Source organism: Corallococcus sp. Z5C101001, assembly GCF_007352635.1.
Classification (GTDB): domain Bacteria; phylum Myxococcota; class Myxococcia; order Myxococcales; family Myxococcaceae; genus Corallococcus; species Corallococcus silvisoli.
In genome coordinates, this window is record NZ_VKLU01000001.1 from 1309090 (window position 1) to 1366356 (window position 57267).

The window sequence follows — 57267 nt, forward strand, 5'->3', positions numbered from 1 at the left end:
CCCGTGGGTGGGTGCACGGCGAGGTACCAGAGTGAGCACGGCTCGGTCTCCCGAAACAACTTGCCCTTCTCTGCCCCACCCAGCATCCGGCGCTCCTCCACCTTTTCGCAGTCCGCGAGGGTTCGGGTGCCCCGCGGGTCGATATAGAGGACCTTCCCAGGGGCCAGGGCAATCAACGGCACCGGGGACACCGTGGCTTTGGGAGACACGGGGGGTTCGGCCCACGCCGTCGCGGACGTGGCCAGCAGTGCGGTAAGCACCATGCGGCGCAAGATGTCGTGCATGCGCCTGCAGACGGACGCAGGTTGGTTGTATTCACCACGTGTGCGACGACTTCACGGTTCGGTGGAGCGAGCTGACACGTGCTCCAGCGCCTCCATGACCTCCTGGAGCACTCCGAGCAGGGACGTCGTCGTCAAGGATGAGACCATCGAGGTCCCCGGGGGCATTGGCTCTGCCTGAATTGCAAAGACAGGACCAACGAGCCTCAAGGTGGGGTCGGCCCCGCGAGTTGGCATGGATGCCGTCGCCATCCGGCAAGCATCAGCGGCTTTCCGCGAACATGACGTCTGCCTCGTCGTATCCGGGATGACCACCCGCGCTTTCGTGGGTGGCTCCATCACCGGAGTTCGTCATGAAGCCTCTGCCGCGCGCACCTGGAGCATGGCGCTATCTCTGCATCCTGCTTCCGTCCTTGCTCTCCGCCTGCGGCGAATCCTCCGCCCCCAGCAGCGACGCCGGCCCGCCTGCCGACTCGGGCATACCAGATGCCGGTCCACGGCAAGAAGATGCGGGCACTCCGGATGCCGGTTCGCTGCCCGAAGACGCGGGCACTCCCGACGCCGGTCCTCCTCCATGGGATGGCACCTCCACCCCACTCGAGGACCTGGGCGACATCGTGGAGAGCGGCCGCCATGACTCGTGCCAGCTCGCCAATCCCGAGAGCCTCGACCCGCTCCTCTGCGAGAGTCTCACGGCCATCGACTTGTCGAACTGCTCGACCGAGGCGCTCTCCGGGGTGGAGGCCCAGGGCATCTACTACGTCAACCTCCGCGGGGAGATGCGCGTCCGCCCCAACCGTCCCACCGCCACCACCCTCTCCCGCGCCTCCGCCAGCTTCCTGCTCCATGCCGACGGCACGCCGGATGCTTTGAACCGCGGGCCGCTCATCGCCCGAGCGACGGAGGGAGGGACGTTGTTCATCGCGGGACGGCGCACCACGACACTCCCCACGGGAGTAGTCACCACCACCACCGCGCTCGCCGGCTGCCATGTGCCCGCGCCAGGGGGCATCACCGGCTGCTACGTGTCCTGCTCCAGCGATGAGCGGTTCGGCAAGACCCCTCGGGACCTTCATTGCCAACCGCATGACGTGGGCCGCCGGAGAGGGCGAGTCCTCCGGAGGCGTCTCGTTCGTATCGGAAGCCGCAACCCCACGGCGAGCCTATCCGCCGTCCCGTGCGAGCGATTGGAAGACGAAGGGATAGGTGATGGTCACCGCTCCCGTGCCCCAGGGCGCACGGAAGCGGGCTTGCGACAGCTCCGTCAGGAGGCAGGACAGGAACAGCGGGTCGTTAAGCGTCGACTCGATGATGTCCGCGTCCTGGAAGGACCCCTGCGTGCCCTGGCCCACCAGCGTGAAGCGCACCACCACGCGCTGATCGCCTGCGCCATGCTCGGCCAGGGGCGCGTAGCACTTCTGGAGCCCGGGGCGGACGTCCTGGATGGCCGTCCGGATGTCCTCCTTGCGCACCGTGGCCTCCTCGGCGGCTCCCATCGCCTTGACCGGCCGCGGACCTGAGGCCTCCATGCCTCCGGACGGAGCCTCGCGAGCCACTTCACCCGACGTCCCCGAGGGGAGGGGGGACCCGGGCTGGGTGGCTGGTGTGAGGGCAGTTCGCACCAGGCTTCCCCCTCCATATGTCTGGGGCGCGCGTGGGACGCCCGGCTCCACGGAAGGAGCGGTCGCGCGGACGGGCCTCGCCGCCTCCGTCACCGCGGGAACCTGGGGCGCCGAAGCCCTCCAGCAACGAGCCAGGAGCACCAGGCCCAGCGCCAGCACCACGAAGAGGGGAAAGAGTTTGCGCACGCTCCACCCAGGATAGCGTCCCATTCCCACGGAGCCAGCGTCAGGGCCAGGTTGTTCGAGGCGCGGGGAACCTAATCCTTTGGCCGGGTGGCGATTAACGGGCCGGCTGCCGCTGTTGCTCCGGGTATGAGGGGGAGAGGGAGCACACGAGAAGCCAAAGGTTGAAGCTGAATCCGGCGGACAGCACCGCGCTGGAGGCGCTGACGCACCGAGGACACGAGCCGGTGCGGGTGTTGCGGCGGGCCTGGGTGCTGCAACGGCTAACGGTGGCTTCGCATGCACACGGAAGCGTGACATGGGACGACGGGGGCCAGCTACGGTGGCCCCCGCCGACTGTCCATCTTCCGGCCTCCCCACCGTCCGGGTCTTCCGGCAGGGAGGCCGGCCGCGCTACAGCCGAACGCGGAGAATGGAGTTCGACGCCGTTCCGTCGCCGTTCTCCTTCATCATGTCCAGGTAGAGCGCGGGTGGATGGTCGCGCACCAAGGCGGTGCCCTGATCCACCGGGACTCCGTCCAACGCGCCCAGGTCCACGACCTGCTCGCGGTCCCACGTCCAGAGGTGCTGCTCTATCTTCGAGTTCCGGGCCACAGGCTGGCGGTACAGCAATCGGCGGGGCCCCGGGACGAACACCATTGGCGCGGCGGGAGACGTGCCAGTCTGGACGAGCGTCCACCTTTGGACGCCGCCCTGAAACCAATCCAAATAGAGCCTGTTCAACGGCTGCGGATCCTGGATCAGGGCCGCTTCTTCCGCGAAGTCTTCAGTGAAAGTGGGGCCCAGCAGGATAGCCGCCTGACCGGAGTAGGAAGGGGCCAGTACGAGGCCTGACGGAGGCACACGGGGGATCGACACGCCAGAGGCGTCCCGGAACGAGTCGAACCTGGTGGACGGAGGGCACACGACGGTGGGACAGGGGTCCGCACGGCAGAAGAGAACGGGCTGCTCCCCCGTTCGGGTCTCCCAGCAAATGCTGGCGGATGTCATCTCATTGCAGCGCTGCTCGGTGCAGGCATGAAGCTCATGTCCGAGCGGTACCTGCGGGGGCTGCGATTCCGAATACCGGCCCTCGACGTTCACGAGGACGTGGACCTCATCCATCATGATGGGCGTGGAGATGAGTTTCCACGGAGGCAGCTTGGCGTTCTGCCAGGTCTGCTCCCACAGCAGCGAGCCCGTGGCCGTGTCAAAAAGCAGGACCTTCCCCTCCGCGGACCAGCCATAGCGCGTTCCCAGCGGCGAGATGAATGGCTTGCCGGGCAGCTCCCCCAGGTTCGTGACCCCGCCTGTCGCCGCATCCACCAGCCAGGTCTTCGTCCCGTCCACGAGCAACAGGGTCGGCCCGCCCGCGCGCAGCTCCGGCGCTCCGCCCTCGACCTGGACTGGCCGGATTGGCGCGCAGTTGCCGGGCCGGCACGTCGCCGTCCGCACCACGAACAGGGACGTCACGCCCGCGCCCTCCTCTTCGAGGAAGGCGGCGTAGCTCAACGCCGCGTCATGGACCACGGCCCCCCGCGAGCGGAGCGTGAGGGGGATGGCGCTGGACGTCCCGGGCCGCCACAACCAGACGCTTCGCAGCCCATCCACCTCCTGACTCCACAGCAGCGCGGCGCTTCCGTCACTCGTGGTGTGCACGGCCTCCGCCCGGTCCGCGATGCGCATGGCTCCGCCTTCCGGCAGCGCCTGCGCGTAGGTGCCGTCCGCGCGGAGCGAGATGAGAAACGTCTGCCGCACATCCACCGCCAGCAGCCGCGCATCCTGCGTCACCGTCGAGAACACGGCCCCCGCGTCCACCTGCGTGCCCGCGTCCTCCTCCGTGCCCCCATCCACTTCCGCGCCCGCGTCCTCCTGCGTGCCTGCGTCCTCCTGCGTGCCTGCGTCTCCACCATCTCCAGGCTCCGTCCGGCAGGCGGTCAGGCTCATCCCCAGCAACAGCAGCCCCAACATCTTCCAGTTGCTTCCGGCGAATGAACGGCATCCAGACAATGACATGCGCGGCCTCCAGTCCATGGAAGGAATCCCCCCCGCAGCCGGCTCCGTGGAATGGAAGTGGCGCCGGGGGAGAGCCACTCCAGCCGGGCTACATGATGACAGACATGCCAGCATATGACCAACCTCAGAGCGCGAAACGCTGAATGACTGTCGAGGCGATGCCGCCATCCTCCTGCCACTCGAGCCCCTTCGGGTAGAGCGCGGGCGGCTCCTGCCGGAAGAGGGCGACGCTGGGAGAGCCTGCAACGGTCCCCACCCTCTTCACGGTCTCCCCGTCCCACTCCGAGAGGACACTCTCCACACCGCCGTCCGTGCCTTGTGAGGGGTTGACGAAGACGAACCGCTGCCGCCCCGGCACGAAGTCGAAGACAGCCAGATTGCTCTGCTTCGGGAACGTGAGCATCGCGAAGGTCGGCTTGTGCTCCCGTTCGTGGCCAAGCAGAAGCTCACCGTCCCGCCGCGCTGCGCGAGGACGCCCCTGCGCCTATGGCAAAGAAATCCGCGCGACGGTGAAGGGCCCTTGCTCCGCGTCCAGGGTCAGGTAGAGCATGCGCGGGTTGTCACGCACCTTGACGGCTTCGGGCAGTGGGCGTCGGTGTCCACCTAGCAGGCTGTTGAGAAACCCCTCCGAGGGATCGACACCCCGCACCGAGGCGTGATGTCCTCCGCGCCTCGGAGGGAGTGATGCCCGGACGAGCCAAGCAGCAGACGACGCTCTTCAGCCTGAGGACGCCAGGGGAGCGAGTCCCGGCGGACCATCCGCTGCGCAGGGTGAAGGACATGGCGGACGCCGCGCTGGCGGCGCTCTCGCCGACGTTCGATGCGATGTATAGCGGCACGGGGCGTCCGAGCATCCCGCCAGAACAGTTGCTGAAGTCCTGCCTCCTGATGGCGTTCTACTCGGTGCGCAGCGAGCGGCTGTTCTGCGAGCAGCTTGACTACAACCTCTTGTTTCGCTGGTTCCTCGACATGGGGATGGAGGACGCGTCCTTCGACCACAGCACCTTCTCGCAGAACCGGGACCGGCTGCTGGAGCACGACGTCGCCCGGAGATTCTTCATGGCCGTCATGGGCCAGGCACAAAGCGCGGGGCTCACCAGCAGCGAGCACTTCAGCGTGGATGGCAGCCTGATTGAAGCCTGGGCGTCCCTGAAGTCGTTCCGCCCGAAAGACGAGAAGGAGGACAAGAAGGAGCCGCCCGACGACAAGGGCAACCCGACGGTGAACTTCCACGGGCAGAAGCGTGGAAACACGACGCACGCCTCGACGACGGACCCGGAGGCGCGGCTGGCACGCAAGGGCGACGGCAAGGAGGCGCGGCTGGCCTACAGCCTCAATGGCGTCATGGAGAATCGCAACGGCCTGCTCGTGGACCTCGCGGTGATGCCAGCGGACGGCTTCGCCGAGCGCGACGCGGCGGTGATGATGCTCGAGGGGATGAAGTCCCGAAACGCACGTGCCTCCGTGGGTGCGGACAAGGGCTACGACACGAGGGACTTCGTCGCGGATTGCCGGCGCATGGGCGTGACGCCGCACATTGCCCAGACGACGGACCCGCGACGTCGCTCGGCCATCGACCGGCGAACGACGAGGCCCGTCGGCTACGCCACCAGCCAGCGGATACGGAAGTGAATCGAAGAAGTCTGGGGCTGGATGAAGACGGTGGGAGGCTTCCGAAAGACGCGTTTCAAAGGCAGAGAGCGGACGGAGTTGGCGGCCTACCTGGTGGGCGCCGCGTACAACCTGGTGCGGATGGCGCGGCTGACTGCCGCATAGGCGCCTTTCGCCCTCCGCATCCCCCGGATGACAAGGTTGAGAACGGAGGGCACGAGAAGCCCGGTTTCATGCCTTCAAACCGGGCTTCTTCAACAGCCTGCTAGAGCGCCGATCATGTTGATAATTCAATGATTTTGATCTCTTGCGGAAGGGGATCGAGTCCGGGACGACCGTCGAAACGACGCCCCGACGCAGGCTCGTCGCGGTGAACGGAATGGCGCCGTTGGGTGGCGCGGCTCGACAAACGCGTCTCCTCACGTATCATCCATCGATGATCGACAATCCGGTCTCGGACCGATACCATGCTTGCATCGCGCCCCTCGCGGCTTCCTCGGTGGCGAAAGCTGGTCGGTGCGTGCTGTCGTATGGCCACAATGGCGCCGATCTCGCCCGCGTACGACAGACTCTGACACTGCCCGCGGCACTCGAGCGCTTCTACGAGCAGGCTGATTCCATGCAGATCCGATGGAGCTTGCAACAAGGCGCCGCAATCGAGTACCTCGACCGCGAGATCGACATCGTTGGGGGAGAGGCGAACGTCCTCCCTGTTTCCACATGCGTCGACGGCATCGACGGCCGACGTGGAGCGGAACTACTCGACCCGTACGGATCCTTTCCGGAGGCGCGTGAGTTGCTCGACCGCCTCGCGCCCTTCGATTACTGCGAGGGCGAGTTCGCGGTCTGCCTCGAAATGGAATCGGGCCGGGTCCTCGACCGGCTGCATTTCGTGCCACTCGACGGAGACGGAGAGATCCGGCCGCTGCCAGTGGGCGTCGAGGACTATTTGCAGCGCGGCTTTGCCATGCATTTCATACACCACTGGGTCGAGGCAGCATTCTTCGACAGTCCTGACTGGACGGCGTTCTCGAAGCACTATCTCGCGCAGGTCTTCGGTTCGGAGTAGGAGACCGATTAGAACCTATTTCGGTAGGGAAGAAGGTCGGCCTCCAGTCGTGTTGAAGCGGTAGGAGGGTGCGGCCATGGGGTAGTGAAGAAGGACGACGGCTGGCGGGTGCCGGACGAGCTGTGGCGCCGGATTGAGCCGCTGCTGCCGGCACGTCCGGAGCACCCGCTGGGGTGCCATAACCCGCGAGTGCCTGACCGACAGGCCTTGGATGGAATCCTCTTGGTGCTGCGCACGGGGAAGCAGTGGGGCGCGTTGAAAGCCACGGCCCTGTGCCATCCGTCCTCTGCCTACCGACGCTTCCGGGAGTGGTTGTCCGCGGGCGTCTTCCGTGAGTTCTGGCGTCAGGGGCTGCTGGCCTATGATGGCTTGGCGAAGATTGATTGGCGCTGGCTAGCGCTGGACGGCACCCAGGGCAAAGCGCCGCTGGGTGGGGGAAAAAACCGGCCCCAATCCCACCGACAGAGCGAAGCGGGGCACCAAGCGCAGTCTGCTGACGGACTCGCGCGGCATCCCCCTCGGCCTCGTGGTCGCTGGAGCCAACACGAACGACTTCAAGCTGGCGCGCTCCACGCTTGAATCGATTCCAGTCCGAAGGCCCCTCCCGAGTCGGAGCCGTCGTCAGACGCTATGCGTCGACCTGGGCTATGCCTTCAGGCCCGTACGCGAGCTGGCCCAGGAGTATGGCTTCACGCTCCAGGCACCGAGACGACGCTCCCAGCTCGGTCCCAAGCGCGTGCGGCGTCGACGCCCTTCGCCGCGATGGGTCGTCGAGCGAACACACTCCTGGCTCAACCGCTTCCGACGTTTGCTGGTGCGCTGGGAGAAGCGAGAGGACACCTACGTCGCGATGCTGCACTTCGCGCTGGGCATCATCACCTGGTTCCACTCGCTCCTACCGAAATAGGCTCTTAGGGATTCCGAGGTTGGTTGTCGCACAGGCTTGGGGCGCCGGAGCATGTAGTAACCTGGGTCGTGCTCGTAGCCGTTCACCAACTCGTTCGCAGCGCTCTCTGTAGGGCAAATTCGCAAATTCGAACTGTCTATAATTCTGCAAATCTTTGCGAATACAGCAGTTTGCGCGTGGAAAACTGGGACGTTCTTTCTGATTCGCACCGTCCCGCGAAGAAGGCGGGCCATTCGTCGCTTGCCTCACCATGGCGATCGCGCTCCCGTTGTGACGGCGAGAGCGTGTCAACGTGACTTCCATGCGTCGAGGAAGGCCATAGTTACTGCGCCCAATGGTGCATGCAGCGCATCGACCTCGGTCAGGATCTGCTTCTTATCGTCCTCGGTGATCCGCAGACGACCAACCGCCAGCGCCAGCGCGAATTCCGCAGCGGGAGCTTTTCGGTCCTTGAAGATGCGGCCCAGGAGCAAACGGGCGTTAACGCTCTGATTCCCTGTGCCTTCGTAAGAATAGTCCAACTCCGCCGGAGCCGCAGCCCTAAGGATGGCTGCTTGGAGGGCCGGGTCGTTGAACCTGTAGAACACGCCTACGTCGAGCACCTTTCGATGCAGTGGATGTTGCCGGAGAGCTGGCTCTCGGCCGTCCTTGCCCTTGGTTCGAAGGCTATGGAGGAGGCACCTGATCATGCTGTAGACGTCCGCCTGAGAGGCGCTTGAGACATCAAATCCTGTCGGGAGGAAGACAAAGCCCGGTGACAACATGAGGCTTTCGTCGTTCTCAGATGGCCAGAACAGATTGGTCTGGAGCCCTCGTTGTTTTTCGGACTTGGCGGCATCGAGTGAGTCACGGCGTTTTTCGAGTTTTGCTCTGAGAGCGTCATTCGAGGGACTCTCCAACAGCTTCTGGAGTAGTGCCGTTTCGTCGTCCCACGCGTTCCTGGTTACCGCCGACGGATCGGGAAGTGGGAGTCGGGCGATGACGTGGTAGTCGTAGCGGTGTCCGTCTTCAGTGATCGTAACGCTCTGCTGCGTCTGTCTGGCGCGCTCCTCGGTAGCGCTCCTGTCGACCAACACGAAATAGGAGACCGACTTCACCGTGGAAATCGAACGCAATGTGCGGGACAGATCGATCACCGAAGTCCCAGAGGCCACAGTCGATGCGACGACGACCACCGTCTCAGGTGATGCGTCGAATTTTGTACCAGGTAAATCGTGGGCCGCGATTACTGTGGGACTGAGCCCGTGTGACTTGATGTGTGAGAAGAGTGCTGATGCCAGTGCTTTGGAGGCGGGGTCATCAAGATGAACAATCACGTTAACAGCGGCGGCTAGGGACTGCTGTACGCGGCGCCTGAACCGATTGGCCAATTTGGGAATGTTGGTTTGCTCCGATAGCAACTGGCTGGCATGTGGGGCCGAATCCAAGAAAATGTCCGACCTCTCTGTGTGTAGATTTGGCTGATAAGTTACGCGGAACACGCCGTTGCCAACGAGTTCATTAAGTACTCCCAGACTCTCCTTTGATAGGTCATTCCGCGTGGGTAGATAGGGGGTGACTGATATGTCGGATACTTGAAAATGCTCATCGGTCAACCACAGCGGGATCGAGCCAGCGCGACACAAGCCACAGTCGCTAGGCGGATACGACCGAATGGGTTTAAAACCCTGAGGGTTGTGCTTCTCGTGGTAGTCGAGATGACACACGGCCGATCGGTTCGACACCCCGAGTGAGAAAATGCACACGATCTGTTCGGGCGTGACCCTTTGCTTCTCGACAATCCTCTGCGCCAGACTTCCGCTGGTTGTCGCAGAGATCAGCCAGATGCTACCCTCCGTCGGGCCAGCGAAGGTATCAAGACCCTGATATGAGCCGAAGCTGTCGACGGAGAAGTTCGCCGTGCCGCGAAATCCCGTGAGCAGGTCTCGTACCGATGCTGCAACGGAGTTAATTGCGCCGGTGTCGGTATAGACAAAACCAACATCGTTCTTGAAGTGGGGTAGGCACCCCCACGCGATCAGTTCCAACTCGACGCTGTTTACGACCACGTTTCCAGCGCGGATGAACTGGTCGGTGTGTTTCTGGGAGGGCTTAGCATAGTGCACGGCACCCGATCCTTCCAAGACGCCGTGCCTGGCTCTCACTATCTTTGTGAGGATTCGAGTTAGCATCCCCGTTTGTTGGGTTTCATCGACGTCCTTGAGCCGTCCATTACGGCTGAATAGATACTCATGGCTCAGTGCGCCAAGTCCTGCTTTCAGTTGGATGAAGTCGTCGCAGTTGATCACGTTCGTGACTAGATCCCGCCGGAACTCTGGTGCGACGAGACTTATTGACTGGACAGTCCCAGGGGTCCGGTCCAGGAACAACTTGATCTGAGTGACGATTTCCCTAGGCTGCAGGGGGGTCGCACCGAGGTACAGTACGAGATCGTCTCCCGAAAAGGACCTTATGGTCTCCCTCGTGACAAGGACCCCATTCATGGACGAGATGTCGGTCATTGGGATACCTCTGGAATCGGAATAATGAAAGTCAGCACGGTTCCAGCGACGTCGGCCACGTTCTCCGAGGCTGGCCAGTCGGTGAACGATGCGGGGGCACCCTCCACAAAAGGCTCCTCATGAAAATTCCGGAAAAGGGATAGCCGACCGGTCCGAAGTCGCAGGAACCCGCCAAGTTGATGGAGGTCACGCATTGCTGCGCATAATCCCATTCCGCGATGCGGCATGCCCGATGAAGTTTTGTGCTTGTCGAAGCAGTCCAGACAGGCGGCTCGCTCGTCCTCCAGCGACAGCGATGTGAGGTCGCTGGTACCGCGGAAGCGGCGAGCGAGCCCTGGTCCACCGTCGAATACGGACATCTCAAGCACGCCCCCACTTCCTGCTGGGTCGAGATATTTAGCTAGGAACCTCGCGAGAGGAGCGTCCTGCTCGTGACGCTCCTCCAGGCCCGAGCCATGCTGAGCGGGATGCTGGCGGTGTCGCCGGATGAGTAGCCCGCGCACGCTCTTTCGGAGCGGTACGCCGTCGACCGTGGTCCGCGCCCACTGATGGGTGTTTCTGAAGGCCTCAAACAGAATCGTTCCAAGTCGCGTGGCGACGTCCTCTATGCGCACGCGTCGAGCACTATTTCCTTCGGCCAGGTTGAGACGTCGTGTGAACAAGGCCTTGAGGTCTCGCGCTGAGAGCACGTCCCCATTTGCGTAGTAGAGATTTCGGGGATGCGCTTTGGAGGTTCCATCGAAACAGAGCACGGCGAACGAGGTTCCTCGCTGGAACTTCGCGGATTCTTGGATCATCGCGTCGACATTTCGACCCGCCGCTGCGTAGCCCAAAGATCGAATATCTACCTTGTCCCAGGACGAGATAGCCCGGCTCAAAGTCACCGCAGAGAGTCCGACGACATTCTCGCACACCTTGTCGAGAGCGGTCTCCGCGTCCTTGTTCAGCAGCCCCAGGATGCGGAGACTCGGCACCTTTTGCTTTTGGCTCCAAGTCATCAGCAGCTGAAGCAGTGACGCATCCACACCGATGCGCTCTATGATGTCAGATGGGAGCTGCAGCTCCGTGTCCCCTGTGCTCTCCTGCAGGTCTAAAAGGTGGCGCTCGACGGAGTTAATCGTCTCGTTCCGATTGAATTGAATTGTCTTGCTCATCACGCCCAGTCCTTGCACACCCGCTTGGCCTGTTCGATCTCCACGGGTCCTGAATCCTCTTGGTTGTCCGGCGGGTATCCGTGCCTATGCTTCAGAACCCTAATCTTGAGAGAGATTTCCTTCAGCGTCAGCGCCCTGGTCCTTTTGGACGCAGGCATCGTCTCGAAGTTGTTCAGGCCAAAGGCGATTGCCCTCTGCATGCGCGACTTCCTTTGATCCGTGGCGTCCTCGGTCGGTGAGGCTCATCAGACGTAGAGAACTGCGCGTACGGCTCGTGAAGCTTCGCACGCAGCACCTCCTTCGGAGGCAGGATCGTCTGGTACTCGGCGACAAGCGTGGGCAACATCGTGCGCGCGAGCGCATGCTCGACAACCTCGCATCGCGAGCCAGAATCCCTTGGGATTCAGCGGCTCAGCCACGAAGGCCCCGTGACGCTCACCGCGCATACCCGGAAAGCAAAAAGGCCCTGCCGGGCTAGGGCAGGGCCTTCATTTTTGCTCCCCGACGTGGACTCGAACCACGGACATGGTGATTAACAGTCACCCGCTCTACCAGCTGAGCTATCGGGGAATATGTCCCGTCGCGGCGGCGTGCTGCCGTGACGGACGCGATTTCTAGAGAACCGAGCCTGCCCTGTCAACTGTCCTGTTCGATCCCATCTCCCGACTTTCCTCGCAGCCCTGGTCGGCCCTGCACGGACTCGCGCCCATCGCGTCCGATGCCCTTGGCCGGGTCCTCTCGGGGAATCCCGCCGAGCGCGTCCTTGACCGGACCCTGCGCTCCCACCGCGACCTGTCCCGCGACGGGCGCCGGGCCCTGAAGGAGGCCGTCTTCAACGTCGGCCTCTGGCGCCGCCGGCTGGGGTTCCTCCTGGACTCGCCGGACGCGTCGCCCTCCCAGCTCCTCTTCGCGCTCCTGCATGGACTGGGGGGCGTTCCCGCCCCGGAGGCCGCGGCCTGGGCCGGACTGGACGCTCCCGTGCCGCTGCGCACGGACACACCCCCGTCACTGGCGCTCCGGGCCTCCCTTCCCGACTGGCTCGCGGACCACCTCACTCGTGAACTGGGCCCGGAGGCCGAAGCCTTCTGCGCCCACCTCAACGTCCCGGGCCCCATCACCCTCCGGGTGAACCCAGCCCGCCTCTCCCGGGACGCCCTCGCCGCGCGCCTGTCCTCCGAAGGTGTCGCGACCCGTCCCGGCGCCTGGAGTCCGCTCGCACTCCATATCGACGGGCCCCGCCCGAACCTCTACGCCCTGCCGTCTCTTCGCGAGGGACTGTTCGAGGTCCAGGACGAGGGCAGCCAGCTCCTCGGGCTCCTCGTGGAGGCCCGGCCCGGCGAGACGGTGCTGGACCTGTGCGCCGGAGCAGGGGGCAAGACCCTCCAACTGGGAGCCTCCATGGAGAATTCGGGCCGGCTCATGGCCTATGACCCGGATGCGGAGCGGCTGGACCGGCTCCAGCAACGCGCCTCCCGCGCCGGACTCACCCGCGTCCAGGTGCTCCGGACTCCGCCCTCCGCGGGCCTCGGCGCCGACCGCGTCCTCGCCGACGTGCCCTGCTCCGAGCTGGGCTCGCTCCGCCGGGGCCCGGATCTCCGCTTCCGGCTCACCCCGGACTCCCTCTCCCGGTTCACCTCCACCCAGCGTGACATCCTGGCCCTCGCCGCCGCCTGCGTGCGCCCCGGCGGCCGGGTCGTCTACGCGACCTGCACCGTCAACCGCGCGGAGAACCAGGACGTCGTCGCGGACTTCCTCCGCTCCCGGCCCGACTTCCACTGGGTCCAGCCCGGCGCCGGATGGCTCCCGCCCGCCTGCGTCCAGGACGGCTTCCTCCTCGTCACGCCCCACCGTCACGGCACGGATGGCTTCTTCGCCGCCGTGCTCGAACGCGAGGCGGCGGGGTAGGGCGCCCGCGCTCACGGCCGGCAGGCGGCCGAGCGCTCCACGGAGCCTCGTTCCGCCGGCCAGCGGTACTCAACGCTTCGGCCTCCCGCCCCCCTGAATCACCGTGTCGCCTCCGCCCCGGGTGCTATGAAGCGCGGCGTGCGTTGGCTCAAGCCCCTTCCGCTCCGCCCCCGCGACACGGTGCACGTGGTCGCCCCCGCGGGCCCCTTCGAACAGGCCCCCTTCGAGGCCGGCCTCCGGCTCCTCTCCGAGCGCTACTCCCCCGTGGTCCGGCCCGACATCGGCGCCTCGCACCGCTACCTCGCCGGAGACGACTCCCGCCGCCAGGAGGAGCTGTCCCACGCGTTCCTCGACCGCTCCGCCCGCGCCATCTTCTGCGCCCGGGGCGGCTATGGCAGCTCGCGCCTCCTCCCCGCGCTCCCTCTGGACAAGGCCGGCCCTCTCGCCTTCACCGGCTTCTCCGACCTGACGTCCGTCCACTGCGCGCTCCAGGCGCTCCACCGCGTCTCCCTCCACGCGCCCGTCCTCACCCAACTGGGCCGCCAGTCACCCCAGGTCCAGGAGTCCTTCTTCCGCCTCCTCGAATCGCCGGAGGCGCCGCCGCCCCTGTCCGGCAACGCCACCTACGTCCCCGGCACCGCCGAGGGCGTCCTCGTGGGCGGCAACCTGTCCGTCTTCTCCCGGCTCCTGGGCACGCCCTACATGCCGCCGCTCGATGGCGCCGTGCTCCTCCTGGAGGACGTCACCGAGCGCCCCTACCGCATCGACCGCATGTGGACCCACCTGCGCCTGGCCGGCGTCTTCTCCCGCGTGCGCGGCATCGTCCTGGGCGACTTCACCGCCTGCGAGGAGAAGGATGCGCCGTACTCCAGCGCCGACGTGCTCCGCGAGCTGGCCCGGGACGCCAACATCCCCTGCGCCGCGGGCTTCCCCATCGGCCACGGGCCCATCAACTACCCCGTCGCCCTGGGCACCCACGTGCGCCTGGACGCGGACGCCGCGCGCCTCACGTTCCTCGAAGGCGCGGTGAGCCCCGGATGAGCTCGCATCCCATCGCCAACCTCCAGGCCGTGCTCGATGACGGCGTGGAGCTGGGCATCTTCCCCTCCGCCCAGGCCGTGGTGCTCCACAAGGGCATGCAGGTCTTCGGCGGCGTCGCCGGTCACGTGAAGGGCGACACGCGCTTCGACCTCGCCTCCCTCACCAAGGTCCTCTCCACCACCGCGCTCTTCCTGCGCCTGTGGACCGACGGCAAGGTGGGCCCCGACACGCTCGTGTCCCGCTTCTTCCCCGGCTCGCCCGCGGGCGACGCGGGCGTCACCGTCGCGGACCTGCTCTACCACCGCTCCGGCCTGCCCCCCTTCGTCCCGTTCTTCTCCGACGCCCTCAAGGCCCACCCGGAGCTGCTCGCCGCCGCCTGTCCCGCGAGTGTCCGCGCCCAGGCCCGCGACGAGGTCCTCCGCGCCGCCGCCGCCACGCCGCTCGAAGCGCCCGTGCGCACGCGGTCCGCGTACAGCGACGTGGGCTTCATCCTCCTGGGCGACATCCTCGCCCGGGCCGGCGGCGCCCCGCTGGACGTGCTCTTCACCCGCCACGTCGCGGAGCCCCTGGACCTCCAGGCCCGCTTCCACCGCCTCACCGACTTCCCCGCGGACGGCGCCACCGCGCCCACCGGCGCCATGCGCCCCCGCGAGCCCGCGCCCGGCCAGGAGTCGCTGTGGAAGGACGTGCCCTCCCAGCCGTCCCGGCCCGCGGAAGTCGATGATGACAACGCCTGGGTGCTGGACGGCGTCGCCGGCCACGCGGGCCTCTTCGGCACCGCCGTGGACGTGGCCCGCTTCGGCCAGGCCGTGCTCGAGGGCTGCGCGGGCACGCATCCGGCGCTGGCTCCCGGTCCCCTGTGGCACCGCGCGCTCGCCACGGATCCGCTGGTGGCGGGCAGCACCCGCTCCATGGGCTTCGACTCTCCGTCGAAGGGCCACTCCAGCGCGGGCCGCTTCATCGGCGACACGCCGCCCGGCGCGGTGGGCCACCTGGGCTTCACCGGCACCAGCCTCTGGGTGGACCTGCGCAGGTCGCTCGTCGTCGCGCTCATCACCAACCGCGTGGCCCAGGGCCGTCAGGACCTGCGCATCCGCGACTTCCGCCCCGCCTTCCACGAGCTCGTCGTGGAAGCGCTCGACCTTCACACCGCCCCTTAGGGGAACGCATGGCTGACGACAACGGCAACGTCCTCGACACCCTCGACCCGAAGTCCGTCCGCCGCATCCACCTGGTGGGTGTCGCCGGCACCGGCATGGGCTCCTTCGCCGGCATGCTCAAGGCCGCCGGCTACGACGTCACCGGCAGCGACGAGAACGTCTACCCGCCCATGAGCGACATGCTCCGGACGTGGGGCATCCCCGTGCGCACCCCGTACGCGCCCGCCAACCTGGACGCGGCGAACCCGGACCTGGTCATCATCGGCAACGTCATCCGCCGCGTGAACCCGGAGGCCACCTCCGTCCGCGAGCGCGGCCTCCAGCAGATGAGCTTCCCCGCCGCCCTGGGCACGCTCTTCCTGGACCGCTCGCACTCCGTCGTCGTCGCCGGCACGCACGGCAAGACCACGACGTCCTCGCTCATGGCCCATGTACTGGTGGCGGCCGGGAAGGACCCCTCCTTCCTCGTGGGCGGCGTCACCCAGAACTACGCGGGCAACTACCGCGTCGGGAAGGGCCCCCACTTCGTCGTCGAAGGCGACGAGTACGACACCGCCTACTGGGACAAGGGCTCCAAGTTCCTCCACTACCGCCCGCGCACCGCCATCCTCACCAGCGTGGAGTTCGACCACGCGGACATCTTCCGCGACCTGCCCCACTACGAGGCCACCTTCGAGAAGTTCGTGCGACTGGTGCCCCAGGACGGCCAGCTCGTCGTCTGCGCCGCGTACCCCAACGCCGTGCGCATCGCTCGGGGCGGCACCGCGCCCGTCATCACCTACGTGGCGAAGGAGGGCGCGGACGCGGACTACACGCCCCGGAACCTCTCCTTCGGTCCGGAGGGCGCCCGCTTCGACGTGGTGGAGCGCGGCCAGTCCCTGGGCACCGTGACGCTGCCGATGTCCGGCGCGCACAACGTGGAGAACGCCCTGGGCGTCATCGCCGCCGCGCGCGGCCTGGGCCTCACCTTCGCCGAAATCCAGCAGGGCCTCTCCACCTTCCAGGGCGTGAAGCGCCGCCAGGAGGTGCGCGGGGACGTGGACGGCGTGCTCGTGGTGGACGACTTCGCGCACCACCCCACCGCCGTGCGGGAGACCCTCGCCGCCATCCGCCACCGCTACCCGGACCGGCGCCTGTGGGCCATCTTCGAGCCGCGCTCCAACACCAGCCGCCGCAACATCCACCAGGAGGACTACGCGCACGCCTTCCCGGGGGCCTCGCGCGCCAGCCTCAAGGTGCCCGAGCGCCACGACAAGGTGCCCGAGGGCGAGGAGCTCAACGTCCCCAAGCTGATTGAGGCGCTCCAGGCCCAGGGCATCGCCGCGGACGGCGCCACCGACGTGCAGACGCTGGTGGACCGCGTCTCCTCCGAAGCGAAGGCCGGCGACGTGCTGCTCGTGATGAGCAACGGCGCCTTCGGGGGCTTCATCGACAAGCTGCTTGCCGCCCTGAAGTCCCGGGCGGGGAAGGGGACCTGAGCCATGCGCCGCCTGTTCGTCACCTCGCTGGGAGCCCTGCTGCTGGCCACCGGCTGTGCCTCGAAGTCCCCCGCGCCGCTGCCGCCGCTCACGGACTCGTCCCCGGCGGGCGGCTCCAGCGCCTCGTCCGCGGAGTCGTCGCGCAAGGGCCCGGGCCAGCCGCTCGCCTTCCAGGTGAAGCACTACCCGGACAACAGCGTGTACGACCTGAAGAGCGACCGGGGGCAGGTCGTCCTGCTGGACGTGTGGGCCACGTGGTGCGAGCCCTGCAAGGACGCGCTGCCCATGTACGAGCAGCTCCAGCGCGAGTACGGCAAGCGCGGCTTCAAGGTGTACGCGCTCAACGTGGACGAGGACGTGCGCGCCATCCCGCCCTTCCTGGAGGAGGCGAAGGTGGAGCTGCCCATCCTCCTGGATGCCAACGCGCTGGTGTCCGAGCGCCTGCTGAAGGTGCGGCTGATGCCCACCACCTTCTTGATTGACCGCAAGGGTGTCGTGCGGCACGTGCACGAAGGCTTCGCCGAGGAGTTCCTCCAGCAGTTCCAGACGGAGATCGAGCAGCTGCTCGCCGAGCCCGCATCCTGACCACGCTGAAGGGGAACGCACCCATGGCCCACGACTCCGAAACGCCGGCCGCGCTGCGCCTCACCGCGGAGGAGGGCGCCCGGATGGCCGGCGGCATCCTCCGCGAGCGCTTCCCCCTGCACCGCACCATCGAGTTCAAGGGCGGCATCGACCTGGTCACTGACGCGGACCGGGCCTCCGAAGCCGCGCTGCTGGACTTCCTCCGGCAACGCCACCCGCACCACGCCATCCTCGCGGAGGAGAGCGGCGCGTCGCAGGGCTCGGACACCTTCCGGTGGATCGTGGATCCGCTGGACGGCACCACCAACTACTCGCACCAGGTGCCGCACTTCTGCGTCAGCGTGGCGGTGGAGGGGCCGGAGGGCACGGTCGCGGGCGCCGTCTACGACCCCATGCGCGACGAGCTCTTCTCCGCCGCGAAGGGCGAGGGCGCCACGCTCAATGGCCTGCCCCTGAAGGCCAGCCCCACCGACACGCTGGAGCGCTCGCTCTTGTGCACGGGCTTCCCCTACGACGTGCGCGAGCGCCCGGACCTGCCCGTGGGGCTCTTCACCCAGCTCATCCTCCTGGCTCAGGGCATGCGCCGCACCGGCAGCGCCGCGCTGGACCTGGCGTACGTCGCGGCGGGCCGCTTCGACGGCTACTTCGAGTTCGGCCTCAAGCCCTGGGACATCGCCGCGGGCGCCCTGCTGGTGGCCGAAGCCGGCGGCGTCATCGTGCACATCGACGGGCGGCCCTTCGACGTGCTCAAGGGCGACGTGCTCGCGAGCGGACCCCACCTGGCGCCGAAGCTCATGGCCCAGGCGAAGCGGTTCCTGGAGGAGATTGGCTGGACGTCGCGGGACTAGAAAAAGCTCTCCGGCACGAAGACGATGTCGCCGGCCTGGAGCAGGAAGTTGCGCTCACGGCCCACGCCGATGTCCTCCACGGGCACGCGAATCTTGCGCTCCTGCCCGTTCACCACGCGCGTGACGAGCGTGTTGTTCTTCGCCGCGAGCTTGGTGAAGCCGCCCGCCAGGGTGATGGCCTGGATGATGGACACCTCGCCGTCCACCGGGAACGTGCCGGGCTTCTGCACCTCCCCGAAGACGAAGATCTTCTGCGAGTTGTACTCCCGCACCAGCACCGACACCTGTGGGTGGCGCAGGTAGCGCGCCAGGCAGTCGCGCAGCGCGTCCGCCGCGGCGCTCGCGGTGCGGCCCGAAAGCGCCACCTTGCCGCACAGCGGATAGTCGATGGTGCCTTCCGGCGACACGCGCCAGGTGCCGGAGTGCTCGGGCTCCTGGAAGACGCGCACCTCCACCACGTCCCCCGGCCCCAGGTTGCCGCCGGACGTCTTCGCGGCCTCCGTCGCGGCGGCGGGCGTGGGCGCGGGCGGAGGCGGGCGCGTGTCCGCGTGGCACGCCAGCACCAGCGCGAGGAGTCCCGGAAGGATGAGTCGCGAGGGACGCATGGGCGCGGGCCTCAGTACGACACGGACATCCGCGCGTAGCCTTCGTGGCGGGTGTAGTTGAGGCCGGCGGCGCCCAGCGAGGAGGAGCGCGTGCCCAGCGTGTAGCCCACCGAGCCCACCAACCATGGGCGCAGCTGGTAGTCCGGCCCCAGGTCCAGCGTCACCAGCGTGTCGCTCCGGCCGCCCGCGAAGGAGAGGAAGTCCAGCGCGCTGGAGGCGTGCAGCGCGAGCCGGCCGCCCATGAGCGAGCGGGCCTCCGCGTAGACGCGGTCGTCGCGGAAGGTGCCGTAGGAGGCCACCGGTTCGAAGGCGCGCAGGTAGCCGCCCTTCACGGTGAGCGACGGGCCCCACAGGTACGTGCCCTCCGCCTGCGCCACCACGGTGCCTCCGCCGCTCGCGCCCAGGTTCTGGCTCCAGCCCGCCTTCGCCGTCAGGGTGATGCGCGGGGACACGAGCCCCGCGACGCCCGCCATGGCATGCAGGAGCAGCGCGCTGGGCGTGGTGGTGTCGTTGAAGTAGCCGCGGTAGCCCACGCCCGTGTCCACGATGACGGCCGTCTTCGGCAGGAAGCGCCAGCGGCCCTCCACGCCCGCGCGCAGGTTGCCGTAGTTGAACTGGCTGGCGGCGAGCGGATCACACTCCGTCGCGGTGCAGCCCACCGGGGCCATGCCGCCCAGGGGCTCGAAGAACTCCATCGCGTACGACAGCGCCGGCGTCACCTCCAGCGCGCCGCCGCCGGGCTTCCACTGCGCCCGCGCGCGCGCCTCGTTGTAGAGGCTCAGGATGCCCGCGCCCAGCGCCACCGTGCGCGTGCGGTCCGAGCGCGTCAGCTCGTCGCCGACCTCCACGGACAGCGTGCTCTCCTGGTTGAACCGCAGCGCCAGGTCCGCCGCGCCCTCCAGGTGCGACGCCGCGCTGGAGCCCGCCGTCAGCAGACCCGTGTAGGCCACGTAGTCCAGGTTGCCGCGCAGCGCGATGGCCAGCTTCGGGGACGGCACGTCCAGCATCAGGCCGGGACGGATGTGCAGCGCCAGCTCTCCGGACAGGTCCGGCGACAGGGGGCCCGTGCCCGCCTGACGGAAGTAGCCCACGCCGCTGTCCAGGCGCGTCTCCAGGTCCAGCGTCGGGTGCAGCCGCCCGTTGCCCACCTTGAGGCCATTGCCGCCCGGCGCGCGCCCGCCCGCGAAGGACTGCGCCGCCGCCGTCAGGGGCAGCAGCGCCACGAGCGCCAGGGCCCCGAGGGCAAGACGGAATGTCCCAGGCTGCGTCATGGTGTCCGAGGCGGTGTCAGAAGCGATCCGGGAGGCAAGGCAGTCGGCATAGCACGCGGGTTTCCCCACCGGAACAAACGGTCCGGGGCCGGGACCGTGAGGGCAGGGAGGAAGCCGGGCACTCAGTCGGTAGGGCTCGCGGGGGGAGGCCGCACGATCAGGTCCGGCGGCGCGGAGGGACGCGTGGGGTCTCCGCCGGGCAGGTTGTCGGGCTCCTCCACCTCCACGAAGAGGTTCTCGTCGGTGCGGAAGGCGAGCTGGCCGATGCACTCCTCGGCCTCCGAGCGCAGCTGCCCCACCTTCTGCTGGGCGATCATCACCTTGGTGAACTCATGCTCTCCGGGCGCCGCCTCGCTCTTGCTCACGGCCTCCTGGAGGGCCACGTCCGCCTGTTCGGAGATGCGCAGGAGGCCCTTGATTTGCGTCAGCTTCTCGTTGGCGCAGTTGAGCTTCACCACGTCCTTGGTGCGCCGCGCCTCCTCCACCTTCTCCAGCACCTGCCGCAGCGCCTCGCGCATGCCGCCCAGGGCCTGCGTGCTGCGCTCCAGCTTCTGGCTGTCCGGCACTTCGCCGGCCTTGTCCAGGGCCGCGGGGGAGGTGCGGGCCGGCGGCGCGGACGTCTGCGCGAGCGCCATCGCGGGGAGGAGCATTCCCCCGACCACGGCGAGCATTCCAAGGGTGCGCATGCGCCTCACGAGTCCTTCCGGCCCCTATCACCTGCGCCGTCGAGCGTAGGAGCGAGGGGGTGGGGTGTCAACGCAATGCCCCACCGCCCCGGAGTCCGGGTTTCCACCCGCGCTCAGTCCTGTGGGGCGAGGCGGGCGTTGGCCTCGCGCAGGCGGGCGGACAGGCTCCGCGCGATGTTCACGACGATGAAGGTGAAGCCGTCGGCGTGAGCCAACCGGAAGGTGCGCAAATCCTGCGCGGTGAGCTGGAGCAGCTCCACCTCGCCCAGGGCCCGCACGGTGGCGGAGCGGTGGTCCTTGTCGATGAGGCCCATCTCCCCGAAGAACTCCGGAGGGCCCAGCACCGTGAGCGGCGTCACCCCGTTGCCCGTCCCCCGGCGCACCACCTCCACCTGGCCCCGGACGATGACGAAGAGGCTGTCGCCCAGGTCGCCCTCCTCGAAGACCACCTCCCCGTGCGTGTAGCGGTACAGCCGCGCCAGCTCCGCCAGCCGCGCCAGCTCCGCGGGGGCGAGCATCTCGAAGAGGGGGGATGTGGCGATGACGGCCAGCTTCTCCATGTGCTCCCCGTGGGTCCGGCTCCCCAGGAAGGTCCGGACGGTCGAGCCTATTCCCCTGGCGAGAAGATGAACGGGTAGCTGACGGGGACGTCGTCACTGGGTTGGAAAGGGAACTTCCAGCCGCGGATGGTGGTGACGATGCAACTGCTGACGCCCTCGGACCGCAGGGTGGATTCGTCCACCTCGATGTTGCCTGCGCGGCCGTCCGGCTTGAGGTTGAAGCGGACCATGACCCGGCCCTTGAGGGTGGGGTCGCGCTTGAGCTCCTTCTCATAGCAGCGCTGGATGGACGCCTTCATGCGCTGGATGAAGCGCGCCAGGTCCTTGGGGCTGACCTCCGAACTGTCCACTTCTGGCACCGCGTCCGCGACCTGGGGCACCTTGACGACCTGCTTGGGACCGGTATCCACGGCCCCCGCGCCGCGCGTCACCTGCGCGCCGATGGCCGCGACCTTGCCCCCGGTGTCGCCCTGGGGATGGGCGATGGCGTTGCTCCCGCCGGAGCCCAGCGCGAGCGCGCCCCCGCCGGCCTTCGCCCCCGAGAGGGCTTCGGCGACACTCGCGCCGCCCACGTCCTGGCCGAGCAGGTTCTCGATGGCGCCCCCGCCGCCCTTGGCGCCCAGCACCTTGAGGATGCCGCTGCCTGCCACGCGGTCCTCCAGCTGACGGCGGCGCTCCTCCGGGTTGGCGGCGGGCGTGGCCGTCGCCGCCGCGGCCGTCTTCTTCGGCGTGGCCTTCGCCTCGTCCGGCTTCTTCTCCTTCGCGGCCGTGGCCTCCCGGGGCTCGTCCTTCTTCGCGGGCTGGGGCGGGATGATGGCGCGCACGAAGCGGTCTTCCAACTGGTCCAGCTCGACCTCCGCCTCCACCGGCGCGGGCTGGGCGACGATGAACCCGACGCTCAGCACATAGAGCGCGAGCATCGCCAGGAGGATGCCGAAGAAGAGCCGGTCCACCGTGCGCCAGGGGCTGGCCTTCAGCTCAGGGGGCAGGGCGGGCTTCGCGCCCTCCGGCGGCGCGGGGATGAAGTGGAAGAAGAGCGTGGCGTCCGGCAGCTCCACCTTGCCGCGGGCGCTCTCCTGGAGGGGCAGGTCGTAGGTGTCGTCCGCGCGGCGCGTGGCCAGGCCCTGGGTGCGCAGCGCGTCGAAGTCCACGTCCGACGAGCCCAGGTTGACGCGGCCCTGCATGTGCTCGTCGATGATGAGGTGGAACTGCTGGCCGCGGTTCTCCAGCACCTTGAAGCGCGCGGGCCGCAGCTCCGCCGCGGGCAGGACGATGGTGTTGCGCGCGTCCTCGCCGATGGTGACGGAGTCGTGGAGCAGGTGGTGCTCCTCCACGATGCGCCCGTCCTGGATGACGCCGACGCGCAGCAGCTTGGGGCGGGTTTGAAGGGACATGGAGCTAGAAGGGGTCCTGCTGCACGCTCTGGACCACCTTGGGCACGAAGCTCTCGGTGCGGTTCAGGTCGTCGAAGCTCGGCTTGGAGCGGTCGAGGAAATAGAAGGCCTCCGGCTTCTGGATGCGCCCCTCCACCTTGATGGCCTCCAGGTGGATGGCCTTCCGCGGCTTCTTCGTCGCTGGAGCCGGGGTCGCGGGGGCCGCGCCCTCCGCTGCCTTCGCCGTGGACGCGGGGTCCTCCGCCCAGGACGGAGGGGCGGCGACAAGCAGCAGCAGGAGCAGGGTGGGGCGCATGGGCGTGGAAGGCGTCTACCGGACGTCGGAGGGGACCTTACCCGAGGCGCCCGGCCGCGTGGCAGGGGGCCCTGGGGACGGTGCGGGGGTCGGGGTTGCCTCGGGGGACTTCGCCGGTCCGGCGGGGGGCTTCGCGGCGGTTTCGGCGGCCTTGCGCAGTCCCTCCTTGCGCTCGCGTTCGCGGCGGCGGGTCTCCCGGTCGATGCCCTTCTGCGCGTCCTTGAGGTACTGGGCCGTGCGCTCGTCGGTGCCGCCCTTCGCCTGGTACTGGCCCAGGAAGGCCACGGCCTTCTGGAGGCGCTCCAGCGCGTCCATGCCGGCGGGCTCCAGGTCCAGGTGGAGCAGGGCCAGGTTGAAGTACGGGTCCTTCGCGTCGGGCTGGAGCTGGAGCACGCGCTCGTACTCCGCCAGGGCGCGGGCGAAGTCGCCTTCCCCGCGGTACGCGTTGCCCAGGTTGAGGTGCGCGGAGGCGAAGTCCGGCGCGGCCTTCACCGAGGCCTCCAGCTCCACGCGGGCGCCGGCGTAGTCCTCTCCCTCGTTGAGCAGGGCGCCCAGGTTGTTGCGCGCCTCGGCGAAGTCCGGCCGGAGCGCGATGGCCTGACGGAAGCGCTCCAGGGCCTGGGGCCGCTCCTTGAGGCCCAGGTGCACGAGCCCCAGGGCGTTGAGCGTGGACGCGTCCTCCGCGTGGATGGCGAGCGCGTTGCCCAGCACCATGGAGGCCAGCTCGTACTTGCCCTCGCGGGCGTACACCTGCGCGAGCACCTGCATGGCGGGCACGTGTTGTTCGTCACCCTGGAGCGCGCGGCGGGCCTCCGCGACGGCGGCCGGGTGCTTCTTCTGCAATAGCAAGGTGAGCGCGAGCGCCGTGCGCCGTGCCACCGAGTCCTGCTTCGTCAGCGCCTGGCGCAGCTCCGCCTCCAGCGGCGCCGCGCGGCCCGTGCGCGCCGAGAGCCGCACGAGGCAGTCCCACGCCGCCTCCTGGTCTGGCTCCAGCGACAGGGCCTGCCGGTAGGAGCGCTCCGCGTCGGCGACGCGGCCCTGGCGCTCCTGCACGATGCCCAGGTTCGTCCACGCGGGAGCGAGCTTGGGAGACCGCTCCAGGAGCGCCTTGAGCGCCACCTCCGCGAGGCTCAGCTCGCCGCTCCGGGCGACCTCCACCGCGCGCGTGAAGTCCCGCTCCGGCCCGGAGAGGGACTTCGCGACCGGCGCCTTGTTCGCGGCGGCGTCCGGCTTGGGAGACGTGCTCACGGCGGTGGGGGGCGCGGCCTCGGGGCCGGCGAGCTTCGGGGCCTCGCGCGTCGCGGGGCCGGAGGCGCAGGCGGACAGCAGCCAGCACATGAGTCCGGTGAGCGCGAACCTGCCGCCGGCGTTCATGGCGTGCTCCCTTCCGTCAGCCGGGGGCCCGCGTCGGAGCTGGCGCGCGTGGGGCTGGCGAGGCTGCCCAGCAGGCCGTCCGGGTACACGGTGTCCACCGCGATGGCGCCCTTGGCTTCCTTGAGGACGGGGTACTCCTTGGGGCGGAAGCGGTTGAGGGCCTCCAGCGTGCGGTGGGTCCACTCGTTGGAGACGCGCTGGGTGCGGGCCTCCTTGAGCGCGGCGGCGTAGATCTCCACCGCGCGGTCCTCCAGCGCCACGGTGCGCTGGGTGAGCATGTCCTGGTAGGCCAGCACGGCGTCATCCCCCAGGCGCTTCACCTCCGGCGGGACGGGGACCTCCAGGAGCGTGCTGGCGAAGCGCTCCAGCGCGTAGCCGCGCCGGTAGAACGCGGCCAGCGACCACTCCAGTTGCTTGTACGGCAGCACCTTCGCGTACGCGTCGTTCACGGTCTTCACCGCGTCCGTCTTCTTGTTGAAGCTCTTCTCCAGGGCCTTGCCGGAGCCGGTGATCTTCAGCGCGTCGAAGCGCTGGAACTCCGCTTCCGCCAGCTGGAAGCGGCTGTAGGCGGCGGCCTCGGCGGCGCGAAGCTGGAGGTCTGGCTTCAGGCGGCGGCGGTCGAAGTCGTCGGCCGCGGCGGCGTACGCGCGCTGGGCCTCCTTCGCGTTGCCGCGCTTCTTCCACGCGTCGCCCATGCGCCGCTTCGCGTCCACCACCAGCTCCACCTGGTCCGCCTTGCTCGCGAACTTGCGGACGAACGCCTCCAGCGCCTTGATTTCGCCCTTCGTGTCGCCCTGCTTCTCCAGGATGCGGGCCGCGCGGTACTGGTTCTCCGGCGCGTTCTTGCCGTGGGGGTACAGCTCCACGCAGCGCTGGAAGGCGGCCGCGGCCTCCGCGTAGCGCTGCTGGCCTTCGAGCAGCGCCGCCGCGTTGTAGAGCGCCGCCTCGCGCTCCTCCGCCGCCGGGTAGTCCTTCACCAGCTTCTGGTAGCTCGTGACGGCCTTGTCGAAGTCGTAGGACTTCTGCGCGTTGACGGCCACCCGGAACAGCGCGGTGTGCGCCCACGGGGACTTCGGGTAGTCGCGGTACACCCGCTCGTACAGCTTCATCGCGGAGTCGAACCGGCGCAGTTCCTCATACGCCACGGCCGCGTTGTTGAGCGCCTTGTCGGCGAACTCGTGGCGGGGCGCCTCCTCCACCAACTGGAGGTACTTCTTCGCCGCCTCGTCATAGCGCTTCTGCGCCGCCAGCTGATCCGCCAGGTTGAAGCGCCCGGCGAGCTTGAACTTCATCAGGTCGCGGTACTGCTCGCTCGCGGGGTCCACCACCTGCGCGTTGCTCGCGAGCCGCGCGCTGACCTCCTCCACGCTCTTCCAGTCCTGGTCGATGAGGAAGGACTCGATGATGAGGTTGGTGGCGTAGCCGGCCACCGCGTTGCGCGGATAGGCCCGCACCACGCGCTCGAAGCGGGGCCGGGCCTGGGCGAAGTCGTCGTGCGTGTAGAACAGCTCCGCGGCCTGGTAGGCGACACCCGGCGCGGCCTCCGCCTTTGGCAGGAGCGCCACGTAGCTGTCGGAGGCCTTCACCAGCCGCGCCTCCGTCTCCGCCAGGGCCACGGGCGCGGGCGGGCGGTCCTTGGGGCGTTCGCTGGCGCGCAGCGGCTTGCGCGCCGGCACGCGTCCCGCCTTCACGTCCAGGTCGAGCTGTTCCTTCCACGCGAGCACCGCGTTGTGCGCGGACACGTCGCGGTAGGTGTTGTCCTGGTTGGAGTCGCGCACGGCCTCGTATTCCTTCGCCGCCGCGTCGTACGCGTCCGAGTTGAAGAGGCACTCGGCGTGGAAGAAGCGCAGCGCGTACGCGGTCTTGCTGCGCGGGAAGCGCTCCAGGTACGTGCCGTACGCGTGGGCCGCGGAGGCGTAGGTGGCCCGGGCCTGCTCGGCCTTGCCTTCCTTCTGGAACGCCTGCGCCTGCTGATGTTGGTAGGTGGCGGCGGAGTACAGGCTCTGCTCGGCGAGCGTCTGCGCGTGGGACAGCGCGTTCGGATCGTCCTTGTTCTTCTCGTACCAGGCGCCGCCGGGCAGGTAGCTGTTGGCCAGCTTCTCGGACTCGAGCGCGTACAGGTCCATGCGCCGGTCGCGCTCATAGGCCTGCACGATGCGCTGCTGGAGGCGCGGCGCGTCCGGCGCCAGCGGGGTGAGGCTCAGCACCTGCTGGTACGCGGCGATGGCCTCCGCGTTGCGGAGCTGGTCGAAGTAGACGTTGCCCAGCCGCCGGTAGACTTCGTTCTCGTAGGGGCGGCCGCCCCGCCTGGCGAAGAGCTCCCGGGCCCGGGCCACGCCGCCCCAGGTGTCGTCGGCGAGCGACAGCGCGATGTACTGGAGCGCCTCCGAGCGCAGGTCGCCTTCGTCCGCCGCGCTGCTGGACTGCTGGTGCGACTGGTAGTGGTCCAGGAGCAGCAGGAAGCTGTCCACGGACTCCTCGAACCAGTCCATCCGGTAGTACGTCCAGGCGAGCTTGTAGCGGGCCTTGTCGTAGAAGCGGTGCTCCGTGTCGCGCGTGGCGGCGGTGTACGCGTCGGCGGCCTTGCGCAGCGCCTCCGGGTCGGTCTCGTCCTCGAACCAGTACTCGCCGATGCGCGTCCACGCGTCCGTGGTGAAGCGGCTGTTCGGATAGCGCGTGGTGAGCTGCTGGTAGGTGGCGAGGCTCTCCTCGTCCTTGTGCTGCTCGTTGAGGCAGTAGGCCAGCAGGTACATCGAGCCGTCGTTGAGACGGTAGTCCGGGAAGCGCGAGAGGAGCGCGCGGTACAGGCCGATGGACGGCGTGAAGTCCACCTCCGGTTCCGGAGGCAGGTCCGCCATCGCCTCGTCGGACAGCGTGCGCACGCGCTCCGCGTAGTCCTTGCGCGCCAGCTGGTGCTCGTCCGCCGAGCGCTCGTAGTACAGCTCCGCCAGCCGGAACATCACGTCCGGCGTGGCGCGAGGCTCGTCCGGGTAGCGGCGCAGGAAGTCCTCGAAGCGGGCGATGGCGTCCAGCCGCTGCGTGCGCTCCTGCGACTCCAGCGCGGTGAGCGTCTTCTCGTAGGCGTTGGAGATGGCCGCGCGCCGCTGCGTGTAGCGCCGCTCCACCAGCTGCTTCACCTCGCGGTGGAAGTCGCGCGACTCCGCCTCGTACGCCTCCAGCGCGCGGCTCACGTCGCGCAGCAGCTTCTCCTGCTCGGGCGTGTGGCCCAGGCCATCCAGGTAGCGGGAGGTGGGCGGAGCCTTGTCCGGCGTCCGGGGTTTCGCTGCTGGCTGGGCGGTCTTGTCGGAGGCCTGGGGCTTAGAGGTCTGCGGGGCCGAAGCGGGGGGCTTCGCGGCGTGCGAGGCGGCCACTGGCGCGAGGGCCAGGAGGAGGGCGAGGACGGGGCGGCGCATGGCCTTCAGTCCCCCCCTTCCGACGACAGGACGTCCTTGAACTCGGACTCCAGCGCGCGCAGGGCGTCGCTCTTCTCCTTGGCGACCTTCTGGATGTTCGCCGCGTTGTCCTGCGTGCGGCTGAAGGCCACGTCCACCGTGCCGGTGTCGGCCTTGAGCACCAGCTCGTAGAACTGCTGTCGCACGCGCCGGAAGCTGTCGTAGGCGATGCGGCCCACCAGGTTTCGCGCATCCCCGGTCGCGACGGCCACCTCCTGCTCGTAGCCCTGGAGCAGCGCCTGCTCCGCGCGCACCTTGTCGCGGATGGACTTCACGCGGTGCTGCAACCGGGAGTGCAGCGCCACCCGGGCCACCGCCACCCGGCCCCGCAGCGCCTCCGTGCGCGAGCGCACCGCGTGCATGCGCAACAGCACGCGGGTGTCCTCACCGGACAGCCGGCCTTCCCCCGCGCGCAGCACCGCGTGCTCCTGCTGGAGCGTGGCGGCGTAGCGGGAGCGGATGGCGGCCTCGCCCTCCAGCGACGTGTCCGTGGACTGGCGCTCGCTCGCGAGCCGCGCGCGGGTGCGGTCCAGCTCCGCCTGGAGGTCGCGCAGGGTGGCGATCTCCGCCTGGAGCTGCACCAGGAACTCGCGCTCCTCGGCGGGGTCCGCCTGCCGCTCGTCGCGCGTGTCCTCCACCCACTTGCGGATGGCGGCGGCGTTGGCGTGCAGGCTCTGCAGTTCGTACCCCACGCGGAAGGCCTCGCGGTCCACCGCGTCCACCTTCGCCTGCATGCGCTGGCGGCGTGCGTCCAGCTCCTTGCCGGTGGTGGGCAGCGACGCGAACCGCAGCCGCTGGGCCTCGCGCGCGCCCTGCGCCACGAGCAGCTTCTCGCGCTCAGCGGGCGTCAGCTTCTCTTCGACCAGCGCCGCCTCCGCCTGCACCAGGGCCTGCTCCACCACGGTGAGCGCGGTGTCCACGGCCTCCGCGCGGGTGTAGCCCTCCTGCAGCTCCGGGAACGCCTCCAGCCCGCGCGCGTCCAGCGCCTCCAGGATGCGCTCCGCGATGGCCTTCGCCTCGCCCGCGCCCTGACGTCCGCTGTCCAGGTCGCCCACCATCCGCACCGCGTCGGCGACCTCCTTCTGGGTGGACGCGTACTGGAGCGCCAGCGGGGGCAGGAGCGTGCTCACGTCCAGGGAGCGCTCGTTGCGCGCCAGCAGGTTGTCGAAGTACGCGACGGGGTCGTGGTTCACACGCAGGAGCGCGTCCACCTTGTCGCGCGCGGGCGTGAACATGCGCGCCACTCCGTCGTAGGTCTCCAGCGCCTCGTCGTACTGGCGCAGCTTCTGGAGCAGGTGGCCCTGGAGGATGCGCCCCTCGGGCGCGAGCTGCGAACGCGGCGCCACGAGCAGCAGGATGTCCGTGGCGTTCTTCGCCTGCGTGAAGTCCTGCTTGCGCACGTACGTCCAGGCGACTTCCAGCAGCGTCTCCGGGAAGCGCTCGCTCTCGCGAGGTACGCGACCGTAGTGGTCCAGCGCCTCGTCGTAGCGGCCGGTCTCGTACATCAGGCGGCCCAGCGAGAGGTACGCGAGCTCCCGGAAGCGCTGGGCCTCCGCTTCCGCAAGGCCCGTGGACACCACCGCGTCCGGCCCGGTGCCGACGATGCGCTGGAACTGCGCGATGGCGGCCGGGTAGTCCCCGCTCTGCACGCTCAGCACGCCCAGGTGGTAGACGGCCTGCACCCGGAAGGCGCCGGGCGTCTGCGCCAGCGGGGCGAACAGCGCGCGCGAGCGCTCCTGGTGCTCCTCGGGCGACAGGTCCGCGCGCTTGAACGTGCCGCGCGCGTGCACGTAGGCGATGTCCGGGGCCAGCACGCCGCCCGACAGCCGCCGCGCCTGCTCCACGTACGCGTCGATGCCGTCGAACTGCTGGAGCCGCCCCGCGACCGCGAGGTAGCGGCTGACGGCCTCCTTGTAGCGCTGGGGAGACAGGGGCAGCGACAACACGTCGCGCAGGTACACCCGCGCGCCAATGTCGTTCTTCTGCTGGTAGAGCGCGTCCGCCAGATAGAAGACCGCCTCCGGGTAGCGGGGGCTCGCCTTGAACTCCGGATCGCTCACCAGGTCGTAGAAGAGGACGGACGCGGCGGTCCAGTCCCCCAGCAGCGAGTACAGCTCGCCTTCGGAGAAGCGCTTGAGCTGCGAGTCGGCGCTGCTCGGCTCCGGGCGTTCGGTGAACTGCGTCTCCACGAAGCGCAGGGACTGCTCCGCCGCGCGCAGCTGCGCCTCCACGGCCTCCACCGCCGAAGCGCGCGTGCTCAGCGAGGCCGGCATGGGCGGCAGGGCGGCCGGGGAAGGAGAAGGGGAGGGGGCCGGAGGTGCCGGCGCGGGCGCGGCCCCGAGGGTCAGCGCGAGGGCCAGGGCGTGCAGCATCGCGGTCACGGCGCCCGCTCCCTACTTCGGCTCGCTGGAGGTGGAGGCGGGCACGGCCGCCGCGTCCGGAGTCCCCTCCGCCGCGGTGCCGGGCGGCTTGGGCGTCCGCGTGTCCTTGGCCACTTCGATGTCGTAGCGCACCGCGGGCCGGTCCTTCAGGTCGGTGGTGAGGCCGCCCTTCTCCACGCCCACCACGTTCACCGTGGTGACCTTTCCGGACTCCGCGTTGAAGGTGTAACTGGATTGCACCTTGAACTTGTAGCCCTCCAGGTAGCTGAACACGCCGTAGCCGCTGCCCCGGTACACCAGCCGCACCGCGAGCTGGTGCTGGCCCGGCACGATGCGGCCGTTGAAGACCTCCAGCGACTGGTGCCGGTTCAGGTCTCCCTGCGTGTCCACCTGGGTGAAGATGGGCGCGCCGTCCAGCGCGTACACCACGGACTCCAGCTGGAACGCGTTGCCCATCTCGTTCTTGTGCACCAGCACCGCGCGCGCGCCGGTGGACAGTTCGCCGCCCATCACCGTCTCCTGGAGCAGCAGCAGGCGCGCCTTGGAGCGGTAGATCTTCTCCTTCAGGTCGACGACCTGCTCCTCCAGGGTCTTCACCCGCGTGCTGAAGGCCTCGTCCGCCGTCTGCTCTCCGGTGGCGGGCGCGGCTGGCGCTGCGGGGGGCGCGGCTGGCGCTGCGGGGGGCGTGGCTGGCGCGGCGGTGGCGCGCGGCGTCGCCGTGGGGGCGGGGGGCGTCCCTTGCGCGAACACCGGCCCGGGAAGGCCAGCGCTCAAGAGCGCGAGGAGACGGAGGGTGGCGGATGCGACGCGCACGGTACGACCTCGGAAGGCGGCTCTGCCCGACGGCACGAGGTCATACCATCGTTCGCCGGGGGCTGCCCGGTGGGGGGCAGCCCGCCGGGCAGGGAAGCAGGCGGGGCTCAACCGCCCTTGCGCAGCTCGGTGAGGACCAGCTTCGCCACGGCCTTGAGCGTGTCGAACACGCCCACGCCCGTGGGCGCCACGGCCTGGTACTCCGGGATGTTCCGCGGATTGAGCGCCTTGCGCATCTCCTCCACGGTCACCGCGTTGGGCAGGTCGCGCTTGTTGTACTGCACGACGTACGGAATCTTGTTCAGGTCGTAGCCCTGCTCGGCCAGGTTGATGCGCAGGTTCTCCAACGATTCCATGTTGGCCTCCATGCGCTCGATCTGGCTGTCGGCGACGAACACCACGCCGTCCACGCCCTTGAGGATGAGCTTGCGGCTGGCGTCGTAGAACACCTGGCCGGGCACCGTGTAGAGGTGGAAGCGCGTCTTGAAGCCGCGGATCTCACCCAGCGACAGCGGCAGGAAGTCGAAGAAGAGCGTGCGGTCCGTCTCCGTGGAGAGGGAGATGAGCTTGCCCTTCGTGTCCGCCGCGGTCTTGTTGTAGATGTACTGAAGGTTGGTCGTCTTCCCGCAGAGTCCCGGCCCGTAATAGACAATCTTGCAGTTGATTTCGCGGGATGAGTAATTGATGAAGGACATGGCTTCCCGGGTTACTCGCTGAAGAGGTTGTCGATATCGTCGTCGGAGATCTCGGCGAACGGCGAACCGGCTCCGGGGCTGTCGGTCTTCTTCACGAGGCTTTCGAAGATCTTCGTCAGCTCGTCGCTGGCCTTCTTGATGCGCAGGCGCACCAGACCCAGGCTCGTGCGGTTGTCGAAGATGACGACCAGCACCACCCGGCTGCCCACGATGGTCATGTAGAGGCTGTCCTTCGCCCCTTCATGGAACTGGTTGGGGAACTCATTCTCCCCGATGAGCTTCGCCAGTCCGCCCATGGCGGCCACGTTGCCCGCCGTCAGCGACGCGAGCGACGTGGTGTCGATGTTCTGCGTCTGGCCGGCCGAGGAGATGAGCTGGCCGTTCTTGTCGACGAGGAAGACCACCTTCGCGTTCGCGTCCTTGGTGAGCCGGTCGCAAACGGCGTTGATCTTGGTGAACTCCTCTTCGTACATCACCAGTTGCGTGCCCATGGGCGTATGCGCTCCTCAGCGTTCGCTCGCCCCGCGCACGGCGGCGCTCCGATGTTTCTGGAGTGAATCCCGGAGGTTAGACGAGGCGCTACCGACCGTCGCCATGCTTAGCAAAGCAGTTCCACTCCAGCAAGAAGCCAGCCGTGATCCGCGCCGCTTCTTGAAGGAATGACGGCATCGCGGGTTGGGACACCTGCCCCTCTTCTCTATACTCCGCCGGGCCTTGCGCCGCCCGAGCCCCCTCTCCGACATCCTCCCGCGCCTCCTGCTCCTCGTCCTGGCGCTCGCTTCCACCCGGGACGCTCGCGCGGAGCCCCCCGAGCCCGAGCGCGCCTCGCTGCGCCTGCGCTACGGCCTCTCGTTCCGGCAGGGTGAGCAGGTGGATGTAGGGCCCGGGCTCACCTACGACGGTCTGACACCGAACGACGCGGCGCTGACGCTGACGGGCTGGATGGGGACGTACCTGGGCGGAGGGTTGGATCTGCAGCGCGAGGCGTTCGAGCTGAAGGACGCGACGTCGCGGGTGACGGGCGGAAGTCTGGCGCGCGGTTCGCTGGGCCCGCGCGGGCGCCTGAGCCTGGGGCCGGTGCGGTTGGAGCTGGGCGCGGGGTATGGCTTCGCGCAGCTGCCGCTGTTCGGTGGGTTCACCGCCGCGCCGGTGTTGCAGCGGGGCGTGCGGCACGCGGCGCTCGTCGCGGGCCGGGTGCTGGTGGAGCTTCCTGCGGGCTTCCAACTGGAGGCGCGCGGGGAGCTGCCGCTGACGCTCTCCGCGCACGCGGCGGGCGGGATGAAGGCGTCGTCGTCCGGGTATGTCGTCGGGGCGGCGCTGCTGCATCCGGTGGTGCGCCGTGAGCGTTGGACGGGGACCCTGATGCTGGAGGTGCAGCAGGCCCACGACACGATGGAGCTTGAGGGCAGCGGCCTGCGCTCCGAGCAGCGGCTGCGCAGGATGGGGCTGGCGCTGGAGGTGGCGTGGCGGGATGACGCCCGGACGTCTCGGGTCATCGAGGGCCCTCGCCAGGGCTTCGTCGTGCTGAACATCGTGGACGCGGAGACGGGCACCCCGATTCCGGGGGCTCGCGTGCGCGTTCCCTCCATGAAGACACCGGGCACGAGCGAGGAGTTGGTGTCGGACGCGCAAGGCCAGCTGCGGGCGCTGCTCCCCGAAGGTGAGCAGTCCGCCCAGGCCAGCGTGGAGGGCTACGAGGATGCGACAGGGGTCGCCAGCGTCAGCGGCGAAGGGCCGAGCGCGACCCTCCAACTGCGCCTGCGCAAGAAGGCGCCGCCCACGGGCTCGCTCAAGGTGAAGGTGGTGCAGGGCAAGAGCGGCACGCCGCTCCCGGATGTGCGCGTGGTGTCGGGCTCCATCCAACTGCGCACGGACATGGTGGGCGTGGTGCTGCTGGATGGGCTCGCGCCAGGGCCGGTGGTCATCGCGGTGTCGGCGCCGGGCTTCCGCGCGGCGGAGGAAGCCGCGGTGGTGGTGGCGGGGCAGGCGTCGGAGCTGGTGGTGGTGTTGTCGCAGGAGCACAAGGGCGAGCTGGCCACGCTGGTGGGCCAGGTGCGCAGCGCCCGGAGCGGCCAGCCGTTGGTGGCGACCGTGACCATCCCTCAGGCCAAGGTGCGCACGCGGACGGACAAGGGCGGCGGCTTCACGGCGCGCGTCCGTGGCGGCACGTACCGCATCACCCTCTCCGCGCCCAGGCACGTGACGCAGACCAAGATGGTCACGGTTCGCGACGGCGAGCAGGCCATTCTCAACGTTGATTTGTTCCCGAGGGGCCGGTGAGTCGCGCGAGGGTTCCGCCGCGATGTCCGTCCGTCGCCGAGGTTTCAGTGAGTCCTGTCCGCGTCCTGGCGCTGTCGCTGCTCGTCCTCCTCTCCGGCTGTTCGGGGTGTGACCGCGAGGAGGCGCCGAAGCCTCCTCCCGTGGTGGAGGTGGACGCGGGGGCCGTCGTCCCGCTCGCGCGCTTGGAGGGGCTGTCCGGAGACGTGCGGTTGGAGCGCGCGGGCAAGGTGGTGCCGGCGGTGGAGGGGCCGCTGCTCGCGGGCGACGCGGTGGAGACGGGCGACCAGGGCTCCGCGGTGGTGCGCTTCCCGGGGGGACGCACGGTGGAGGTGAGCCGCGAGGGCCGGTTCGCGCTGGGCTCGGATTCGACGGGCGTGGTGATGAAGGTGGAGCGCGGCATCGTGCTGTCGCGCGTGCCGGCGGGCGGAGGGAGCGTCGCGGGCTCCAAGGTGACGTTGAACATCCTCACGCCCTTCGGCCTCACGCGCGTGGGGCCAGAGCCGTCCGAGGTGAAGGTCGCGGTGGCGGAGGACTCCGCGCGGGTGGAGGTGAAGCTGGGCGCCATCGAGCTGGTCTCCAAGGACGGACGCACGCTGCGCGCGGCGGAAGGCGACGCGGTGGACCTGACCCGCGAGCGCGCGGAGGTGGTGCCCGCGGCCCCGCGCATCGTGGAGCTCGCGCCCATCGCGGTGACGGTGCGCGCGACCTCCGGCGACGCGGAGGTGAAGGCGAAGAACACAGGTCGCTGGCGCAAGGTGCGCCGTGAGGGCGAGGTGTTGGCCTCCGGCGACGGCGTGCGCACGAAGGGAGGCGAGGCCGTGCTGTCGCTCAAGGACAACGGCTCCCTGCTGACGTTGTCCCCGGGCGCGGAGGCGGTGTTGGAGGGCGCGGGTCAGGAGGGCGCCACCGACGAAGCCCGCGTCAACCTGCTGCAGGGGCTGCTCGCGGTGCAGCTCGCGGCGGGGCGCACGAGCCGCGTGGTGCTGCCGGAGCTCACCCTGGAGGGCGGGGGCGCGGCGAAGCTGGAGATCCGCCGCACCGGCGCTGGCATGCTGGTGACGGCGCACGCGGGCGACGTGACGCTCCGCCGGGGCGACACGCGGCAGGCGCTGCGCGCGGGAGAGCGCGCCACCGTGGGCAGCGACGGCAACGCGAAGGTGGATCCGCTGGAGGAGGCGGCGGTGGCGGTGGGCCCGGGCAACGGCACGGAGGTGTTCCACCGGGGCCTCGCGGAGGTGGCGCTCACGTGGGAAGGCGAAGGCGACACCGTGGTGGAGGCGGCGCAGGACGCGGCCTTCACCCGCCGGGTGCTGTGGGGCCGCGTGCACCGCTCGTCCGTCAACGTGTCCGCGCTGGCGCGAGGCACGTTGTACTGGCGGGTGCGCAAGGAGGACGGCGCGCAGGTGGCCGCGGGCAGCGTCCACTTCGCCCCCGAGTCACCCACGAGCGCGCTGGCGCGGGTGCGCAACGTGGTGCCGGAGGGCCCGGAGAAGACGACCATCTTCTACCAGGACAAGCCTCCGGCGGTGACGTTCACCTATGGCTCGGAACCGCAGGCCAGTACCTATCGCGTGGCGGTGTACAAGTCGGGCTCGCTGACGACGCCCGTGGCGCAGCGCACGGTGGCGGAGACGCGCGCGGCGCTGGAGGCGGGGGCGCTGGGCGAGGGCAGCTACCTGTGGTCCGTCACGCCGCTGTCCCAAGCGGGGGCGGCCCTGAAGGGGGGACGGATGAACAAGCTGGAGCTCGTCTACGACAACTCGGTGGTGGGGCTGGTGGTGGACAGTCCGCGCCAGGGAGGGGCCGCGGCGGAGAAGGTGCGGGCCTCGGGCGTGGCGCCGGTGGATGCTCGCCTGTCCATCAACGGACGGGCCGTGCCCCTGGACGGCAAGCACCGCTTCGATACGTGGGTGGCCCCCATGGGAATGCCCCCCCTGCTGGTGTTTAAGATGACGCGTCCCGGTGCCCCGGACGTACTCACGGTGCGCACCCTGAAACCGCGAGGGCCTTGAGGCGATGGCACAGCCCACAGTTCCCATTCCGGATCCCGCCGGCGCCTCGGCCGCGTCGATGCTCCAGCCCTACGGGCAGTATGTCCTCGTGCGCAAGCTGGCCGAGGGCGGCATGGCGGAGATCTTCCTCGCCAAGTTGCTGGGCGCGGACGGCTTCGAGCGCAACGTGGTGCTCAAGCGGATGCTGCCGGCGCTGTCGGCCATCCCGGACTTCGTGGAGATGTTCCGCGACGAGGCGCGGCTCGCGGCGAAGCTGGCGCACCCGCACATCGTGCAGATCCACGAGCTGGGCTTCACCGAGGGCTGCTACTACATCTGCATGGAGTACCTCGCGGGCGAGGACTTCTCCACGACGCTGAGGCTCGCGGGCCGCCGCCGCCAGTACGTGCCGCTGCCGGTGGTGATGCGGGTGCTCATCGACGCGGCGCGGGGCCTGCACTACGCGCACACCTTCACCAACGAGCAGGGCCAGCCGCTGCACGTGGTGCACCGGGACGTGTCGCCGTCCAACCTGTACGTGACGTACCAGGGCCAGGTGAAGGTGTTGGACTTCGGCATCGCCAAGGCCGAGTCGCGCCTCGTGCAGACGCGCACCGGCGTGGTGAAGGGCAAGTACATCTACATGGCGCCGGAGCAGGCGCAGGGCAAGGAGGTCGACCACCGCGCGGACGTGTTCTCGCTGGGCGTCAGCCTCTACGAGGCCGTCACGCACGTGCGGCCCTTCTCGCGAGAGAACGACCTGGCGGTGCTCAACGCGCTGCTGCACGGCGAGTTCGAGAAGCCGCGCGCGCTGCGGGCGGACCTGCCCGAGGGCCTGGAAGCCATCATCCTCAAGGCCATGGCCTTCAAGCCGCAGGATCGGTACGCGACCGCGGAGGACTTCGCGGTCGACCTGGAGGCCTTCGCCTCGGGCTTCGAGGGAGGCGCCGCGGGAGCGCCCGCGCTCGGGTCGTTCCTGCGCAACCACTTCGGCGAGGAGCGCGTCACGGAGAAGACGCGCATCCCCACGCTGGCCACGCTGTCGGCCGCGCGCCCGATGGATCCCGAGGCCGCGGCGCTGGCGTCGCCCGCCACCGCCCAAGGCACCAACCCCCACGGGCAGGGGACATCCCGTCCGAGCAGCACGGGCGTGAAGGCGCTCACCATCCAAGGGCGGGCGCCCGTGCCCGTGCCACCCGCCCCCGCGCCGGTGGCCGTGGCCGTGGCCGTGGAGAGAGTCCCCCCGCCGAAGCCCGAGTCCCGCCGCTGGCTCGTGGGGCTCGTGGGCGGCATGGGGCTGATGCTCGTGGGCGCGGCGTTCGTCATCGCGCGACCGGGGACCGCGCCGACCGTTACGCCGCAGCCTCAAGTCCAGCCGCTGCCCACGCCGGTGGCCCCCCAGACTCCACCAGTTGGCGCGACCGCGTCGCCGAGCACTCAGGTGCAGGCCCCCGTGGAGCCGCCGCAGGGGGCCGCGCAGGGAGACCTGCCGCCCTCACCCGGAGGGCCCGCGGTGGCGACGGCCGTGACGGATGCGGTCCCGGCGGTGGAGGACCCCGAGGAGCCGCACACCCGCAAGACGGCGCCGAAGACAGCGCCACGGGAGCGCGTGTCGCTGGGCATCGACGACATCCAGCGCGTGGTGTCGAACGGCCGCTCGAAGATCACGGGCTGCTTCGAGCGCTACAAGTCGGACCTGCCGTCCTCGGCGGGTGAGGTGCAGGTGCAGCTCACCATCGTGTCCTCGGGCAAGGTGCGCGCGAGCACGCGCGGGCCGCTGGCGTCCACGGCGGTGGGCCGCTGCCTGGAGACGCAGGCCCAGAGCCTGCGCTTCCCGGCGCACCGCGACCAGGAAGTCACCGTGCTGATGCCGTTCTCGTGGAAGGTGACGCAGTAGCGGGGCTCCGTCCCGCTGGCGGCGGCGCGGGACGGTGCGCCGTCACAGGTCGCGGCGGGCGGACAGCGCCTTGGCGAGCGTGGCCTGGTCGGCGAACTCCAGGTCGCCTCCCATGGGCAGGCCCTGCGCGATGCGCGTCACCCGCAGGCCCAGCGGCTTGAGCAGGCGCGTGAGGTAGAGCGCGGTGGCTTCGCCTTCGATGTCCGGGTTGGTGGCGAGGATGATCTCCTCCACCCGGCTGTCGTTGAGGCGCTCCAGCAGCTCCTTGATGCGCAGCTGCTCCGGTCCCACGCCTTCCAGCGGGGAGAGCACGCCGTGCAGCACGTGGTAGCGGCCCTTGAATTCGCGGGTGCGCTCCAGCGCCATCAGGTCGGAGAACGTCTCCACGACGCACAGCGCGCGCTCGTCGCGGCGGTTGTCGCGGCAGAAGCCGCACAGCTCCGAGTCCGTGAGGGAGAAGCAGCGCACGCACAGGTGCACCTTCTCCTTCACCTCGCGGATGGCCAGCGAGAGGTCGACGGCGAACTCGCCCGGCGCCCGCAGGATGTGGAAGGCGAGGCGCTGGGCGGTCTTCTCACCGATGCCCGGCAGCTTCGCGAGCTGGGCGACCAGGCGGTTCAGCGGATCGGGGGTCATCCGGCTTTAGTTAATGCCGGGGATCTTCACCCCGCCGGAGATCTTCGCCAGCTCGCTGTTCATGTGCTGACGGCTGTTCGCCAGGGCAGCGTTCACGGCGGCGGTGATGAGGTCCTCGAGCATCCCGGGGTCGTTGGGGTCGATGGCGCTCTTGTCGATCTTGATGCTGCGGATCTCCTGGACGCAGTTGGCGACGACCGTCACGAGGCCCTCGCCGGACTTCGCCTCGACGGTCTCTTCCGCCAGCTGCTTCTTCCGCTCCTCGATCTTCTCGGTGAGCTTGTTCGCCTGCCGGATGAAGTAGTTCAGGTCGATGCCGGGCATGGGCTTCCTCGGTCCCCGGTCGTGGGAGCACGGGCCGCCATGGCGCCGCTCGCAGCAGGGACGTCGCCGCGCACCCTAGCGGGGCCCGGCGGCGTTGTCAGTCCTCAGGAGCGGTGGGGACGTCCGGGAGGCCGGCCGGTGGCCGCTCGGGCTCGTAGACCTGGATGTGCTCGATTTCGCCGCCCAGCATCTTGAGGATGGCTCGCACGGACGCGTGGGCGCGCACCTTTCCCTCGGTGGTCTTCTCGTGGGTGGCGCGGCTGTGGGAGTCCTGTTCGGACAGGCTCTGCCCCATGCCCCCCGGGAGGGCGGCGTCCTGGGTCTGCGCCACGTCCTGGATGGTGAGCTTCACTGCCCGGCCGAAGTGCGTGGCCAATGCCGCGTCGACGATGGCCTTGCCCCCGGAGGCCGTGACGGCGGCCTTGTGGAAGGCGGCGGAGGGCGGGAAGCCCAGGATGATTTCGCCCGCCTTCATGGACTGGAGGCGGCCGTTGGCGAGCGCCGTGCCGTGGCGCACGGACGTGGCCTTCACGCTCTCCACGGCGGCACGCCAGCGCTCGGGCAGCGAGCGGTTGGGGTTGTCGCGGCCAGAGGACACGGGGGCCGCCACGGGCGGCGGTTCGGGTTCCGGAGGCTCGGGCTCCGGGGCGGCGGGTTCCGCGACGGGGATGCACTCGCCGGAGGCACAGCCTTCGGCGGAGCCCTCCTCGGGGAACATGCGCTCGTCCACGGGCTCGTCGCCGTAGGCGGGCGTCGCTGGCGGGCCCACGGGCTCGGGCCGGCGCATGTTGGTGATGCGCACGGTGGGGCCCGGCTCGGCGGGACTTGTTGGCAGCGGCGTAGGGCCGGGGATGGGAGCGGTGGGAGCCTGGGCGCCGCCATTGCGCAGGAAGGAGAGGGGACGCGCCGCGGACGGGGGCAGGTCGTCCATGACGATGCCCGGAGCCTGGGGGGCGTCCATCGCGGGCGCCGCGCCGCCGCCGTTGCGCAGGAAGGAGAGGGGACGTGCCGCGGATGGGGGCAGGTCGTCCATCACCACCGGCGCGGGAGGCAGGGTGGCGGGGGTGGGAACGGGGCTGCCCGCGCCGCCATTGCGTAGGAAGGAGAGGGGACGGGCGGCGGCCGGAGACAGCCCCTCCATCAACGCGGCAGGCGGAGGGCGCGTGGGGGCTGGCGGCGCACCGGCGTGCTGGGGGGCGGGGATCATTCCAGCGCGACCGGGCGTGGAGGGCTCCGGTGCGCGTGTCGCGACCGTGGGCGGAGCCTCCCTGGATGCTTCGGCGGCGCCCGGTGCCACGCTGGCGTGCGTGGGGGCCGTGTTCGGAGCGGGCTCGAAGGAGCGCGGCGTGGTGCCGGGGTGGGGGGCCTCCTGAGCGCCAAAGGGGCGCGGGGTCGCTCCCGCGTATGCGGCAGGGGAGTCGGGAGGCGTCGAGCGCCCCGGCGGCGATGGAATCGCCGTGGAGTCGAAGGGCCGGACAATGGCGCCCGCGTGCGAGGAACCGCCGTTGGGGGGTGGCTCCGCGGCGCGCGGTGGAGCCGCCGTGCGCGCGGAATCACCCTGTGTCTCGAACGGGCGTGGCGCCGCACCCGCATGCGTGGACACACTCCGCGACTCGAGCGGACGCGAGGGCGCACCTTCGTGCACGGGCACCCCCTGGGGCTCGGGCGGACCCGAGTGGCCACCGTGGGTTTCGAGCGGACGCGAGGGCGCACCCGCGTGCGTCGGCGCCCCCTGGGGCTCAATCGGACGCGAGGGGGCACCCGCGTGCGCGGGCGCAGCCTGAGCTTCGAACGGACGCTGTGGTGCCGCGGCCGACGCGCGTGGCTCGGACGGAACCTCAGACGCGAAAGTTCGCGGGACCGGAGCGACCTCCCGGCGCTCCGGACGTGCTCTTCGTGGCGCCTTCCGCGCCGAGCCCCGCTGACAGCCGCTCCACGCGGGCCAGCAGGTCGGGAATCGAACCAGCGGGCGACAGCTGGATGGCCTTGAGCAGCGCCATCTCCAGCGCAAGCCTCGGCTGCGCGGCGCGCGACACATCCCAGATGCAGCCGTGCACGATGTCGAACAGGCGCGACAGCTGCGCCGTGTCCGCTTCCTTCGCGAGCGCCAGCAGCGCCTTCTGCTCGGATTCGGCCAGCTCCGCCGGTGCTTCTCCCAGCGACTTCGTGACGAAGACGTGCCGCAGCTGCAGCGCCAGCTCCTCCGCCAGCCGCTTCAGGTCCAGGCCCCGGTTGAACACCTCATCCACCCGGCCCAGCACCCGCTTCGCGTCCTTGCGGACCAGCGCCTCCGCGAAGTCCTGCACCACCGTGCGGTCGATGGCCCCCATCGCCTCCGCGACGGCCTCGTCGGTGGGGTTGGGACCGCACGACGCGAGGATCTGGTCCAGCAGGCTCAGCGCGTCGCGCATGCCGCCTTCGGACTGGCGCACCACCAGGGACAGAGACTGCTCGGAGATGCCCGCGCCTTCCGCCAGGCAGATCTCCTTCAGCCGCTGGAGCATCCTCGCCGCGGAGATGCGCCGGAAGTTGTGGCGCTGGCAGCGCGACAGGATGGTGTCCGGGAGCTTGTGCGCCTCCGTCGTCGCGAAGATGAACTTCACGTGACCGGGCGGCTCCTCCAGCGTCTTCAGGAGCGCGTTGAACGCCGCCCCCGAGAGCATGTGCACCTCGTCGATGATGTAGATCTTGTGGCGGTCGCGCTGCGGCAGGTACTTCGCGTTCTCGCGAATCTCGCGCACGTTCTCGACGCCGTTGTTCGACGCACCGTCGATCTCCGCCACGTCCACGCTGGTGCCCGAGGTGATCTCCGTGCACGCCCGGCAGGTGCCACACGGGGTCGCCGTGGGCCCCTGCTCACAGTTGAGGGCCTTGGCGAGCAGGCGGGCGGCCGTCGTCTTGCCCACCCCTCGAGGGCCACAGAACAGGTACGCATGCGCGACCCGGTCCATCTTGATGGCATTCCCGATGGTCCGGACGACGTGCTCCTGTCCGGTCATGTCATCGAACTTCTGCGGGCGCCATTTGCGGGCGAGGACGAGGTAGCTCATGGGGACGTCATCTAAACACGGCGGGCCGAATGATCCATGGAACGTCCATTCCGCCCGCCGTGAGGCGCACTCCGCCTCAGCGTCCGAGCGCCTGTAGCACCACGTTGGCCGCGTTGTGCCCCGCCGCGCCGATGACGCTGCCCGCCGGGTGGCAGCCCGCGCTGCAGAAGTAGAGCCCCTGCACGGGCGTCTCATAGGGCAGGCGGTCGGTGAAGCCCCGCTTGTTGTCCACATGGTGGATGTGGCCGCGGGTGATGCCGAAGTGGGATTCAATCTTCGGCGGCGTGAGCGCGAAGTACTCCTGGACCAGGTCGCTCGTTCCCGGCGCGAAGCGGTCGCAGATGGAGAGCAGGTGCTTCACGTACCGGGCCTCCTCCTTCTCCCACGTGGTGCCCTCCAGCTTCTCCGGCACCCACTCCACGAAGAGCGCGGAGTTGTGGTGCCCCTCCGCGTCCTTGAGGGTCGGATCCACGGTGGTGTGGACGTACCACTCGATGGAGGGGAACTCCGCCAGCCGGCCCGCCTGGGCCTCCTTGTAGCCGTGCGCGAGCGCCCCCAGCACGTCGTCCTCCTGGGGCAGCAGGTGGATGGTGGGCCCGAACTGGCCCCGGTCCTCCGGCAGGCAGGTGAAGGTGGGCAGGGACTTGAGGCACAGGTTCACCTTCAGCGTCGTGCCGGGCGCGGACAGGCCGTCCACCTTGCGGCGGTAGTCCTCCGGCAGCGCGGAGGTCTCCACCAGCTTCAGCGTGCGGAAGGGGTCCGCGTTGGAGACGACGACCTTCGCGGACAGCTCCTCGCCGCTCTCCAGCACCACGCCCTTCACCACGCCCCCGTCCACGCGCACCGACGCCACCTTGGCGTTCGTGCGCAGCTCCGCCCCGTGCTTGCGCGCCAGCTGCGCGATGCGCTGGGTGACGGTGCCCATACCGCCTTCGACGATCATCCACGTGCCGCCACTGCCCGGCAGCCGGCAGAGGTTGTGCACCAGCAGGTTCATGCCCGTGCCCGGCGTGTCATAGCCGCCGTCCAGGCCGGAGAACGCGTCGGTGACAGCGTACATCGCCTTCACGAAGTCGGACTTGTAGCCGAAGCGCTCCAGGTACTCGCGGGCCGTGCCGCGACACAGCCGGATGAAGTGCTGGCGCAGGGCAGGGCGCACATAGCGCTCCGCGGTCTCCTCCAGCGACAGGGGGGGCAGCAGCCAGGCGGGCGCCAGGTCCTCGCGCAGCGCCCCCAGCTCCGCGTTCATCGCGACGTGGGCGTTCCAGTCCGCCTCGGAGAAGAACTCGCGGAACTGCCGCTCCAGCTCCCGCTCATCCGAGCCGAACAGCAGGTAGCGCTTGTCCATCGTGGGGAGGAAGTAATGCGGGTCGCGGCGCTTGAGCGGCAGTTCCATCTGGAGCTCCTGGAGCAGCTCCGGCGGCATCAGCCCCAGGAGGTACGCGCCGGTGGAGACACCGAGCTTCGGCGCGGTGCGGAACGGATACTCCGTCTTGCATGCACCGCCCACCTGGTCCTTCTCTTCCAGCACGGTGACCGACAGGCCCCGGCGAGCGAGCATCGCCGCCGCGACAAGTCCGTTGTGGCCCGCACCCACCACGATGACGTCTGGCATGGTCTTCCTCCTTGGGGGAAAAGGCCGTTCCTAGCCGAGCCACGGCCTCCCCGCCAAACACCGTGCGCCTTGCGCCGGGCGCCCTGGCCAGAAAGAGTCGCGCCCGCCCCGTGAACGACGCCTCCGCCCCCGACGCGCCCGCAGCCCCCGATTCGCGCTCCCCCCCCTCGGCGGCCCCCCCTCCGTCCCCCGAGCCCGTCTGGGCGAGGCGCCACGGGAGTCTCCGCGTCCTGGGACTCCTCGCGGTGTCGCTGGTGCCCGGCGTGCTGGCGGTGCTCCAGTTGGGGCGCATCCACCCGGACGAGGTGTTCCAGTCGCTGGAGCCCGCGTGGTGGCGCGTGCACGGCTACGGCGTGCTGGCGTGGGAGTGGCGGGAGGGCCTGCGCAACTGGGCGGCCCCCGGCGTGCTGGCCGCCTTCCTCAAGCTGGCGGAGGTGCTCGGCATCACGAACCCGCGCATCTACCGGGGCGTGGTGGCCGTTCCCCAGTTCGCCCTGCATGCCTGGAGCCTGTGGGCGGCGTATCGCTTCGCCGCGCGCCGAGCGGGTCCATGGGGTGGCGCGCTCGCGGTGCTGCTCCTGGGACTGAGCGGTCCGGTGCTCCTCTTCGCCGGGCGCACGCTGTCGGAATCCTTCTCCGCGTCCTTCCTCCTCGTGGCCATGGAGGCCCTGGACCGGCCGGTCACCGGGCAGGCTGCCCAGGTTCGCCGGGCGGGGCTCGTGGGGGGCCTGGCCTTGGGGCTCGCGGTGGTGACGCGCTATCCGTCCGCCCTCTTCGTGGTGGCGGCGCTGGTGTGGCTGGCGGTCGCGCGGCGGTGGCGCCTGCTGGCCTTCACCGTCCTGGGGGGAGCCGGGGTCGCGGTGGGGCTGGGCCTGCTCGACTGGGGCACCTGGGGAACGCCGTTCCACTCGTTCCTGGCCTACCTCCGCTACAACGTGATCTCCGGAGAGGCCGCCGCGGCGTTCGGCGCCTCACCGCCGGACTTCTACAGGCAGCCGTTGCTCCGGGCCGTGCCCCTGTGGGCCTGGGCCGCCCTGCCCCTGTCCGTGGGCCCCCTGCTGCGTCTGCGCGCGCTGTCCCTGCCGCTCACCTGCGCGGTCGTCTACACGGCCGTCCTCCTGATTACGCCGCACAAGGAGGAGCGCTTCCTCTACCCGGGGCTCGTGGTGGGCCTGCTCGCGGCGGCTGCCCAACTGGCCGTGGCCATCACGCGGCTTTCCAGACCGGGGATGAGGGGCGGGGTGGCGGTGCTGGCCCTGGGCCTGGGCTTCGTGCACGCCACGGGCTTCCCCTCGCAGGACCTGCGGGCGGACCAGTTCCGCGCCATCGTCCGGGCCACTCGGGGAGACGCGACGGGCCTGCTCATCGTCAACGAGGGGCTGTGGGGCTCAGGAGGTTTCTTCTACGTGGGCCGGAACATCCCCTGGCGCACCTGCGACTGGCCCCACGACGCGGCCTTCCAGGCCTCCATCCGGGACCGAGCCTTCAACCGAGCCGTCACCTTCGAGGGGCGGGCCCTGACGGAGCTCCAGTCCGCCGGCTTCCACGTCGTCCGGCAGGTGGGCCGCGAGACCATCCTCGCCCGCGACTGACGCCGCCAGACAGGGGAGGGGATGCCCGCAAAGCAGAAGCGCCGATGCCCCAGTGAGGGACATCGGCGCTTCTGGACAAACAGAACGGCCGGGACACACGCGGAAGTACGCTACCGTTGCTTCCTTCCGGACCTGGCGGGGTTCGCGCCCCCACGTTGTCCCGACCACAAAATCCGTGCTGCTACCGCGAAAATAACAACGGAGAGGGTGGGATTCGAACCCACGATACCCTTTCAGATATACACGCGTTCCAGGCGTGCGCCTTCAACCGCTCGGCCACCTCTCCAAAGACGATGGAGCGGAGAGCGTAGGATTCGAACCTACGGTACCGTTACCGGTACGCCTGATTTCGAGTCAGGTGCCTTCGACCACTCGGCCAGCTCTCCAGAGTATTCAGTTTTCACGTCGCTTCGCGCGCAAGCGCTCGAAGAACGTCTTGAGAAGCTGGCGACTGTCTTCCGCCAAGATGCCGCTCGTGACCTGGAGCCGGTGGTTGTGTCGCGGCTCTTCCACCAAGTTGTACAGCGAGCCGACCGCACCCGCTTTCGGATCCATTGTACCAAAGACGAGTCGGGTAACGCGAGACTGGACCAGCGCACCGGCGCACATCGCGCACGGTTCCAGCGTCACGTAGAGCGTCACCCCGGAGAGTCGCCACGCACCGCGTGCTTTCGCTGCGGCATCCAGCGCAAGCATCTCAGCATGGGCAAAGGGATTCCGGTCACACTCACGCCGGTTGAAGCCCGTGCCCACGACGTTGCCGTCCAGCACTGCTACCGCACCGACGGGTACTTCTCCGAGTGAGGCTGCCTTCTGCGCGAGCTCTAAAGCCTGCTGCATGAAAGCGATGTCGTCACTCATGTGTCGTGCGCGCCAAAAAAGAAGAAGTGGCGCTCCCTGGAGGATTCGAACCTCCGGCCTTCGGATTCGTAGTCCGACGCTCTATCCAGCTGAGCTAAGGGAGCAATTCTTCCCGGCTGCTGCTTTACGACATGTGGCGGAGAGAGAGGGATTCGAACCCTCGATACCCTTTCGAGTATGCAGGTTTAGCAAACCTGTGCCTTCAGCCTCTCGGCCATCTCTCCAACTCTTCTCTGTCAAAGAACCGCGAAACTCAAGCTCAAAATCGGAGGCGGTAGGATTCGAACCTACGGAAGGCTTTCACCTTCTGCGGTTTTCAAGACCGCTGCCTTCAACCGCTCGGCCACGCCTCCACAGCTTTGTGCCGACGGCTCCCGTGGGCCAACCGCGCCCGTGGGGCCGCCCTTCTACCCTATTTCTTCCCCGTTGCAAGATGGATGTTGGCCCCTTTTCACGGAAGGGGCCCGGTCCACCTGACTACAGGGGGCGCAGTTCCTTCATGCCCCCCATGTACGGCACCAACGCCTCCGGGATGGCGACGCTTCCGTCCTCCCGCTGGAAGTTCTCCAGGATGGCGATGCTCGTGCGCCCCACGGCCAGTCCGCTGCCGTTGAGGGTGTGCACCATCTGCGGCTTGTCGCCCTTCTGGGGGCGGAAGCGGATCTTCGCGCGGCGCGCCTGGAAGTCGCCGCAGTCCGAGCAGGACGAAATCTCGCGGTACGCGCCCTGGCCCGGCAGCCAGACCTCGATGTCGTAGGTCTTCCTCGCGCCGAAGCCCATGTCTCCGGTGCACAGCAGCATCACGCGGTGGTGCAGCCCCAGCCGGCGGAGGATGTCGCAGGCGTCGTCCGTCATGGCCTCCAGCTCCTCCAGGCTCTTCTCCGGAGGGGCGAACTTCACGAGCTCCACCTTGTGGAACTGGTGCTGGCGGATGAGGCCGCGGGTGTCGCGCCCCGCCGCGCCGGCTTCCGCGCGGAAGCACGGGCTGAAGGCGCAGTAGCGGATGGGGAGCTGGTCGCCCTCCAGGATTTCGTCCGCGTGGTAGTTCGTCACGGGGACTTCCGCGGTGGGGATGAGGAAGCGCTCCGGGTCGCCGGACGTCTTGAACGCGTCGTCCTCGAACTTGGGCAACTGGCCGGTGCCCATCATCGTCTCGCGCAGCACCAGGTAGGGCGGCAGCAGCTCCGTGTAGCCCTTCTGCGTGTGCACATCGATCATGAACGTGACCAGCGCGCGCTCCAGCCGCGCCAGCGCGCCCTTGTAGAAGGTGAAGCGGCTGCCGGACACCTTCGCGGCGCGCTCGAAGTCGAGCATGCCCAGCGACTCGCCCAGTTCGAAGTGCTGCTTCGGCGTGAAGAGCAGGTTCGGCTTCTCACCCCAGGCCTTCACCTGGACGTTGTCATCCGCGCTGGTGCCCACCGGCACCGATTCGTGGGGCACGTTGGGGATGACGAGCAGGATGCGGTTGAGCTCCTCCTCCACTTCCTTGAGGCGGCCCTCCTTCTCCTTGATCTCCTGGGAGACGCCGCGCAGGTCGCCGCGGAGCTTCTCCATCGCGGACGGATCCTCCTTGGCCTTGCGCTTCATCTCCTCGTTGGCGGCGTTGCGGCGCGCGGCCAGCGCTTCCATGGAGACGTAGAGGTCGCGGCGCTCCAGGAAGAGCGCCTGGAAGGGGCCGAGGTCCAGGCTGCCGCCCCGCGTCTTCAGTCGGGCGACGACCGCATCGAAGTTCTGCGCAACGTTCCGGAGGTCCAGCATAGGGGCCCGCCTTGTAGTCATCCCGGGCGTGGGCCGGCAAGGCTCACCACGCGCCGCATGCTCAGGGCCGGACGCCACCCGGCCCCAGGGGCTGACGGGACCGCCCGTCGCGCCCGTCCGGGGGCGGGCCTTCGGCGGGCCCGCCCGGGGACCTGCCTAGTGTTCGAGGTCGTAGATTTCGTCCTCGATGTCCTTCTTGTCCGCCGCGCCCGGCTTCTTCGCCAGGTACTCCTTGAACGCCGTGATGGCGTCCTTGCGCTTGTTGCGCTCCTTGTAGGCGAAGCCCAGGTAGTAGAAGGGCTGCGGGTTCTCCGGCTCCGCGGCGGTGGCCTTCTTGTACCAGTCGATGGCCTTCGCGTGCTGGGCCTGCTCCGTGTAGGCGCGCGCGACCTTGTAGTAGACGTACGTGAGCTTCGGATCCGCCTTGAGCGCGGCCTGGTAGCGGCGCACGGCGTCGTCCCAGCGCGCGGCGTTGAAGAGCACGTCGCCCATGGCGCCCATCACCCGCGTGCGCTGCGGATCCGCCTTGAGCGCGGCCTCGAAGGAGGCGATGGCGTTGTCGAACTCGCCCCGCTCCAGGAAGGCGTGGCCCAGGGCCTCATGGGCGTCCGCGTAGTGGGAGTCCAGCGCCACCGCGGCCTGCCACTGCTCGATGGCGTCCGGCAGCCGCTTCGCGTCGCGCAGGATGACGCCGTAGGCGTAGTGGTAGTCCGGGCGCTTGGGCGCGCGGTCCACCGCGGTCTTCATGCTGTCGAGCGCCTGGGTGTACTCGGAGCGCTTCGCGCGCACGAGGCCCAGGTAGTAGAGCGCCTCGTGGTTGGACGGCTCGTTGCGCAGCGCGAGGCCCAGGTTGCTCTCCGCGCCGCCCAGGTCGCCCTTCTCCAGCAGCACCGCGCCCAGGGTGATGGGCGTGGTGGTGGAGCGGGGATCCTCCTGCTTCGCCTTCTCCAGCTCCGCGGCGGCCTCATCCAGCCGGTGCAGCCGCCAGAGCACGAGCCCGCGCTGCAGGCGCCCGTCCTTCAAGAGGTGCGGATCCAGCTCCAGGGCGCGGTTGGCCTCCGTCTCCGCGCGGGCCGCGTCACCGCCCAGCAGGGCCACGCGGGACAGGCCCAGGTGGGCGTCCGCCAGGTTGGGGTCCAGCTGCACGGCGCGGTCGAACTCCTGCTGCGCCAGCAGGCTGTTGTTCTCCGCCAGCGCCAGCTCTCCCAGGCCCGCGTGCACGCCCGCGTGGTCCGGCGCCTGCTGCGCGGCGGCCTCCAGCAGGGCCCGTGCGTCCGCGTTGCGGTGCTGACGCAGGTACAGGCGGCCCAGGTACAGGCCCGCGTCCACCAGCTTGGCGTCCGCGGCGGTGGCGCGCTTGAAGTGCCCCTCGGCTTCCGTGGGCTTGTCGAGCGCGTCCTCGATGCGGCCGTAGAGGTACGCGATGCGCGCCTCGTTGGGGAAGCTCTTGCTGGCGGCCTCCACCGCGGTGAGCGCGTCCTGCATCTTGCCCGTCATCACCAGCGCGGTGATGTGGCCGTCCACGTACTCCAGGTTGGCGCTGTCCTCCTTCGCGAGCGAGGCGTACAGCGGCAGCGCGCCGTCGTAGTCGCGCTGCGAGCGCAGCACCAGGGCGAGCTGCGCCTTGATGAAGCTGGAGTCCGGGTTGTCCTTGAGGGCGGCCTTCAGCTCCGTCTCCGCCTCCTTGGGCTTGAACTGCTGGAAGAGGGCCACGCCCTTGAGGCCGCGGGCGCGGGCGCGCTCGGCGGGCCCCAGCTCGTCCTGGAGCTTCAGGGCGCTCTCCACGGCCTGGGCGCCCTGGTCGATGTTCGCCTTGCGCACCAGCAGCTCCACCGCGGCCAGCTCCACCGCGGACGCGGCGTGCTGCGGATCCGCCGCGAGCGCGTCCGCGTAGGCCTTGGCGGCCTCGTCGGCCTTGCCCTGTGCCTGGTACAGGTTGCCCAGCGCGTGATGGGCCTTGGCCGACTTCGGGTTCTTCTCCAGCACCTTCGTCAGCGTGGTGATGGCGTTGGGGATGTCCTTCTGCTGCGCGTAGGTCTCCGCCAGCAGGAACGCGAGCTCCCAATCGCCCTGGTTGTCCTCGCGGCTGTAGGCGTCCTGGAGGCGGGCCTGCACATCCGCGCCCTTGCGGTTGGTGAGGGCGATCGCGGCGGCCGTCTTGAGGACCTCCACGTTCTTCTCCCCCAGCAGCTCGATGGTCTCCATGTGCTTGCCGCACGCGGTGAGGTCGGAGCGCTCGCCGTCCGCGTAGCGCCGCTGGAGGTAGGCCACGGACTGGCACCAGAGGGCGCGAACCTCCGGGTACTCCTTGGTGGCCAGCACCTGCGCGCTCTTGGTGCGCGCTTCCTTGTAGCTGGCGTAGGTGTCCTCCAGGAGGCCCTTGCGCGCCTCCTCCACGAGCTTCGCCTCGGAGGAGCCCGCGGACACGCGGGCGGGGAAGAGCTTGTTGCGGCCGAAGGCGCCGTAGCGGCTGGCCTCGAAGCTGGCGCCCGTGCCCAGCACGAGCACCGACACGCCCGCGGCGATGAAGATGGGCAGGCGCTTCTTCCACTTGAGGTCGGCCGCGCTGCGGTCCACGACGGACACCGCGGCCATGCGGCCTTCATAGAGCTGGCGCAGCCGCTCCATGCTGGCCTGGGGGTTCGCGGGGTCCGCGCCGGGCGCGTCCGGGCTGGCCGCCGCCGCGGTGGCCGCGAGGGGGACGGCCTTGGCCGGGCCCTCCATCAGCCGCTGGATGGCGGAGGCGAAGATGGGCACGGTGCCGATGGCGGACCAGGCCTCCGAGTCAGGCGAGACGTCCTCGTTGCCCAGGAGCTGGCCGTCCTCGAGCATCTTGACGATGACGCCCTCTTCGAACGGGCCGAACATCTTCCCGGAGCGGCGGCGCACGTGGAAGCGCTTCACCGGCACGCGGCCTCCGGCCTCCTTGCCGGCGCTGTCGTCGATGAAGCTCAGCATCTCCAGGCCGTCCGTGGGGCCCGCGGCGGGCGGGGGCGGCAGCGGCGCGGAGAGGTCCGCCTCCAGGTCATCCGCGGGCGCGGCGGTCGGGTCGAACTCCAGCGCGTCCGGCAGGCCCGTGGCGGCGGAGGCCGGCACGGGGGCCGGGTCACCGAAGTCCACGTCGCCGAAGTCCGTCATCGGGTTGACGCGGGCCGGGGGCGGGGGCGCGGGGTCTCCGAAGTCGAGCGAGAAGTCCGGGGCGGGCGCGGCGCTGGCCGGCGGCGACGTGAAGTCCACCGCGAACGGATCCGAGTCGGGCACCGGGGACTGGCCGTACGCGGGCGGCGGATCCGCGAAGTCGAAGGACGCGGGCGCGGCGGGCGAGGGTAGGTCCGAGAAGTCCATGGCCGGCGGCGAGGCGGGCGAGGGCAGGTCGGAGAAGTCCAGGCCGGGCGAGGGCGGGAGGGCGAAGGGGGCCTCACCCGCGGCGGGCAGGTCGCCCAGATCGTAGGGCGAGGCGCCGGCCGAGGGGGGCGGGGGCAGCGCGAACGGGTCGGCGATGGGGGCCGGGGCCGCGTAGGAGGAGGGCGGGGGCAGGCCGAACGGATCCGCCTCGGGCTCCGCGGGGGGCGGGGCCAGTGCGAAGGGATCCGCCTGGGGCTCGGCGGGCATTCCGTAGCCGTAGGTCTGGGGCTGCGGGCGCGGTGCCCCAGGGCCGTGGGCGTTCGAGGGATCGTTGATGTCGAAGGTGAACGCGTCCTCGGCGGCCTGCACCGGGACGGGCAGGTTGGCGTCCTCGGAGAAGTCGAAGTCGGGCGTGCTGCCGAAGTCCGTCTCCGGATCGGGGGTGGAGGCGATGGGGTCTTCGGAGAAGTCGAAGTCGCGTGCGGTGCCGCTCGGTTCCTGCGAGCCGTAGGCGACCGGCGCCGTGGGTTCGCGGAAGGCGGCGGTGGGGACGGGGATGGCGACGACGCGGGTCACGTCCTCGCGCGGCTCGGAGAAGTCGCTGGTGTCGAGCGAGGAGAACTCGCCGCTGCCCACCTCCGCGAAGTCGTCCTCCGCGGCCTGGGGCGCGGGGGGCGCGGCCTCCATGTCGAAGCTGAAAGAGTCATCCGGCAGCGCCACCGGCGCCGCAGGGCCCGCGTCCAGCGAGATGGCCCGGGGCGCGGCCACGCCTGGCGAGGCGAACGCGGCGGGCGGGACGTCGTCGTCGAAGGAGAACGGATCCTCGGGGACGGGCGGCGCGGCATTGCCCGGGAGCGGGATGGCGGCGGCGCGCGGCGCGGCGCTGCCGGGGAGCGGAATCGCGGCGGACTGGGGCGCGGCGGCGCCGGGCAGGGGGATGGCGGCGGAGGCCGTGGGGCTCGCGCCCAGGGGAATGGCGGCGGCGCGCGGCGCGGCGGTGCCGGGCAGGGGGATGGCGGCGGACTGGGGCGCGGCGGAGCCCGGGAGCGGAATCGCGGCGGGCCCCGCGCCCATCGGGATGGCGGCGGCCGGAGGTGCGGCGCTGCCCGGGAGCGGGATGGCGGCGGCGCGCGGCGCGGCGCTACCGGGGAGCGGAATCGCGGCGGCCTGGGGCGCGGCGGTGCCGGGCAGGGGGATGGCGGCGGAGGCCGTGGGGCTCGCGCCCAGGGGAATGGCGGTGGCGCGTGGCGCGGCGGTGCCCGGCAGGGGGATGGCGGCGGCTTGGGGCGCGGCGGTGCCGGGGAGCGGAATCGCGGAGGGCCCCGAGCCCATCGGAATGGCGGCGGCCGGAGGTGCGGCGCTGCCCGGGAGCGGGATGGCGGCGGGACCCGCGCCCATCGGGATGGCGGCGGGCTGCGGCGCGGCACTGCCTGGGAGCGGGATGGCGGCGGCGCGCGGCGCGGCACTCCCGGGGAGCGGAATCGCGGCGGCCTGGGGCGCGGCGGTGCCCGGGAGCGGGATGGCGGCGGCGCGCGGCGCGGCGCTACCGGGAAGCGGGATGGCGGCGGGCTGCGGTGCGGCGCTGCCCGGCAGCGGGATGGCGGCCTGGGGCGCGGCGGTGCCGGGGAGCGGAATCGCGGCGGCTTGGGGCGCGGCGGTGCCCGGCAGGGGGATGGCGGCGGCCTGGGGCGCGGCGGCGGACGGGGGGGCCGCGGTTGGCGCGGTCTCGGGGGCCTCGGCGCTCACGCCATCGGCCTTGATGGGGAACGTGGTCTGGCACCGGGCACACTTGAGCTTCGCGCCCCCGGGCGGGATCCGCCTGTCATCGATGTTGTAATTCGTCTGGCACGACGGGCAGGAGACTTTCATTGTTTTCCTTCGACGAGACCGGCTGGCGCGCGCAGGCGCAGCAATGACGGGGGCGCTGCGATGGTTCGCGCGGCGCGTGCAGGCTAGCAGAGCCGTTTCAAGCCCGGAAAGAACGCGCCCCCGGTGCACGAAGCCGTCACCCAGCCTGGCAGGAGGCCGGGCGCCTGCCCCCACCAGCAGTACGCGTTCCTTTTCCTGCCCCCCGGTCGGGATGCTAGACCCGCCGGCGCATGGATCCCATCGTCATCCTCGGGGCGGGCCTCGCGGGCCTGTCCACCGCGCACTTCCTCAAGCGCCCCTGGCGCCTCATCGAGAAGTCGGACCGCGTCGGCGGCCTCATCAAGACCGAGGTCATTGACGGGTGTTACTTCGACCCCACCGGCCATTGGCTCCACCTGCGTGACCCGGAAATCCAGGAACTGGTCAATACGCTCTGGCTCCCGGACCAGCTGGTGCGCATCCAGCGCCGCGCCGCGGTGTTCTCACGAAACACCTTCACGCGCTTCCCGTACCAGGTGAACACCCATGGGTTGCCGCCGGAGGTCGTGGCGGAGAACCTGGTCGGCTACGTGGAGGCCATCTACGGGGAGAAGGGCCGCTCCCTGCGCGAGCGCGACCCCGTCAACTTCGAGGAGTTCATCCTCCGCTACATGGGCGAGGGCTTCGCGAAGAACTTCATGCTGCCCTACAACCAGAAGCTCTGGACCGTGCACCCGCGCGAGATGTCCGCCGCCTGGGTCGGCCGGTTCGTGCCGCGCCCGACCCTGAAGGAGGTCGTGGACGGGGCGCTCGGCGCTGGCAGTGATCAGCTGGGCTACAACGCCTCCTTCCTCTACCCGCGCGAGGGCGGCATCGAGAGCCTGGCGCGTGCGATGAAGCAGCACCTCCAGGGGGGCGAGCTGAGTGTCCACACCGAGCCCGTCTCCATCGACTGGAGGGCGAAGCAGGTCTCGCTGTCGGACGGGCGCACGCTGCCGTACTCGGGGCTGGTGTCCTCCATCGCGCTGCCGACGCTGGTGCAGCTCATCGCTCGGGGGGCCTCTGGGATTCCGGAGGAGGTGCAGGCCGCGGCGAAGCGCCTGCGCGCCTTCATCGTCACGTACGTGTGCGTGGGGGCCCGGGGCGCGAACCGCCAGCCGTGGCACTGGATCTACCTGCCGGAGCCGGAGTTCCACTCGTACCGCATCGGGGCCCCGTCGGCGGTGTACCCGGCGCTGGCTCCGCCGGACACGGCCAGCTTCTCCGTCGAGTTCAGCCACCACGGCGAGCTGTCCCTGGCGGACGCGGAGCGGTACGCGGTGGAGGACCTGCTGCGCTCGCAGATGATCCATTCGGCGGACGACATCCTCTTCACGAAGGGGCGGGAGATTCCCAACGCGTACGTCCTCTATGACGACGCGTACGGGCCCGCGATGGCGGAGGTGAACCGTTTCCTGGAGCACGCGGGCATCCTCACCGCCGGGCGCTATGGGAAGTGGGAGTACTCCTCCATGGAGGACGCCATCCTGGGCGGGCGGGCCTGCGCCCGGTCGCTGAACGGCTGACGCAAGGCGCCGTCTCCTGTCGACGGTGGTCCGGGGGCGTGCTACGCCCCGAGGCCTTCCTTTTCGCTTCCCGGACCCATGGCCCTGCACCTCTCCGTCGTCATCCCCGTCTACAACGAGGAGTCCATCATCGCCCAGGCAGCCGAAGAGCTGCGTCAGGGGCTGGATGCTCGCGGGCTCGACTACGAAATCATCTTCGCGGAGAACGGCTCCCGCGACTCGACGCCGCAGCTGCTGGAAGAGCTGTGCGCGAAGAACCCGCGCCTGCGCTGGTTCCACTCGGAGACCCCCAACTACGGCGTGGCGCTCAAGGCGGGCATCCTCAAGGCCCAGGGCACCTACGTGGTGTGCGACGAGATCGACCTGTGCGACCTGTCCTTCTACGACGCGGCGCTGCCCCGGCTGGAGCGCGGTGAGGCGGACATGGTCGTGGGCTCCAAGGCGGCCAAGGGCGCGAGCGACCAGCGTCCCCTCATCCGCCGCGCGGCCACGCGGGTGCACAACAAGCTCTTGCGCGTGGCGCTGGGCTTCCAGGGCACCGACACGCATGGCCTGAAGGCGTTCCGGCGCGAAGCGCTGCTGCCCGTCATCCAGAAGTGCGTCGTGGACATGGACGTGTTCGCCAGCGAGTTCGTCATCCGCGCGTGGCGCGAGGGCCTGCGCGTGATGGAGATCCCCATCCAGCTCCACGAGAAGCGCCAGCCGTCCATCCACCTGTTCAAGCGCGTGCCCAACGTGCTCAAGAACGTGGGCAAGCTGTTCTACGTCATCCGCGTCCGCGGGACCTGAGAGGGAGCCTCCCATGCCGGCGGCGCGCCTGGCGTCCATCTCCGTCGACCTGGATTCGCTGCCGCACTACTGCCGGATCCACGGTCTGTCCGAGTCGCTGCTGGACGACCGCGCCCGGACGTTGGTGCACCGCGTGGCGGTGCCGCGCTTCCAGGAGCTGCTGTCCGCCGTGGGGGTGCCCGGGACGTTCTTCGCCATTGGCGAGGACCTGGAGACGGACCCCGGCGCGGCGGAGGGCATGCGGCGTGCCCACGCGGCGGGCATCGAGATCGCAAGCCACAGCCACGCGCATGACTACGCGCTCACGCGGCGGGGCGCGGACGCCATCGCGGACGACCTCTCGCGCGCGGACACGGCCATCCTGAAGGCTGTCGGTGTGCGCCCCTCCGGCTTCCGAGCGCCCGGTTACACGCTGAACGCGGACCTGTACGCGGCGACCGTGGCGCAGGGCTACCAGTACGGCTCCTCCGCGTTCCCGGCGGCGCCGTACTACGTGGCGAAGGCGGCGGTGATGGGGGCGCTCGCGGCGCTGCGGCGGCCGTCGCGCTCCGTGTTGGATTCACCCCGCGTGCTGCTGGCGCCCCGAGTCCCGTACCGGCCGGACCCGGCGCAGCCCTACCGGCGCGGGTCGGGCGCGGTGGTGGAGCTGCCGATGACGGTGACGCCCGTGGTGCGCTTCCCCTTCATTGGCACCTTCGCGACGACGCTGCCTCGCGGCACGATGCGCGCCGCGTACCGCGCGTGCCGGGCGGATCCGTTCTTCAACTTCGAGCTGCACGGCGTGGACGTGCTGGACGCGGCGGACGGCATCCCGTGGGAGCTCGTGCGCCAGCAGCGCGACCTCCGGGTGAGCGCGGCGAAGAAGCAGGAGCGGCTGCGCAGCATCTTCCAGTGGCTCAAGGACGACTTCGACGTCGTCACGCTGCGCGACGCGGCGGGGCAGCTGGTGGCGACCCTCTGAGCGATTGGCGGAGCCGCGCCATCTTCCGGTGACGCAGGGACGACTTCGACGTCGTCGCGCTGCCCGATGCGGCGGGGCAGTTGGTGGCGACCCTCTGAGCGATTGGCGGAGCCGCGCGATGCGACCCCGGCCTCCTCCCGCACCATGGGCAGGGGGCGCTCAGGGCCGCTCCGCGAGGGCTGGTTCCCTCGCAACGCCTTGGGCGTGCGGTGCCTTGGAGCGCCCTCCGCGGGGCTTGCTCCGAGCAAGGCGGTCGGGCCGTGGCGCGGGGCTCAGCGCGCGGCCTTCAGGGCCTTCCAGTCCGCCTCCGCCTGATCCGCGTAGGCCAGCGCGAAGGCGGTGAGCCGCTTCGTGGCTTCCTTCGTGTCGCCGCCCACCCAGTCCTCCAGGCGCGCGGCCTGCTCGCGCGTGTTGCCGTGGGCCCGGGCCAGCACCACTCCCGCCTGCTCGAACGTCGAGTTCAGAGACTTCTTCTTCTGGAACACGCTGTCATCCAGCTTGTTCTTCTCCGGCTCCACCTCGCGCACGAGGAAGGCCCGGCCGCCCATGCTCACCGCGCCCGTCAGCGGATTCACGGAGCCCGACAGCTCCTGCTGCGCCTTCACGACGTCCGCGCCGTCCGCGGGGGCCGGGGGCGCATTCACGCTGGAGGCGAGCAGCTCCTTCATCTCCAGCAGGACCGGCGGCGCCTTCGGATCCGCCGCGCCCACGAGCACGTAGTCGCGCTCCAGGCCGTAGCTGCTGCCGCCCGCGTCCAGGCGCTCGGCGAGGTCCAGCACCTTCAGGGGCACCGCCACGCCCTCCGTTCCCTGGAGGGACTTCTCGTAGGCGGCCAGCGCGGTCCGCACCGCCGACTTCCGCTCCGCGTCCAGCGGCTTGAGCGTGTCCG

The 57267-nt window shown here is 69.6% G+C and carries 43 protein-coding genes, 6 tRNA genes, 1 other RNA gene and 1 pseudogene (2 of these 51 cut by a window edge); 16 read left to right on the top strand and 35 right to left on the bottom strand.

What is annotated here, in order from left to right:
- The 4 genes from FOF48_RS05320 to FOF48_RS05335 form a co-directional block, all read right to left on the bottom strand.
- Positions 1-284, bottom strand: partial view of a hypothetical protein gene (locus tag FOF48_RS05320; RefSeq protein WP_143899011.1) — the 5' end (the start) only. Its footprint begins 943 nt before the window's first position; only the first 284 of its 1227 coding nucleotides appear in the window; its start codon is at positions 282-284; its stop codon lies off the left edge, out of view.
- A 1160-nt stretch (positions 285-1444) separates the two neighbouring features.
- Positions 1445-1777: an AgmX/PglI C-terminal domain-containing protein gene (locus tag FOF48_RS36345; RefSeq protein WP_186001779.1), complete on the bottom strand. Its 333-nt coding sequence runs from the start codon at positions 1775-1777 to the stop codon at positions 1445-1447.
- 702 nt (positions 1778-2479) lie between these two features.
- Positions 2480-4081: a hypothetical protein gene (locus tag FOF48_RS05330; RefSeq protein WP_143899012.1), complete on the bottom strand. Its 1602-nt coding sequence runs from the start codon at positions 4079-4081 to the stop codon at positions 2480-2482.
- 124 nt (positions 4082-4205) lie between these two features.
- Positions 4206-4484, bottom strand: a complete 279-nt coding sequence (locus FOF48_RS05335) for a hypothetical protein (RefSeq protein ID WP_143899013.1) — start codon at positions 4482-4484, stop codon at positions 4206-4208.
- A 281-nt stretch (positions 4485-4765) separates the two neighbouring features.
- Here FOF48_RS05335 and FOF48_RS05340 point away from each other — a divergent pair.
- The 3 genes and pseudogenes from FOF48_RS05340 to FOF48_RS05350 all read left to right on the top strand — a co-directional run bounded on the left by FOF48_RS05340 (position 4766) and on the right by FOF48_RS05350 (position 7668).
- Positions 4766-5857: pseudogene (locus tag FOF48_RS05340) on the top strand (IS5 family transposase).
- A gap of 142 nt (positions 5858-5999) precedes the next feature.
- Positions 6000-6761 carry a hypothetical protein gene (locus tag FOF48_RS05345; RefSeq protein WP_143899014.1) on the top strand — a complete coding sequence of 254 codons (762 nt, stop codon included), beginning with the start codon at positions 6000-6002 and terminating at the stop codon, positions 6759-6761.
- A gap of 84 nt (positions 6762-6845) precedes the next feature.
- A protein-coding gene (locus FOF48_RS05350; RefSeq protein WP_370456546.1) for an IS5 family transposase occupies positions 6846-7668 on the top strand; the annotation gives its coding sequence in 2 pieces (ribosomal slippage) (positions 6846-7193 and positions 7195-7668; 822 coding nt in all).
- 287 nt (positions 7669-7955) lie between these two features.
- Here FOF48_RS05350 and FOF48_RS05355 read toward each other — a convergent pair.
- From FOF48_RS05355 to FOF48_RS05375, 4 genes are all read right to left on the bottom strand, one after another.
- A complete protein-coding gene (locus tag FOF48_RS05355) occupies positions 7956-10169 on the bottom strand; it encodes a hypothetical protein (protein ID WP_143899015.1) in 2214 nt (737 codons plus the stop codon).
- Positions 10166-11323 carry a hypothetical protein gene (locus FOF48_RS05360; RefSeq protein WP_143899016.1) on the bottom strand — a complete coding sequence of 386 codons (1158 nt, stop codon included), beginning with the start codon at positions 11321-11323 and terminating at the stop codon, positions 10166-10168. The genes FOF48_RS05355 and FOF48_RS05360 overlap by 4 nt, the downstream gene beginning before the upstream one ends.
- On the bottom strand, positions 11323-11523 hold the full coding sequence (locus FOF48_RS05365) for a DUF3387 domain-containing protein (protein ID WP_143899017.1): 201 nt from the start codon (positions 11521-11523) through the stop codon (positions 11323-11325). Before FOF48_RS05365 ends, FOF48_RS05360 begins: the two co-directional genes overlap by 1 nt.
- A gap of 297 nt (positions 11524-11820) precedes the next feature.
- Positions 11821-11893, bottom strand: a tRNA-Asn gene (locus FOF48_RS05375).
- 138 nt (positions 11894-12031) lie between these two features.
- On the opposite strand from FOF48_RS05375, the gene FOF48_RS05380 reads away from it, so the two are divergent.
- From FOF48_RS05380 to FOF48_RS05405, 6 genes are all read left to right on the top strand, one after another.
- On the top strand, positions 12032-13228 hold the full coding sequence (locus FOF48_RS05380) for an RsmB/NOP family class I SAM-dependent RNA methyltransferase (RefSeq protein WP_186001794.1): 1197 nt from the start codon (positions 12032-12034) through the stop codon (positions 13226-13228).
- Between the two features lie 126 nt (positions 13229-13354).
- Complete coding sequence (locus FOF48_RS05385; RefSeq protein ID WP_143899019.1) at positions 13355-14269, top strand: LD-carboxypeptidase; 915 nt, start codon at positions 13355-13357, stop codon at positions 14267-14269.
- A complete protein-coding gene (locus tag FOF48_RS05390) occupies positions 14266-15429 on the top strand; it encodes a serine hydrolase (protein WP_143899020.1) in 1164 nt (387 codons plus the stop codon). The genes FOF48_RS05385 and FOF48_RS05390 overlap by 4 nt, the downstream gene beginning before the upstream one ends.
- 8 nt (positions 15430-15437) lie before the next feature.
- Positions 15438-16907, top strand: coding sequence for a UDP-N-acetylmuramate:L-alanyl-gamma-D-glutamyl-meso-diaminopimelate ligase (gene mpl / locus FOF48_RS05395; RefSeq protein ID WP_143899021.1), 1470 nt, complete (start codon positions 15438-15440; stop codon positions 16905-16907).
- Positions 16908-16910: 3 nt separating this feature from the next.
- Entirely contained in the window at positions 16911-17492 is a 582-nt protein-coding gene (locus FOF48_RS05400) for a TlpA disulfide reductase family protein (protein WP_143899022.1), read from the top strand.
- Between the two features lie 23 nt (positions 17493-17515).
- Positions 17516-18340: an inositol monophosphatase family protein gene (locus tag FOF48_RS05405; RefSeq protein ID WP_143899023.1), complete on the top strand. Its 825-nt coding sequence runs from the start codon at positions 17516-17518 to the stop codon at positions 18338-18340.
- Here FOF48_RS05405 and FOF48_RS05410 read toward each other — a convergent pair.
- The 12 genes from FOF48_RS05410 to mglB all read right to left on the bottom strand — a co-directional run bounded on the left by FOF48_RS05410 (position 18337) and on the right by mglB (position 32357).
- Positions 18337-18945 (bottom strand): polysaccharide biosynthesis/export family protein, encoded by a 609-nt coding sequence (locus FOF48_RS05410; RefSeq protein WP_143899024.1) that lies wholly within the window; start codon positions 18943-18945, stop codon positions 18337-18339. The genes FOF48_RS05405 and FOF48_RS05410 overlap by 4 nt on opposite strands.
- Before the next feature lie 11 nt (positions 18946-18956).
- Positions 18957-20216 (bottom strand): hypothetical protein, encoded by a 1260-nt coding sequence (locus FOF48_RS05415; protein ID WP_143899025.1) that lies wholly within the window; start codon positions 20214-20216, stop codon positions 18957-18959.
- Between the two features lie 122 nt (positions 20217-20338).
- Positions 20339-20902 (bottom strand): hypothetical protein, encoded by a 564-nt coding sequence (locus FOF48_RS05420; protein ID WP_143899026.1) that lies wholly within the window; start codon positions 20900-20902, stop codon positions 20339-20341.
- 113 nt (positions 20903-21015) lie between these two features.
- Positions 21016-21462 (bottom strand): cyclic nucleotide-binding domain-containing protein, encoded by a 447-nt coding sequence (locus FOF48_RS05425; RefSeq protein WP_143899027.1) that lies wholly within the window; start codon positions 21460-21462, stop codon positions 21016-21018.
- Positions 21463-21509: 47 nt separating this feature from the next.
- The gene (locus FOF48_RS05430) at positions 21510-22856 is read right to left on the bottom strand and encodes an AgmX/PglI C-terminal domain-containing protein (protein WP_143899028.1); all 1347 of its coding nucleotides are present in this window, start codon (positions 22854-22856) and stop codon (positions 21510-21512) included.
- Positions 22857-22860: 4 nt separating this feature from the next.
- Positions 22861-23151, bottom strand: a complete 291-nt coding sequence (locus FOF48_RS05435; protein WP_143899029.1) for a hypothetical protein — start codon at positions 23149-23151, stop codon at positions 22861-22863.
- Between the two features lie 15 nt (positions 23152-23166).
- On the bottom strand, positions 23167-24525 hold the full coding sequence (locus FOF48_RS05440; protein ID WP_143899030.1) for a tetratricopeptide repeat protein: 1359 nt from the start codon (positions 24523-24525) through the stop codon (positions 23167-23169).
- Entirely contained in the window at positions 24522-27938 is a 3417-nt protein-coding gene (locus FOF48_RS05445) for a tetratricopeptide repeat protein (RefSeq protein ID WP_143899031.1), read from the bottom strand. The genes FOF48_RS05440 and FOF48_RS05445 overlap by 4 nt, the downstream gene beginning before the upstream one ends.
- A gap of 5 nt (positions 27939-27943) precedes the next feature.
- Positions 27944-30349, bottom strand: coding sequence for a tetratricopeptide repeat protein (locus FOF48_RS05450; protein WP_255441936.1), 2406 nt, complete (start codon positions 30347-30349; stop codon positions 27944-27946).
- Positions 30350-30370: 21 nt separating this feature from the next.
- The gene (locus FOF48_RS05455) at positions 30371-31171 is read right to left on the bottom strand and encodes a dihydrolipoamide acetyltransferase (RefSeq protein WP_143899033.1); all 801 of its coding nucleotides are present in this window, start codon (positions 31169-31171) and stop codon (positions 30371-30373) included.
- Positions 31172-31278: 107 nt separating this feature from the next.
- Positions 31279-31866 (bottom strand): gliding-motility regulator Ras-like GTPase MglA, encoded by a 588-nt coding sequence (gene mglA, locus FOF48_RS05460; RefSeq protein ID WP_014394794.1) that lies wholly within the window; start codon positions 31864-31866, stop codon positions 31279-31281.
- Positions 31867-31877: 11 nt separating this feature from the next.
- Positions 31878-32357 carry a gliding-motility regulator GTPase-activating protein MglB gene (gene mglB, locus FOF48_RS05465; RefSeq protein WP_002637270.1) on the bottom strand — a complete coding sequence of 160 codons (480 nt, stop codon included), beginning with the start codon at positions 32355-32357 and terminating at the stop codon, positions 31878-31880.
- 184 nt (positions 32358-32541) lie between these two features.
- Here mglB and FOF48_RS05470 point away from each other — a divergent pair, with 184 nt between their 5' ends.
- Genes FOF48_RS05470 through FOF48_RS05480 form a run of 3 tightly spaced genes read left to right on the top strand, consistent with a single transcriptional unit; the run spans position 32542 to position 38034 of the window.
- Entirely contained in the window at positions 32542-34146 is a 1605-nt protein-coding gene (locus tag FOF48_RS05470; RefSeq protein ID WP_255441916.1) for a carboxypeptidase regulatory-like domain-containing protein, read from the top strand.
- A 47-nt stretch (positions 34147-34193) separates the two neighbouring features.
- On the top strand, positions 34194-36158 hold the full coding sequence (locus tag FOF48_RS05475; protein ID WP_143899034.1) for a FecR domain-containing protein: 1965 nt from the start codon (positions 34194-34196) through the stop codon (positions 36156-36158).
- 4 nt (positions 36159-36162) lie between these two features.
- Positions 36163-38034, top strand: a complete 1872-nt coding sequence (locus tag FOF48_RS05480) for a protein kinase (RefSeq protein ID WP_143899035.1) — start codon at positions 36163-36165, stop codon at positions 38032-38034.
- 42 nt (positions 38035-38076) lie between these two features.
- On the opposite strand, the gene recR is transcribed toward FOF48_RS05480, so the two are convergent.
- The 5 genes from recR to FOF48_RS05505 form a co-directional block, all read right to left on the bottom strand.
- Positions 38077-38670: a recombination mediator RecR gene (gene recR / locus FOF48_RS05485; RefSeq protein ID WP_143899036.1), complete on the bottom strand. Its 594-nt coding sequence runs from the start codon at positions 38668-38670 to the stop codon at positions 38077-38079.
- A gap of 6 nt (positions 38671-38676) precedes the next feature.
- Positions 38677-38994, bottom strand: a complete 318-nt coding sequence (locus tag FOF48_RS05490; RefSeq protein ID WP_143899037.1) for a YbaB/EbfC family nucleoid-associated protein — start codon at positions 38992-38994, stop codon at positions 38677-38679.
- 97 nt (positions 38995-39091) lie between these two features.
- Positions 39092-40201: a DNA polymerase III subunit gamma/tau gene (locus FOF48_RS36895; RefSeq protein ID WP_255441917.1), complete on the bottom strand. Its 1110-nt coding sequence runs from the start codon at positions 40199-40201 to the stop codon at positions 39092-39094.
- Positions 40202-40832: 631 nt separating this feature from the next.
- Positions 40833-42044 carry a DNA polymerase III subunit gamma/tau gene (dnaX, locus tag FOF48_RS05500; protein WP_143899038.1) on the bottom strand — a complete coding sequence of 404 codons (1212 nt, stop codon included), beginning with the start codon at positions 42042-42044 and terminating at the stop codon, positions 40833-40835.
- Between the two features lie 76 nt (positions 42045-42120).
- On the bottom strand, positions 42121-43659 hold the full coding sequence (locus FOF48_RS05505; protein ID WP_143899039.1) for an NAD(P)/FAD-dependent oxidoreductase: 1539 nt from the start codon (positions 43657-43659) through the stop codon (positions 42121-42123).
- A gap of 245 nt (positions 43660-43904) precedes the next feature.
- On the opposite strand from FOF48_RS05505, the gene FOF48_RS05510 reads away from it, so the two are divergent.
- A complete protein-coding gene (locus FOF48_RS05510) occupies positions 43905-45251 on the top strand; it encodes a glycosyltransferase family 39 protein (protein WP_255441919.1) in 1347 nt (448 codons plus the stop codon).
- A gap of 78 nt (positions 45252-45329) precedes the next feature.
- On the opposite strand, the gene ffs is transcribed toward FOF48_RS05510, so the two are convergent.
- From ffs to FOF48_RS05555, 9 genes are all read right to left on the bottom strand, one after another.
- Positions 45330-45422, bottom strand: an RNA gene (gene ffs, locus FOF48_RS05515) — signal recognition particle sRNA small type.
- A gap of 28 nt (positions 45423-45450) precedes the next feature.
- Positions 45451-45537, bottom strand: a tRNA-Ser gene (locus tag FOF48_RS05520).
- 13 nt (positions 45538-45550) lie between these two features.
- Positions 45551-45637: transfer RNA gene (locus FOF48_RS05525), tRNA-Ser, on the bottom strand.
- A gap of 7 nt (positions 45638-45644) precedes the next feature.
- Complete coding sequence (gene tadA, locus FOF48_RS05530) at positions 45645-46112, bottom strand: tRNA adenosine(34) deaminase TadA (RefSeq protein WP_143899041.1); 468 nt, start codon at positions 46110-46112, stop codon at positions 45645-45647.
- Between the two features lie 27 nt (positions 46113-46139).
- Positions 46140-46216 (bottom strand) — tRNA-Arg (locus FOF48_RS05535).
- Between the two features lie 30 nt (positions 46217-46246).
- Positions 46247-46336: transfer RNA gene (locus tag FOF48_RS05540), tRNA-Ser, on the bottom strand.
- Between the two features lie 42 nt (positions 46337-46378).
- A tRNA-Ser gene (locus FOF48_RS05545) sits at positions 46379-46465 on the bottom strand.
- A 124-nt stretch (positions 46466-46589) separates the two neighbouring features.
- On the bottom strand, positions 46590-47870 hold the full coding sequence (serS, locus tag FOF48_RS05550) for a serine--tRNA ligase (protein WP_143899042.1): 1281 nt from the start codon (positions 47868-47870) through the stop codon (positions 46590-46592).
- 156 nt (positions 47871-48026) lie between these two features.
- Positions 48027-53084: a tetratricopeptide repeat protein gene (locus FOF48_RS05555; RefSeq protein WP_143899043.1), complete on the bottom strand. Its 5058-nt coding sequence runs from the start codon at positions 53082-53084 to the stop codon at positions 48027-48029.
- A gap of 230 nt (positions 53085-53314) precedes the next feature.
- On the opposite strand from FOF48_RS05555, the gene FOF48_RS05560 reads away from it, so the two are divergent.
- The 3 genes from FOF48_RS05560 to FOF48_RS05570 all read left to right on the top strand — a co-directional run bounded on the left by FOF48_RS05560 (position 53315) and on the right by FOF48_RS05570 (position 56378).
- Positions 53315-54628, top strand: a complete 1314-nt coding sequence (locus tag FOF48_RS05560) for an NAD(P)/FAD-dependent oxidoreductase (RefSeq protein WP_143899044.1) — start codon at positions 53315-53317, stop codon at positions 54626-54628.
- A gap of 78 nt (positions 54629-54706) precedes the next feature.
- Positions 54707-55417, top strand: coding sequence for a glycosyltransferase family 2 protein (locus FOF48_RS05565; protein WP_143899045.1), 711 nt, complete (start codon positions 54707-54709; stop codon positions 55415-55417).
- Between the two features lie 13 nt (positions 55418-55430).
- Positions 55431-56378, top strand: coding sequence for a polysaccharide deacetylase family protein (locus FOF48_RS05570; protein WP_143899046.1), 948 nt, complete (start codon positions 55431-55433; stop codon positions 56376-56378).
- Positions 56379-56650: 272 nt separating this feature from the next.
- Here the strand turns inward: FOF48_RS05570 and FOF48_RS05575 are convergent, their stop codons facing one another.
- Positions 56651-57267 carry the 3' end of a DUF2252 family protein gene (locus FOF48_RS05575; RefSeq protein ID WP_143899047.1) on the bottom strand. 820 nt of this gene lie beyond the right edge of the window, so only the last 617 of its 1437 coding nucleotides appear in the window; its start codon lies beyond the right edge, outside the window; it ends in the stop codon at positions 56651-56653.

What these genes read in the sequence shown, in the direction of transcription:
- FOF48_RS05490 (WP_143899037.1), bottom strand. Translation starts at nt 38,994, where the DNA reads ATGCCCGGCATCGACCTGAACTACTTCATCCGGCAGGCGAACAAGCTC.
- FOF48_RS05440 (WP_143899030.1), bottom strand. Translation starts at nt 24,525, where the DNA reads ATGAACGCCGGCGGCAGGTTCGCGCTCACCGGACTCATGTGCTGGCTG.
- FOF48_RS36345 (WP_186001779.1), bottom strand. Translation starts at nt 1,777, where the DNA reads ATGGGAGCCGCCGAGGAGGCCACGGTGCGCAAGGAGGACATCCGGACG.
- recR (WP_143899036.1), bottom strand. Translation starts at nt 38,670, where the DNA reads ATGACCCCCGATCCGCTGAACCGCCTGGTCGCCCAGCTCGCGAAGCTG.
- tadA (WP_143899041.1), bottom strand. Translation starts at nt 46,112, where the DNA reads ATGAGTGACGACATCGCTTTCATGCAGCAGGCTTTAGAGCTCGCGCAG.
- mglB (WP_002637270.1), bottom strand. Translation starts at nt 32,357, where the DNA reads ATGGGCACGCAACTGGTGATGTACGAAGAGGAGTTCACCAAGATCAAC.
- mglA (WP_014394794.1), bottom strand. Translation starts at nt 31,866, where the DNA reads ATGTCCTTCATCAATTACTCATCCCGCGAAATCAACTGCAAGATTGTC.
- FOF48_RS05405 (WP_143899023.1), top strand. Translation starts at nt 17,516, where the DNA reads ATGGCCCACGACTCCGAAACGCCGGCCGCGCTGCGCCTCACCGCGGAG.
- FOF48_RS05570 (WP_143899046.1), top strand. Translation starts at nt 55,431, where the DNA reads ATGCCGGCGGCGCGCCTGGCGTCCATCTCCGTCGACCTGGATTCGCTG.
- FOF48_RS05430 (WP_143899028.1), bottom strand. Translation starts at nt 22,856, where the DNA reads ATGTCCCTTCAAACCCGCCCCAAGCTGCTGCGCGTCGGCGTCATCCAG.
- FOF48_RS05330 (WP_143899012.1), bottom strand. Translation starts at nt 4,081, where the DNA reads ATGTCATTGTCTGGATGCCGTTCATTCGCCGGAAGCAACTGGAAGATG.
- FOF48_RS05505 (WP_143899039.1), bottom strand. Translation starts at nt 43,659, where the DNA reads ATGCCAGACGTCATCGTGGTGGGTGCGGGCCACAACGGACTTGTCGCG.
- FOF48_RS05420 (WP_143899026.1), bottom strand. Translation starts at nt 20,902, where the DNA reads ATGCGCACCCTTGGAATGCTCGCCGTGGTCGGGGGAATGCTCCTCCCC.
- FOF48_RS05435 (WP_143899029.1), bottom strand. Translation starts at nt 23,151, where the DNA reads ATGCGCCCCACCCTGCTCCTGCTGCTGCTTGTCGCCGCCCCTCCGTCC.
- FOF48_RS05415 (WP_143899025.1), bottom strand. Translation starts at nt 20,216, where the DNA reads ATGACGCAGCCTGGGACATTCCGTCTTGCCCTCGGGGCCCTGGCGCTC.
- mpl (WP_143899021.1), top strand. Translation starts at nt 15,438, where the DNA reads ATGGCTGACGACAACGGCAACGTCCTCGACACCCTCGACCCGAAGTCC.
- FOF48_RS05555 (WP_143899043.1), bottom strand. Translation starts at nt 53,084, where the DNA reads ATGAAAGTCTCCTGCCCGTCGTGCCAGACGAATTACAACATCGATGAC.
- FOF48_RS05400 (WP_143899022.1), top strand. Translation starts at nt 16,911, where the DNA reads ATGCGCCGCCTGTTCGTCACCTCGCTGGGAGCCCTGCTGCTGGCCACC.
- FOF48_RS05365 (WP_143899017.1), bottom strand. Translation starts at nt 11,523, where the DNA reads ATGCAGAGGGCAATCGCCTTTGGCCTGAACAACTTCGAGACGATGCCT.
- FOF48_RS05560 (WP_143899044.1), top strand. Translation starts at nt 53,315, where the DNA reads ATGGATCCCATCGTCATCCTCGGGGCGGGCCTCGCGGGCCTGTCCACC.
- FOF48_RS05480 (WP_143899035.1), top strand. Translation starts at nt 36,163, where the DNA reads ATGGCACAGCCCACAGTTCCCATTCCGGATCCCGCCGGCGCCTCGGCC.
- FOF48_RS05390 (WP_143899020.1), top strand. Translation starts at nt 14,266, where the DNA reads ATGAGCTCGCATCCCATCGCCAACCTCCAGGCCGTGCTCGATGACGGC.
- dnaX (WP_143899038.1), bottom strand. Translation starts at nt 42,044, where the DNA reads ATGAGCTACCTCGTCCTCGCCCGCAAATGGCGCCCGCAGAAGTTCGAT.
- FOF48_RS05360 (WP_143899016.1), bottom strand. Translation starts at nt 11,323, where the DNA reads ATGAGCAAGACAATTCAATTCAATCGGAACGAGACGATTAACTCCGTC.
- FOF48_RS05410 (WP_143899024.1), bottom strand. Translation starts at nt 18,945, where the DNA reads ATGCGTCCCTCGCGACTCATCCTTCCGGGACTCCTCGCGCTGGTGCTG.
- FOF48_RS05385 (WP_143899019.1), top strand. Translation starts at nt 13,355, where the DNA reads ATGAAGCGCGGCGTGCGTTGGCTCAAGCCCCTTCCGCTCCGCCCCCGC.
- FOF48_RS36895 (WP_255441917.1), bottom strand. Translation starts at nt 40,201, where the DNA reads ATGATCCCCGCCCCCCAGCACGCCGGTGCGCCGCCAGCCCCCACGCGC.
- FOF48_RS05355 (WP_143899015.1), bottom strand. Translation starts at nt 10,169, where the DNA reads ATGACCGACATCTCGTCCATGAATGGGGTCCTTGTCACGAGGGAGACC.
- FOF48_RS05425 (WP_143899027.1), bottom strand. Translation starts at nt 21,462, where the DNA reads ATGGAGAAGCTGGCCGTCATCGCCACATCCCCCCTCTTCGAGATGCTC.
- FOF48_RS05335 (WP_143899013.1), bottom strand. Translation starts at nt 4,484, where the DNA reads ATGCTCACGTTCCCGAAGCAGAGCAATCTGGCTGTCTTCGACTTCGTG.
- FOF48_RS05450 (WP_255441936.1), bottom strand. Translation starts at nt 30,349, where the DNA reads ATGCTGCACGCCCTGGCCCTCGCGCTGACCCTCGGGGCCGCGCCCGCG.
- FOF48_RS05445 (WP_143899031.1), bottom strand. Translation starts at nt 27,938, where the DNA reads ATGCGCCGCCCCGTCCTCGCCCTCCTCCTGGCCCTCGCGCCAGTGGCC.
- serS (WP_143899042.1), bottom strand. Translation starts at nt 47,870, where the DNA reads ATGCTGGACCTCCGGAACGTTGCGCAGAACTTCGATGCGGTCGTCGCC.
- FOF48_RS05565 (WP_143899045.1), top strand. Translation starts at nt 54,707, where the DNA reads ATGGCCCTGCACCTCTCCGTCGTCATCCCCGTCTACAACGAGGAGTCC.